General features: G+C 61.1%; 45 protein-coding genes and 1 tRNA gene. 25 read left to right on the forward strand and 21 right to left on the reverse strand.

Annotation, left to right across the window (positions count from 1 at the left end):
• The 4 genes from NRB16_RS26315 to NRB16_RS26330 all read right to left on the reverse strand — a co-directional run.
• Positions 1 to 372 (reverse strand): glycine zipper domain-containing protein (locus tag NRB16_RS26315; RefSeq protein ID WP_257107314.1); only part of this gene is annotated, 372 nt, incomplete at its 3' end.
• Positions 373 to 718: 346 nt separating this feature from the next.
• Entirely contained in the window at positions 719 to 3,052 is a 2,334-nt protein-coding gene (locus tag NRB16_RS26320; protein WP_257107315.1) for an FdhF/YdeP family oxidoreductase, read from the reverse strand.
• A complete protein-coding gene (gene fdhD, locus NRB16_RS26325; RefSeq protein WP_045485728.1) occupies positions 3,049 to 3,888 on the reverse strand; it encodes a formate dehydrogenase accessory sulfurtransferase FdhD in 840 nt (279 codons plus the stop codon). The genes NRB16_RS26320 and fdhD overlap by 4 nt, the downstream gene beginning before the upstream one ends.
• A gap of 165 nt (positions 3,889 to 4,053) precedes the next feature.
• Positions 4,054 to 4,947, reverse strand: a complete 894-nt coding sequence (locus tag NRB16_RS26330; RefSeq protein WP_253142721.1) for a LysR family transcriptional regulator — start codon at positions 4,945 to 4,947, stop codon at positions 4,054 to 4,056.
• A 157-nt stretch (positions 4,948 to 5,104) separates the two neighbouring features.
• On the opposite strand from NRB16_RS26330, the gene lysM reads away from it, so the two are divergent.
• Positions 5,105 to 5,563, forward strand: a complete 459-nt coding sequence (gene lysM, locus NRB16_RS26335; RefSeq protein WP_253142722.1) for a peptidoglycan-binding protein LysM — start codon at positions 5,105 to 5,107, stop codon at positions 5,561 to 5,563.
• A gap of 105 nt (positions 5,564 to 5,668) precedes the next feature.
• Here lysM and yrfG read toward each other — a convergent pair whose 3' ends face one another.
• Complete coding sequence (yrfG, locus tag NRB16_RS26340; protein WP_045485738.1) at positions 5,669 to 6,340, reverse strand: GMP/IMP nucleotidase; 672 nt, start codon at positions 6,338 to 6,340, stop codon at positions 5,669 to 5,671.
• A gap of 91 nt (positions 6,341 to 6,431) precedes the next feature.
• On the opposite strand from yrfG, the gene nudE reads away from it, so the two are divergent.
• The gene (gene nudE / locus NRB16_RS26345; protein WP_045485741.1) at positions 6,432 to 6,998 is read left to right on the forward strand and encodes an ADP compounds hydrolase NudE; all 567 of its coding nucleotides are present in this window, start codon (positions 6,432 to 6,434) and stop codon (positions 6,996 to 6,998) included.
• Positions 6,995 to 7,837, forward strand: a complete 843-nt coding sequence (gene cysQ, locus NRB16_RS26350; protein WP_045485744.1) for a 3'(2'),5'-bisphosphate nucleotidase CysQ — start codon at positions 6,995 to 6,997, stop codon at positions 7,835 to 7,837. The genes nudE and cysQ overlap by 4 nt, the downstream gene beginning before the upstream one ends.
• 101 nt (positions 7,838 to 7,938) lie before the next feature.
• Here the strand turns inward: cysQ and NRB16_RS26355 are convergent, their stop codons facing one another.
• The 7 genes from NRB16_RS26355 to rfbB all read right to left on the reverse strand — a co-directional run bounded on the left by NRB16_RS26355 (position 7,939) and on the right by rfbB (position 15,026).
• Positions 7,939 to 8,397, reverse strand: a complete 459-nt coding sequence (locus NRB16_RS26355) for a YiiD C-terminal domain-containing protein (protein ID WP_253142723.1) — start codon at positions 8,395 to 8,397, stop codon at positions 7,939 to 7,941.
• On the reverse strand, positions 8,394 to 9,779 hold the full coding sequence (locus NRB16_RS26360; RefSeq protein ID WP_045485750.1) for a sigma-54 dependent transcriptional regulator: 1,386 nt from the start codon (positions 9,777 to 9,779) through the stop codon (positions 8,394 to 8,396). The genes NRB16_RS26355 and NRB16_RS26360 overlap by 4 nt, the downstream gene beginning before the upstream one ends.
• Complete coding sequence (locus NRB16_RS26365) at positions 9,776 to 11,590, reverse strand: ATP-binding protein (protein WP_045485753.1); 1,815 nt, start codon at positions 11,588 to 11,590, stop codon at positions 9,776 to 9,778. The genes NRB16_RS26360 and NRB16_RS26365 overlap by 4 nt, the downstream gene beginning before the upstream one ends.
• A 64-nt stretch (positions 11,591 to 11,654) precedes the next feature.
• Positions 11,655 to 12,530 carry a dTDP-4-dehydrorhamnose reductase gene (gene rfbD / locus NRB16_RS26370; RefSeq protein WP_257107316.1) on the reverse strand — a complete coding sequence of 292 codons (876 nt, stop codon included), beginning with the start codon at positions 12,528 to 12,530 and terminating at the stop codon, positions 11,655 to 11,657.
• Positions 12,527 to 13,075, reverse strand: coding sequence for a dTDP-4-dehydrorhamnose 3,5-epimerase (gene rfbC, locus NRB16_RS26375; RefSeq protein ID WP_257107317.1), 549 nt, complete (start codon positions 13,073 to 13,075; stop codon positions 12,527 to 12,529). Before rfbC ends, rfbD begins: the two co-directional genes overlap by 4 nt.
• Positions 13,072 to 13,947 (reverse strand): glucose-1-phosphate thymidylyltransferase RfbA, encoded by an 876-nt coding sequence (gene rfbA, locus NRB16_RS26380; RefSeq protein WP_045485762.1) that lies wholly within the window; start codon positions 13,945 to 13,947, stop codon positions 13,072 to 13,074. The genes rfbC and rfbA overlap by 4 nt, the downstream gene beginning before the upstream one ends.
• Complete coding sequence (rfbB, locus tag NRB16_RS26385) at positions 13,944 to 15,026, reverse strand: dTDP-glucose 4,6-dehydratase (RefSeq protein WP_253142727.1); 1,083 nt, start codon at positions 15,024 to 15,026, stop codon at positions 13,944 to 13,946. Before rfbB ends, rfbA begins: the two co-directional genes overlap by 4 nt.
• Positions 15,027 to 15,285: 259 nt before the next feature.
• On the opposite strand from rfbB, the gene NRB16_RS26390 reads away from it, so the two are divergent.
• The 5 genes from NRB16_RS26390 to NRB16_RS26410 all read left to right on the forward strand — a co-directional run bounded on the left by NRB16_RS26390 (position 15,286) and on the right by NRB16_RS26410 (position 23,471).
• On the forward strand, positions 15,286 to 18,198 hold the full coding sequence (locus NRB16_RS26390) for an aminotransferase (RefSeq protein WP_257107318.1): 2,913 nt from the start codon (positions 15,286 to 15,288) through the stop codon (positions 18,196 to 18,198).
• Positions 18,199 to 18,686: 488 nt separating this feature from the next.
• Entirely contained in the window at positions 18,687 to 19,799 is a 1,113-nt protein-coding gene (gene aguA, locus NRB16_RS26395; protein WP_253142729.1) for an agmatine deiminase, read from the forward strand.
• A 201-nt stretch (positions 19,800 to 20,000) separates the two neighbouring features.
• Complete coding sequence (locus NRB16_RS26400; protein ID WP_253142730.1) at positions 20,001 to 20,204, forward strand: hypothetical protein; 204 nt, start codon at positions 20,001 to 20,003, stop codon at positions 20,202 to 20,204.
• Positions 20,205 to 20,445: 241 nt separating this feature from the next.
• On the forward strand, positions 20,446 to 21,729 hold the full coding sequence (locus tag NRB16_RS26405) for an OprD family porin (RefSeq protein ID WP_257107319.1): 1,284 nt from the start codon (positions 20,446 to 20,448) through the stop codon (positions 21,727 to 21,729).
• A 245-nt stretch (positions 21,730 to 21,974) separates the two neighbouring features.
• Positions 21,975 to 23,471 (forward strand): methyl-accepting chemotaxis protein, encoded by a 1,497-nt coding sequence (locus NRB16_RS26410; RefSeq protein WP_257107320.1) that lies wholly within the window; start codon positions 21,975 to 21,977, stop codon positions 23,469 to 23,471.
• Here the strand turns inward: NRB16_RS26410 and NRB16_RS26415 are convergent.
• Positions 23,462 to 23,875, reverse strand: a complete 414-nt coding sequence (locus NRB16_RS26415) for a DoxX family protein (RefSeq protein WP_045485781.1) — start codon at positions 23,873 to 23,875, stop codon at positions 23,462 to 23,464. The two genes, NRB16_RS26410 and NRB16_RS26415, sit on opposite strands and share 10 nt — an antisense overlap.
• Before the next feature lie 183 nt (positions 23,876 to 24,058).
• Here NRB16_RS26415 and NRB16_RS26420 point away from each other — a divergent pair, with 183 nt between their 5' ends.
• Positions 24,059 to 25,651: an MFS transporter gene (locus tag NRB16_RS26420; RefSeq protein WP_257107321.1), complete on the forward strand. Its 1,593-nt coding sequence runs from the start codon at positions 24,059 to 24,061 to the stop codon at positions 25,649 to 25,651.
• 27 nt (positions 25,652 to 25,678) lie between these two features.
• On the opposite strand, the gene NRB16_RS26425 is transcribed toward NRB16_RS26420, so the two are convergent.
• Positions 25,679 to 27,640, reverse strand: coding sequence for a methyl-accepting chemotaxis protein (locus tag NRB16_RS26425; protein WP_257107322.1), 1,962 nt, complete (start codon positions 27,638 to 27,640; stop codon positions 25,679 to 25,681).
• A gap of 393 nt (positions 27,641 to 28,033) precedes the next feature.
• Between NRB16_RS26425 and NRB16_RS26430 the strand changes: the two genes are divergently transcribed.
• Positions 28,034 to 29,032, forward strand: a complete 999-nt coding sequence (locus NRB16_RS26430) for a 2-hydroxyacid dehydrogenase (RefSeq protein WP_257107323.1) — start codon at positions 28,034 to 28,036, stop codon at positions 29,030 to 29,032.
• Between the two features lie 93 nt (positions 29,033 to 29,125).
• Here NRB16_RS26430 and NRB16_RS26435 read toward each other — a convergent pair whose 3' ends face one another.
• Complete coding sequence (locus tag NRB16_RS26435) at positions 29,126 to 30,049, reverse strand: LysR family transcriptional regulator (protein ID WP_253142735.1); 924 nt, start codon at positions 30,047 to 30,049, stop codon at positions 29,126 to 29,128.
• Between the two features lie 63 nt (positions 30,050 to 30,112).
• Between NRB16_RS26435 and NRB16_RS26440 the strand changes: the two genes are divergently transcribed.
• Entirely contained in the window at positions 30,113 to 30,727 is a 615-nt protein-coding gene (locus NRB16_RS26440; protein ID WP_045485796.1) for a LysE family translocator, read from the forward strand.
• A 176-nt stretch (positions 30,728 to 30,903) separates the two neighbouring features.
• Here the strand turns inward: NRB16_RS26440 and NRB16_RS26445 are convergent.
• Positions 30,904 to 30,980 (reverse strand) — tRNA-Arg (locus tag NRB16_RS26445).
• Positions 30,981 to 31,320: 340 nt separating this feature from the next.
• On the opposite strand from NRB16_RS26445, the gene gabD reads away from it, so the two are divergent.
• From gabD to NRB16_RS26460, 3 genes are all read left to right on the forward strand, one after another.
• Positions 31,321 to 32,763 (forward strand): NADP-dependent succinate-semialdehyde dehydrogenase, encoded by a 1,443-nt coding sequence (gabD, locus tag NRB16_RS26450; protein WP_045485798.1) that lies wholly within the window; start codon positions 31,321 to 31,323, stop codon positions 32,761 to 32,763.
• Between the two features lie 178 nt (positions 32,764 to 32,941).
• Positions 32,942 to 34,222 (forward strand): 4-aminobutyrate--2-oxoglutarate transaminase, encoded by a 1,281-nt coding sequence (gabT, locus tag NRB16_RS26455; protein WP_045485800.1) that lies wholly within the window; start codon positions 32,942 to 32,944, stop codon positions 34,220 to 34,222.
• Positions 34,223 to 34,345: 123 nt separating this feature from the next.
• The gene (locus NRB16_RS26460) at positions 34,346 to 35,725 is read left to right on the forward strand and encodes an HDOD domain-containing protein (protein WP_253117051.1); all 1,380 of its coding nucleotides are present in this window, start codon (positions 34,346 to 34,348) and stop codon (positions 35,723 to 35,725) included.
• Between the two features lie 175 nt (positions 35,726 to 35,900).
• Here the strand turns inward: NRB16_RS26460 and NRB16_RS26465 are convergent, their stop codons facing one another.
• Together NRB16_RS26465 and desA are read right to left on the reverse strand one after the other, a co-directional pair.
• A complete protein-coding gene (locus NRB16_RS26465; protein ID WP_257107324.1) occupies positions 35,901 to 36,893 on the reverse strand; it encodes a sensor domain-containing diguanylate cyclase in 993 nt (330 codons plus the stop codon).
• Positions 36,894 to 37,029: 136 nt separating this feature from the next.
• A complete protein-coding gene (desA, locus tag NRB16_RS26470) occupies positions 37,030 to 38,214 on the reverse strand; it encodes a delta-9 fatty acid desaturase DesA (protein ID WP_253117053.1) in 1,185 nt (394 codons plus the stop codon).
• A gap of 155 nt (positions 38,215 to 38,369) precedes the next feature.
• On the opposite strand from desA, the gene dibA reads away from it, so the two are divergent.
• The 6 genes from dibA (at position 38,370) to NRB16_RS26500 (ending at position 44,632) form a co-directional block, all read left to right on the forward strand.
• Complete coding sequence (gene dibA, locus NRB16_RS26475) at positions 38,370 to 40,301, forward strand: phosphodiesterase DibA (protein ID WP_253117054.1); 1,932 nt, start codon at positions 38,370 to 38,372, stop codon at positions 40,299 to 40,301.
• 189 nt (positions 40,302 to 40,490) lie between these two features.
• Positions 40,491 to 40,673 carry a sulfur starvation response protein OscA gene (gene oscA, locus NRB16_RS26480; RefSeq protein WP_045485807.1) on the forward strand — a complete coding sequence of 61 codons (183 nt, stop codon included), beginning with the start codon at positions 40,491 to 40,493 and terminating at the stop codon, positions 40,671 to 40,673.
• Between the two features lie 156 nt (positions 40,674 to 40,829).
• Entirely contained in the window at positions 40,830 to 41,834 is a 1,005-nt protein-coding gene (locus NRB16_RS26485) for a sulfate ABC transporter substrate-binding protein (RefSeq protein ID WP_253142741.1), read from the forward strand.
• A gap of 97 nt (positions 41,835 to 41,931) precedes the next feature.
• Positions 41,932 to 42,753, forward strand: coding sequence for a sulfate ABC transporter permease subunit CysT (cysT, locus tag NRB16_RS26490; RefSeq protein ID WP_045485814.1), 822 nt, complete (start codon positions 41,932 to 41,934; stop codon positions 42,751 to 42,753).
• 13 nt (positions 42,754 to 42,766) lie between these two features.
• Positions 42,767 to 43,639 carry a sulfate ABC transporter permease subunit CysW gene (gene cysW, locus NRB16_RS26495; RefSeq protein WP_045485817.1) on the forward strand — a complete coding sequence of 291 codons (873 nt, stop codon included), beginning with the start codon at positions 42,767 to 42,769 and terminating at the stop codon, positions 43,637 to 43,639.
• A 3-nt stretch (positions 43,640 to 43,642) separates the two neighbouring features.
• Positions 43,643 to 44,632 carry a sulfate/molybdate ABC transporter ATP-binding protein gene (locus NRB16_RS26500; RefSeq protein ID WP_045485820.1) on the forward strand — a complete coding sequence of 330 codons (990 nt, stop codon included), beginning with the start codon at positions 43,643 to 43,645 and terminating at the stop codon, positions 44,630 to 44,632.
• A 108-nt stretch (positions 44,633 to 44,740) separates the two neighbouring features.
• Here the strand turns inward: NRB16_RS26500 and NRB16_RS26505 are convergent, their stop codons facing one another.
• Together NRB16_RS26505 and serA are read right to left on the reverse strand one after the other, a co-directional pair.
• Positions 44,741 to 45,250, reverse strand: a complete 510-nt coding sequence (locus tag NRB16_RS26505) for a GNAT family N-acetyltransferase (RefSeq protein WP_052483378.1) — start codon at positions 45,248 to 45,250, stop codon at positions 44,741 to 44,743.
• 135 nt (positions 45,251 to 45,385) lie between these two features.
• Positions 45,386 to 46,615 (reverse strand): phosphoglycerate dehydrogenase, encoded by a 1,230-nt coding sequence (gene serA, locus NRB16_RS26510; protein WP_045485823.1) that lies wholly within the window; start codon positions 46,613 to 46,615, stop codon positions 45,386 to 45,388.
• Positions 46,616 to 46,813: 198 nt separating this feature from the next.
• Between serA and NRB16_RS26515 the strand changes: the two genes are divergently transcribed.
• The 4 genes from NRB16_RS26515 (at position 46,814) to NRB16_RS26530 (ending at position 51,164) form a co-directional block, all read left to right on the forward strand.
• Complete coding sequence (locus NRB16_RS26515; protein ID WP_257107325.1) at positions 46,814 to 48,208, forward strand: FAD-binding oxidoreductase; 1,395 nt, start codon at positions 46,814 to 46,816, stop codon at positions 48,206 to 48,208.
• Positions 48,209 to 48,228: 20 nt separating this feature from the next.
• Entirely contained in the window at positions 48,229 to 48,894 is a 666-nt protein-coding gene (locus tag NRB16_RS26520; RefSeq protein WP_045485830.1) for a fumarylacetoacetate hydrolase family protein, read from the forward strand.
• A 334-nt stretch (positions 48,895 to 49,228) separates the two neighbouring features.
• On the forward strand, positions 49,229 to 50,161 hold the full coding sequence (locus NRB16_RS26525; protein ID WP_257107326.1) for an SdiA-regulated domain-containing protein: 933 nt from the start codon (positions 49,229 to 49,231) through the stop codon (positions 50,159 to 50,161).
• A gap of 97 nt (positions 50,162 to 50,258) precedes the next feature.
• Positions 50,259 to 51,164 (forward strand): SdiA-regulated domain-containing protein, encoded by a 906-nt coding sequence (locus tag NRB16_RS26530; RefSeq protein ID WP_045485835.1) that lies wholly within the window; start codon positions 50,259 to 50,261, stop codon positions 51,162 to 51,164.
• Between the two features lie 78 nt (positions 51,165 to 51,242).
• Here the strand turns inward: NRB16_RS26530 and rpiA are convergent, their stop codons facing one another.
• A complete protein-coding gene (gene rpiA, locus NRB16_RS26535) occupies positions 51,243 to 51,914 on the reverse strand; it encodes a ribose-5-phosphate isomerase RpiA (RefSeq protein ID WP_045485837.1) in 672 nt (223 codons plus the stop codon).
• A gap of 154 nt (positions 51,915 to 52,068) precedes the next feature.
• Here rpiA and NRB16_RS26540 point away from each other — a divergent pair.
• A partial coding sequence (locus tag NRB16_RS26540) for a hypothetical protein (protein WP_257107327.1) occupies positions 52,069 to 52,160 on the forward strand: 92 nt, incomplete at its 3' end.

Consider the following 52,160-nt stretch of genomic DNA (forward strand, 5'->3'; position numbering starts at 1 on the left):
ACACTCCGCGGCCTTCTCTTTCCCCATTTGCTCCCCCCGCCCCCCCCCGCCCCCCCCGCCGGCGGCGGCACCGATCAGGCTGCCGGTGTTGCCGCCAACGCTGCGGCCGATCACGTTGCCGCCTGCAGCGCCCAGGCCACCGCCGATGGCGGCTTCAGTCCGGTTGCGGCGGTCTGCGCCGACCGCGCCGCCTGCGGCACCACCCAGGCCTGCGCCAATTGCCGCACCGGTGCTACCGCCAATCTGCTGGCCGACCACTGAGCCAAGAACCCCGCCCAATGCACCGCCAACGCCCGCTTCCAGGTTGCCACCGGCAAGGGCGGAACCGGTCACGAGAGAAAGTGACAACAACAGAACCGAGGAGAATTTCATGTGGGCTATCTCATAGGGATGACGGCGCGATCGTGCAATTAACAATTACTTCAGGCAACGCAAATCCGACGAATAGCACGACCTGCGCACAAATAACTAAGCTGTTGTTTTGTATAGGGAACTTAGTTGTTTTTTAACGGTCATAGACCGCTTGTAGCCACTCTTTTTACCCGCTAATACAGGCGTTGCGCGCTGTTGGGTCAGATAATTGCAAACGATGTGGCAGGCAGTAAAATCACTTGGGAAATAATTTTTAACATATATTTCCCAACTAGTGAATGAACTTGTTTAAAGGCGTTTATACGTCTTCAAAAAAGGGCCGCTGATGACAGCGGCCCTGATCACCTCAGATAATCCGCGCCGTTTCTCTGGCCCGTTCGATCCGGATCGCAATAAACTTCGAGGTCGGCGTGTGGCTGCCGGCGCCGACGCTTTCCAGGGGTACCAGCGGGTTGACCTCTGGATAGTAAGCCGCAGCCTGACCGGCTGGAATGTCGAATGCCAGCAAGGTAAAGCCCTGCACACGACGTTCGTGGTCGTCACCCCAGATCGAGATCAGGTCCACTTTCTGGCCGGGCTGGAAGCCCAGCCGAATGATGTCTGCCTCATTGGCAAACACCACGTCACGCTGGCCCTTCACGCCCCGGTAACGGTCATCCAGGCCGTAGATGGTGGTGTTGTACTGGTCATGGGAGCGCATCGATTGCAGGATCAGGTCCGGCTGCTGGCCGGTGCTGCTCACGCGCTCGTCGATCAGGCTGCCCGGCAAGGCATTGGACTTGAAGTTGGCGCGGCCCGAGGCGGTGTTCCAGCGGCGTGAGCCGGCCGAGTTGCCCAGGTAGAAACCGCCCGGATTATCGACCCGGGTATTGAAGTCCTTGAAGCCTGGAATGGTATCGGCGATCAGCTCGCGGATGCGGCTGTAGTCTTCGATCAGCCACAGCCAGTCGACCGGCTTTTTGCCCAGAGTAGCGTTGGCGATGCCAGCAATGATGGCGGGCTCTGAGCGCATGTGTTTGGACAGCGGCTGCAACTGGCCGAACGAGGCGTGGACCATGCTGAACGAGTCTTCCACGGTAACCGCTTGCGCGCCGTTAGCCTGCTGGTCGATATCGGTGCGGCCGTAGCACGGCAGAATCAGTGCCTCCTTGCCGTGGAACAAATGGCTGCGGTTGAGCTTGGTACTGATCTGTACGGTCAGGTCGCAGTTCTGCAGGGCCGCCGCGGTACGCGGGGTGTCCGGGGTGGCCTGGGCGAAGTTGCCGCCCAGGGCAATGAACACCTTGGCGCGACCTTCGGCCATGGCGTGGATGGCCTCGACCACGTTATGGCCATTGTCACGCGGCACCTTGAACTGGAAGCGCTGCTCCAGCGCGTCGAGCAGGAACTTCGGCGGGCGCTCGTTGATGCCCATGGTGCGGTCGCCTTGCACGTTACTGTGACCGCGTACCGGGCACAGGCCGGCGCCTGGCTTGCCAATGTTGCCGCGCAGCAGCATCAGGTTGGAGATTTCCTGAATGGTCGCCACCGAGTGGCGGTGCTGGGTGATGCCCATCGCCCAGCACATGATCACGTTCTTGCCTTTGACGTACATGCGCGCGGCGCGCTCGATGTCGTCCAGCGGCAGGCCCGATTGCTCCAGGATCGATTCCCACGACGTGGCATCGATGGCCGCCAGGTAGTCGAGCACGCCGTCGGTGTGCTCATTGAGGAAGGTATGGTCGAAAACCGGCTCAGCGTTGTTGTCCTGAGCCTCGCGCTCCCACTGGCGCAGGAACTTGGCCATGCCGCGCAGCACGGCCATGTCGCCGCCCAGTGCCGGGCGGAAGAACGCGGTGTTGGTCGGCTTGTCGCTGTTGGTCAGCATCTCCACCGGGTGCTGCGGGTGCTGGAAACGCTCCAGGCCACGCTCTTTGAGCGGGTTGACCACCACCACCTGGGCACCGCGTTTTACTGCATCACGCAGCGGGTCAAGCATCCGTGGGTGGTTGGTGCCGGGGTTCTGGCCCCAGACGAAAATTGCGTCGGCGTGTTCGAAGTCGTCGAACGTCACTGTGCCTTTACCCACGCCGACGGCCTGCGACAAGGCTACGCCACTGGCCTCGTGGCACATGTTCGAGCAATCGGGGAAGTTGTTGGTGCCGTAGGCGCGCACAAACAATTGATAGAGATAAGCCGCTTCGTTGCTGGCCCGGCCGGAGGTATAGAACTCGGCCATGTTCTGGTTGGGCAGGTTGTTCAGGTGTTTGGCGATCAGCGCAAAGGCGTCGTCCCAGGCGATAGGCTTGTAGCGGTCGGTTTCGCGGTCGTAGACCATCGGCTCGGTCAGGCGGCCTTGATACTCCAGCCAGTAGTCGCTCTGCTCCAGCAGTTGCGTGACGCTGTGGCGGGCGAAGAACGCCGGGTCGACGCGGCGCTTGGTGGCTTCCCAGTTGACCGCTTTGGCGCCGTTTTCGCAGAACTTGACCATGCCGCTTTCCGGCGAGTCGCCCCAGGCGCAGCCCGGGCAGTCAAAGCCGCCGTTCTGGTTGGTCTTGAGCATGGCGCGCAGGTTCTTCAGCGCGTTGTCGCTGCCCAGCCAGGCTTGGGTCACGCTGATCAGTGCGCCCCAGCCACCGGCCGGACCCTTGTACGGCTTGTAGGCAGGTTTCGGTGTCTTGTCGGCTTGATGATGAGTCACGGTCGGTTCTCCATCGCAGGGCTGTAGACCCGCGGCGCACTGTGATGCGGCAGGTGAATCAGGTTGAGGTTATGGCTGCGCGCCCATTGCAGGGCAAGGCCGGTGGGCGACGACAGGCTGACCAGGGTCTGGATGCCTGCACGCAATGCCTTCTGGATCAGTTCCAGGCTGCAGCGGCTGGTGACGACGGCCACGCCACCGGCCAGGGGAATGTCCTGGCGGATCAGTGCACCGATAAGTTTGTCCAGAGCGTTATGCCGGCCGATGTCTTCGCGGCTGAGCAGCAATTGGCCCTGATTGTTCATGAACAGCGCGGCATGCACCGCGCCGCTGGACTTGCCCAGCGGCTGGAAGTCGCTGATGCGCTGGCGCAAGCCGTCCAGCCAGTGAATCGGTGGCAGCGGTGCCGGGGCCAAGGCATCGAGTTGCGGCAACGCCTGCTCAACCGCTTCGACACCGCACAGCCCGCAGCCAGTGGTGCCGGCCATCTGGCGGCGATTCTCTTTGAGCGCCCAAAATGCCCGGCTGGCGATTTCGACCTCGGCCTGCATGGCCGAGCCGCAGCCACTGAGGCTGAAGTCATAGATTTCGTCGCTTGACGCAATGATGCCGCTGCCCAGGCTGAAGCCGACAATGAAGTCTTCCAGGTCGGTCGGGCTGACCAGCATCACTGCCTGGCTGATGCCGTTGTAGGCAATGGCCAGCGCAACTTCTTCGGCCAGCGCGGTTTCGGCCGCCTGCAAGCCATCGAGGTGGGTGTACTGATAGGACTTACTGGCGCTGAGCGCAGGTGCATCCTGTGCCGACGCCGTGCTGACCGTGCGTTTGGCGTGCATGGGCTGGTATACCGGCAGATTGATAGCTCTAAGACTAGGCCGGTTGTCGGACTGCGTCTAATCGCTAGTTCTGATGCCGTGATAGATGACGTCGATCAATGCGCCGCAAGCAAGTTTCTGCTCTGCGCTTAGGCCGTGCACTGGCGCACAAGCCTGGTCAGCAGGTTATTTTTCGCTCAAGTCGAGAACTGTGCTCATCAGTTGGAAACACACCTGCGCCAAGGGCGAATGCGGTGCGGTGTTACGCATGATCAGGCCCAGCCGGGCCAGGGTGCGGGCGTCTTCGATGGGGTGCAGGCGCAAGGTGTCGCCCAGATCTTCCAGGCCGCCGGCCAGCGGCATGATTGCGCAGCACAGCCCGCCCTGGACGGCCTGCATCAGCTGATGAACGGCGTCGGTTTGCAACAGCGGCTGCGGTTGCAGGCCACGGCTCTGGAAGTTGTGATCGATGGATTGGCGAAAATGCATGCTGCCGGTCAGCAGGCCCAGTGGCAGATCCATCAGGTCGGCCCAGCTCAGGGGTTGTTCGCCAAACTGGAAATGGCGCTGATCATACAGCAGGCCCATATGGGTTTCGTTCAGCGGCAGGGCCTGGAAGCGGGTGGCGTCCAGCCGCTCGAAATACGACACGCCCAGGTCGATCTGGTTGCTCGACAACTGCTCAAGGATCTGTTCGGAACTGAGCGACGACAGGACGAACTGCAAGTTGGGGTGCAGTTGGTGCATGCGTTGCAGCAAGGGCAGCGGGTCGAAGCTCGACAGCGGCACTACGCCCAGGCGCAGCGTGCCGACCAGATGCCCACGGCAGGCGGCAGCTTCTGCCTGCAAGCCGTCATAGGCGGCCAGCACCGTGCGGGCCCAGGCCAGCACCCGTTCGCCCGGCGCGGTAAAACCTTCGAAACGCTGGCCGCGCTTGACCAGCTCCAGCTCCAGTTCCTGCTCAAGATTGCGCAGGCGCATCGACAGGGTGGGCTGGGTGATATTGCAGCGGGCAGCCGCCTGTCCGAAGTGCTGGGTCTCGTCGAGGGCAATCAGGAATTTCAGTTGCTTGATGTCCATCTTCACTCCGGGCGGTGGGCAGGCAGGCGACCGATTCTACGCATCCGTAACAGCTTTGAGACAGCCGGTTGCGTTGGTCGGCGCAACCGTTGCCGGCACCTGTGGCAACTATCGTTGTTGTGGCAGATGTCAATCAAGCCGTTAGGGAGGATGACCCGTGGGACTTATTGATTTCGTAAAAAGTGCAGGCGAAAAACTCGTCGACCTTATCACGCCGGGCCAGGCCGCTGCCCAGCAGCCTACTGCCGAGCAGTTGGCACACCGCCTCGATGAACTGGGTCTGGATAAGTCGAACGTTAATATCGCTGTACAAGATGGCAAGGTCGTGTTGACCGGCAATGTGGTGAATCAGGAACAGAAAGAAAAGATCGCGCTGGCGGCGGGCAATTGCGCAGGTATCGAGCAGGTTGATGACCAACTCACCGTCAGCGGCAGTCCCTCGCCAGGGGCTCAAGCGAACTTCGTGACGGTCGTATCGGGCGACACCCTGAGCAAGATTGCCAAGCGCGTCTATGGTGACCCGAACCAGTACCAGAAGATCTTCGAAGCCAACCAACCCATGCTCAGCCACCCGGATAAAATCTATCCGGGGCAGGTTCTGCGGATCCCCAACTGAGCGACATTAACCAGTAGAACTGTTTTGAATGTCCAGCCGCCTTCACGACCAGGGTCGTTCCCGTTGTATTTCAAGGCAGGGTCGGGACCGACCGGGCAGCGGCTCCTACGCCGTTGTGAGCCCTTCGAGCAGTGCCAGGTAGTCACCGACGGCGGCGAACTCTTCAGTGTTTTTCGGCCCCTGCTGGCTGTCGGGTTCACTGACCGCCAGCAAGTGGGCAACACCGTAGGCCCGGGCGCTGCGCAGGATTGGCAGGGTGTCGTCGATGAACAGGCTGCGCGCCGGGTCGAAGGCTGTGTCGGCGTGCAGAGCGTCCCAGAACTGCGGGTTTTCCTTGGGAAAGCCGTAGTCGTGAGAGCTGATCAGGCGCTCGAAGTAGGGCGCCAGCTCAATGCGTTCCAGCTTCAACGACAGCGAGTCGCGGTGGGCGTTGGTGATCATGATCACCCGTTTGCCGGCGCGCTGGATAGCGGCCAGAAAGGTCTGCGCATCCGGGCGCAGCGCGATCAGGTGGGCGACCTCCAGCTTGAGTTCACGAATCGGCAGTTTCAGCTCGCGGCTCCAGAAATCCAGGCAATACCAGTTCAGGGTGCCGGCGTTATCCACAAACAGCGGCTTGATCTCAAGCCAGGCCATGGCTTCGCTGATGCCATGCAGCTCGGCGTAGCGCCGCGGCAGGTGGTGCATCCAGAAGTGCTGGTCGAAGTGCAGGTCCAGCAGCGTGCCGTCCATGTCCAGCAGGACGGTGTCGATCTCGTTCCAGGGCAAGTCAGGCATACCGGTTTCTCTGTTGGCGACTGAAGGAAGATCTGGCACAGATCATGGGCAAAGCCACGTATAGTACTGCGCTCTTGCCAAGGAGTCTGTCATGCGCCAGAAACCCGATGTGCTTGCCCGAGAAATCGTCGCCAGCAGCCGTCTGTTCCGTGTCGAAGCCGTGCAGTTGCGTTTTGCCAACGGTGCCGAGCGAACTTATGAGCGACTGGTAGGGCGCGGCACCGGCCATGGCGCGGTGATGATTGTCGCGATGTACGACGCCGATCACGCGCTGCTGATCGAGGAATACTGCGGCGGCACTGAAGAGTATGAACTGTCGCTGCCCAAAGGGCTGGTCGAACCCGGCGAAGATGTATTGGCCGCTGCCAACCGAGAGCTCAAGGAAGAAGCCGGTTTTGGTGCCCGGCAACTGGAGCATCTGACCGAACTGTCGCTGTCGCCAGGCTACATGACCCAGAAAATTCAGGTGGTACTGGCCAGCGATCTGTATGAAGAGCGTCTGGAGGGCGATGAGCCCGAGCCGATCCGCGTCGACAAAATCAACCTGCGTGACCTGGCCAGCCTGGCGCAAAATCCCCGGTTCAGTGAAGGCCGTGCCCTGGCCGCGCTGTACCTGGCCCGTGATCTGTTGACCCAACGTGGACTCTACCTGCCATGAGCGAATTGCCTGACAACCTCCCCCATCCCCTATTGGCCCCGGTCGTGGAGCTGGCGCGGCGCGCCGGTGAGGCGATCCTGCCACACTGGCGCAGCGGCGTAGAGGTCACCGCCAAGGCTGATGATTCGCCGGTCACGGTGGCCGATCTGGCGGCGCACAAGGTGCTGGTCGAAGGTTTGCAGGCTCTGGACCCGAGCATTCATGTGTTGTCCGAAGAAGATGCCGATATTCCCCAGGCTGAACGTGCCAACTGGCAGCGCTGGTGGCTGGTCGATCCGCTGGACGGCACCAAGGAGTTCATTGCCGGCAGTGAAGAGTTCACCGTCAACGTCGCCTTGATCGAACGCGGCCGGGTGGTGTTCGGGGTGGTGTCGATGCCGACCAACGGTCGTTGCTGGTTCGGCGGTGCGGGTCTTGGCGCGTGGCGCAGCGAAGTGGCCGGGCCGTGTGAGGCCATTGGGGTCCGTGACAGCGCTGGCGCCGGCCAGCCGTTCACCGTGGTCGCCAGCCGCCGCCACACCAGTGCGCAGCAGGAGCAACTGCTCAATGGTCTGGCCGAAGGGCTGGGTGAGCTGCAACTGACCAATATCGGCAGCTCGCTGAAATTCTGCCTGCTGGCCGAAGGCAGCGCTGACTGCTACCCGCGTCTGGCCCCGACCTCGCAATGGGACACCGCTGCGGCACAAGGCGTGCTGGAAGGTGCCGGCGGTGTGGTGTTGCAGCTTGATGGCGAGCCGTTCAGCTACCCGCCACGCGAGTCGCTGCTCAACCCGTTCTTCGTCGCCCTGCCAGCCAACGCCCCATGGCGCGCCCGCCTGCTGGAGCTGGCCCGCAGCTAAAGGCACGCCCGTAGGACCGACTTCAGCCGGGAAGCCTTCGCGGCTAAAACGGATCGCCGCCCGGCTGCTCCTACAAGGCTCCGTGCTTGCTGAGCGGCCGTTCAGCGATGCACCACAAATTGCCCGATAAAACGCACCGCTTCTGCCTCGCTGCCTTGTTCACTGATGAACGTATGCAGCTCTAGCCGGGCGCGGCCGCGGCGTTGGTAGGTCGTCAGAAACCGCGCCCAGGCAGCCTGTTCGGGGGCGGTGCAGCAGGCCACGGCGTCGCTGCGCACCGGTAGCGGATAACTGATCTGGCCGTCCTGAATCACGATATGCCCATCCTCGATACCGGCTTCGCGCAGGCGCAGGTGCAGCCAGCCCCAGCCGGCCAGCACCGCGCCGCAATACAGGCTGCCGCCAAACAGCGTGCTCTTGTGGTTGACGTTGGGAGCCAGCGGCAAATGCAGGCGCAGGCGATGCGCCTGCCAGTCGATGACCTTGACGCCCATGTCGCGGGTCAGCGGGATGTCGTGGTGCAGAAGCTGTTCCAGGGCCAGGGCCGCTGCCGGGTTCATTCGTGGTCATCCTGTGAGGTCTGGCTGTCGCCAAAGGTCAGGCCATGCTTGCGCAGTTTGTCATGCAGGGTCTTGCGCGGCAGGCCCAGCGCTTCGGCCAGGCTGCGCACCGAGCTGTGCGGGCGGGTCAGTTCGGCAGCAATCAGGGTGCGCTCGAAATGCTCGACCTGCTCGCTCAGGCCACCGCTGTTGACCGGCTCCTGCTGGCGGGTCATGCCTTCAAGTTCCAGCTCCAGGCCCAACGCAAAGCGCTCGGCAGCGTTTTGCAGCTCGCGCACATTGCCCGGCCAGTTGTGGCGCAGCAGCAAGGCGCGTTGCCCCGGCCCCAGTTCGCGCTTGGCAATGCCATGACGCTGGCTGGCGCCGTCGGCGAAGTGTTCGAACAGCATCAGCACGTCTTCACCGCGCTCACGCAGCGGTGGAATGCGCAATGAGGCCACGTTGAGCCGGTAATACAGGTCAGCGCGAAACCGCCCCTGATCGGCGGACTGGCGCAGGTCTTCTTTGGTCGCAGCGATGACCCGGATATCCAGCGGGATCAACTGGTTGCTGCCCATGCGCTCGACGGCGCGTTCTTGTAGCAGGCGCAGCAGCTTGACTTGCACGTCCATGCTCATGCTTTCGATTTCATCGAGAAACACCGTGCCGCCATTGGCGAACTCGAACTTGCCGATGCGGCGCTTCTGCGCCCCGGTAAAGGCACCGGCTTCATGGCCGAACAGTTCGCTTTCGACCACCGACTCGGCCAGCGCCCCGGCGTTGATCGCCACGAAAGGCCCGCTGCGTCGGCTCGACAAATCATGCAGGGCGCGCGCCACGACCTCCTTGCCCGCACCGGTCTCGCCAAGAATCAAGACGTCGGCACGGGTCGCGGCGAGGGCGCCGATCTGCTCGCGCAGGCGCAACATCGAGGCCGACTGGCCGACCAGACGGGTGCTCAGTTGCTGGCGGTCGCTCAAAGCCACGCGCAGGCTGCGGTTGTCCAGCACCAGTTGGCGCAGGGCCAGGGCGCGGCGCACGCTGTCGAGCATGGCATCGCTGGGGAAGGGCTTTTCGAGAAAGTCATAGGCCCCGGCGCGCATGGCCTTGACCGCCAGCGGCACGTCGCCGTGACCGGTGATCAACAGCACCGGCAATTCGGGGTCCTGTTCATGCAACTGGGCCAGCAGTTCCATGCCGTCCATGCCACTCATGCGGATATCACTGATGACTACGCCGGGCCAGTCACGGCTGATGCGGCTGGCCAGGCCGGTGGCCTCGGACAGGCTCAGCACCTTCAGGCCGGCCAGGTCCAGGGTCTGCTTCAGGGCCTGGCGCAGAAACGAGTCGTCGTCGATCAGCACCACTTGTACCTGGCTGTCGATGGCGGTGTCCGGACTCATGCAGAAAGATCCTCGGGAGGTTGAAGGTTGGCGCCGGAGACGCCGCAGCGCAGGCGCAGGGTAATCAGCGCGCCGCCAGTGGTGTGGTTGGCCATCAGCAGTTCACCGCCCAGGGCACGCATCAGGGTATCGCAGATCGCCAGGCCCAGGCCCAGCCCCTGGGTGCTGGTCTTGGTGGTGAAGAACGGCTCACGGGCACGGGCCAGTGCTTCCTGGGAAAAACCGGGGCCATTGTCGCGAATGTACAGGTTGACGCCCTCGGCGGTGGACTCGGCACTGATCCACAGCTTGCGCGGCGGGCCTTTCTCGGTCAGGGCGTCCAGCGCATTGGCCAGCAGGTTGCCCAGCACCTGGCGCAACCGGGTTTCACCGGCCTGGACCCACAGCGTGGCGGCCGGCAGGTCACGAATCAGTTCCACGTCCATGGCCCGCCTGCGCTTGGCCAGCAGGGCCAGGGCATCTTCCAGCGCCGGTTGCAGGGCAACGCTTTCCGGGGCGTGGGCATCGCGCCGGGCGAACGCGCGCAGGTGGGCGATGATCGAGGCCATGCGCCCGGTCAGCTCGCCGATCAGCTTGAGGTTGCTGCGCGCGTCATCGGTGCGCTGATGGTCAAGGAGGATTTCGGCGTTGTCGGCATAGGTGCGGATTGCCGCCAGCGGCTGATTGAGCTCATGGCTGATACTCGCTGACATGGTGCCCAACGCTGACAGTTTGCCGGCCTGGACCAGTTCGTCCTGGGCGCGAACCAGTTCCTGCTGGGCCTGTTCGCGCTCCAGCACTTCCTGACGCAAGCGGCTGTTGAGGCCTTCCAGATCACTGGTACGCTCCATTACCCTCTGTTCCAGCTCACGGCGCGCCTTGCTCTCGAAGGCCAGGCGATCCAGGTAGTGGCGGCGGCGTTGCATCATCAGGCTGAGCAGCAGCATCAGCACCAGCAGCGTCGCGCCGCCCACCGCGACAAAGGTCCGCACCGGACGGTCGATCAGTACCTTGGGGGCCAGTACATTGGCGGTCCAGCCGGTTTCTTCGATCTCTTGAGTCTGGGTCAGCCAGGCCCGTTCATCGAGCTTGAGTGGGCGTGGCTCGCGGGTCGGGTAGGGCTGGATGGCGCCGATCGCGGTTTTTTCCTGCTCGCTCAGCGGCCGGGTGGCATGGAAGCGCCACTCGGGGTTGGAGGTCAGAATCACCACGCCGTTCTGGTCAGTGAGCAGCAGTTGCACCGGGGTTTTGCCCCACAGCGACTCGGTGTAGTCGAGGTCTACCTTGATCACCAGGACGCCCACCACTTCGCTGCCTTCACGCACTGGCGCGGCAAAGAAGTAACCGCGCTTGGCCGACGTGGTGCCCAGCCCGAAAAACCGCCCCAGCTTGCCCGCCAGGGCTTCATTGAAATACGGCCGGAACGAGAAGTTGCGCCCGACGAAGCTGTCGCGCTGGTCGAAGTTCGACGAAGCGAGGGTACGGCCGTCCTTGTTCATCAGATAGATGACGTCAGCACCGGTCTGCTGGGTGACCTCGCGCAGCGCATGGTTGGCACCGTCGATGGCGTTGAGGTCGGCCGGGGTGCTCAGGGCCGCGCGCAACGCTGGCAGATCGCCGAGGATTGGCGGCAGGGATTCGTAGCGGTGCAGGGTGGCAAGCAGGTTGGCCACATACAGGGCCAGGGTCTGACGGTTCTGGCTGGTCAGCTCATTGTGGTAGTAGCGCTCGGCCAGATGCTCCAGCGGCCAGAGCAGCGGCGCCAGGCATATCGCCACAAGAGCGAGGCTGCGCCAGCGGGGGCGACGTGCGGGAGCGGGAGTGTGGGTCATCGTCTACTGGCGTCTTCAAAGGCTGGTTTTGCACCCTGCGCATGGCCGGGTGCATCAGCCCGTATTATGCCTGCCGTGGCTGACTCAGGCACTCCAGTAATGCCTGCTGCCAGTCCGGCTGGCTGACGCCCCATTCACGCTGCAGCTTGCTGCAGTCGAGCCGTGAGTTCAGTGGCCGGGTGGCGGGGGTCGGGTAAGCGCTGGTGGGGATCGGCTCCAGACGGGCGCAGGGCTTGCCCTGAGCGGCCAGTTGCGCGCCAATCGCTTGGGCAAAGCCGAACCATGAGGTTTCGCCACTGGCGGTCAGATGGTACACACCCCATGCACCGGGCTGACCGTCGCGCCAGCGCTCGATCAGTTGCCGGGTGCTGTGGGCGATGGTCCCGGCCCAGGTCGGCGCGCCTACCTGGTCGGCCACCACCCGCAGTTCTTCACGTTCTTGCAGCAGCTTCTGCATGGTCAGCAGGAAGTTGCGACCGTACTGCGAATACACCCAACTGGTGCGCAAAATCAGATGCTGGCCGCCAACCGCCTGGATCGCCTGCTCGCCAGCCAGTTTACTGGCACCGTAAACACTGAGCGGATTGGGCGCATCCTGCTCGGTGTACGGCGCGGTGTGGCTGCCGTCGAATACATAGTCGGTGGAATAGTGGATCAGCGGCACGCCCAGTTGCGTGGCCGCTTCGGCGAGCAGGCCGGGGGCGGTGGCGTTGATGGTGTGGGCCAGATCGGTTTCGCTTTCAGCCTGATCGACGGCGGTATGTGCTGCGGCATTGATGATCAGCCCGGGCTGCCAGGCCCGCACCTGAGCCACGAGATTGCCCGGCTGGCTCAGGTCCAGCGCATCGCGGCCCAGTACCTGTAGATCGCCGAGATCGGCCAGGCTGTGCTGCAAATGCCGGGAAACCTGGCCATGCTGGCCAGTGATGAGAATTTTCATACGAACAGTTCTGCCTCGCTCAGGCGCTTGCCCTGCTGATCCTTGGCCGACAGCAGCGGGCTGAGCCCCTCCAGTTGCCAGTCGATGGCCAGCTCCGGATCGTCCCAACGAATGCAGCGCTCGGCCGCCGGGGTATAAAAATCAGTGGTTTTATACAGAAACTCGGCCGACTCGCTCAGCACCACGAAACCGTGGGCAAAGCCTTCAGGGATCCACAACTGGCGAAAATTGCTGCCCGACAGGCGTACTGCAACCCACTGGCCAAAGGTCGGTGAACTGCGGCGGATATCCACCGCCACATCGAGCACCTCGCCTGCGGTGACGCGCACCAGTTTGCCCTGGGCGTGCTCGATCTGATAATGCAGACCGCGCAGCACGCCCTTTTGCGAGCGTGAATGATTGTCCTGAACGAACTGCGGATTCAGGCCAGTGGCTTCGCTAAAGGCTCTGGCATTGAAACTCTCGTAGAAGAAGCCCCGATCATCGCCGAACACCTTGGGTTCGAGAATGAACACTTCGGGCAACTGGGTGGCAATCACATTCACTGGTTTTCCCCTGCAAGCTTGAACAGATATTGACCGTAACCAGTCTTGCCGAAGTACTGCGCACGCTCAAGCAACTGCGTCCGGTCGATCCAGCCGTTCTGGTAAGCGATCTCTTCAAGGCATGCGACCTTCAGGCCCTGACGGTGTTCGATCGTCTGTACGTAGGACGAGGCGTCGAGCAGGCTGTCATGGGTGCCGGTGTCGAGCCAGGCGAAACCCCGGCCGAAACGCTCGACCCGCAGATCGCCGCGTTGCAGGTAGGCATTGTTGACGTCGGTGATCTCCAGCTCGCCGCGTGGCGACGGCTTGACGGCCTTGGCGATGCGGATCACGTCGTTGTCGTAGAAGTACAGGCCGGTTACGGCATAGCTGGATTTCGGTGACTTGGGTTTTTCCTCGATGGACAAGGCCCGGCCGCTTTCGTCGAAGTCGATCACGCCGAAGCGCTCCGGGTCATTGACCCAGTAGCCAAACACCGTGGCGCCTTGTGTGTGTGCGGCGGCCTTGAGCAGTTGCTCACCGAAATGCTGGCCGTGGAAAATGTTGTCGCCCAGGATCAGGCACACCGGGTCGTTGCCGATAAATTGCTCACCAATCAGGAAGGCCTGGGCCAGCCCGTCGGGCCTGGCTTGTTCGGCGTACTGGAAATTGACCCCGAACTGGCTGCCGTCACCCAGCAGGTTACGGTACTGCGGCAGGTCGTGAGGCGTGGAGATGATCAGAATGTCTTGAATACCGGCCAGCATCAGCACCGACAGCGGGTAGTAGATCATCGGTTTGTCGTAGATCGGCAGCAACTGCTTGGATACGCCGAGGGTGATCGGGTGAAGACGTGTTCCGGAGCCTCCGGCAAGTACGATTCCCTTGGTCATGCAATAAGATCCTTGTGGTCAGTAAAGCCGAGTCGCTGGCCCTGATAGCTGCCGTCCTGCACCCGGCGGCACCATTCGAGGTTGTCCAGGTACCAGGTGACGGTCTTGCGCAGGCCGGACTCGAACGTTTCTTCCGGGGTCCAGCCCAGTTGTTTATCGATCTTGCTGGCGTCGATGGCGTAGCGCAGGTCATGGCCTGGGCGGTCCACCACATGGGTGATCAGGTCGCTATAGCGGGTCACGCCTGCGGGGTGCTGCGGTGCCAGCTCTTCGAGCAGGGCACAGATGCCCTGTACCACATCGATGTTCTTCTGCTCGTTGTGGCCGCCGATATTGTAGGTCTCGCCGACCACGCCCTCGGTCACCACCTTGTACAGCGCCCTGGCGTGGTCCTCGACGTACAGCCAGTCGCGCACTTGCTGGCCGTTGCCATACACCGGCAGCGGCTTGCCTGCCAACGCGTTGAGAATCATCAGCGGGATGAGCTTTTCCGGGAAGTGAAACGGCCCGTAGTTGTTCGAACAGTTGGTGACGATCACCGGCAGGCCGTAAGTGCGCTGCCAGGCGCGGACCAGGTGGTCCGAGGCGGCCTTGCTCGCCGAATAGGGCGAGCTGGGCGCGTACGGTGTGGTTTCAGTGAACAGGTCATCGGCGCCATGCAGGTCGCCGTACACCTCGTCGGTGGAGATGTGATGAAAGCGAAACGCCTGACGCTCGGCCGCCGACAGCTTGAGCCAGTAGTTGCGGGTCGCTTCAAGCAGGCTGTAGGTGCCGACGATGTTGGTCTGGATGAACTCGGCCGGGCCATCGATGGAGCGGTCGACATGCGACTCGGCGGCCAGGTGCATGATGGCGTGGGGCGCGAAGCGTTCCAGTACGGCGCTGACGGTCGCCTGATCGCCGATATCGGCCTGGACGAACTCGTAGCGGGTGTTGTTGGCAATCGAGGTCAGGGATTCGAGGTTGCCGGCGTAGGTCAGCTTGTCGAGGTTCAGGACTTCATGTCCGGTGTTGTCGATCAGATGCCGGATCAGGGCTGACCCGATAAAACCTGCGCCGCCGGTGACGAGTATTCGCATGTGCTGGCCTTTCTTCCTTAATGAAGGGGCGATTGAACGTTTATGCAGCATAGCTTGTGGGTGTGTGCCCATGTGCGCAAGCAGGATCAGGCAAGATGGCAGCCAGGGGTGATGAAAATATTCGATGATCCGGGTCAGACATGCCATAAATCTGCCGTCGCCAAACCGCAGGGTGCTGGGCGGTATCCTGCGCTCACTCTATAGTGGTGCGATTGCTGCGTTGTCGTTTGTCCCGGAATCTGTCTGCCGAGGTTGTTGCATGCCGCTTGCCACCCTGATCCGCCGCTCAAGCCTGCCCTGCCCGCAAGTGGGTGTCGACCAGGCCCTGTCATTGCTGCAGACGCATTACGGCCTCAGTGGCTCGCTCAAGGCGTTGGGCAGCCAGCAGGACTGCAACCTGCTGCTCGACACCGGCACCCGGCGCTATGTGCTGAAGATCTGCCACGGCGACTACAGCACCCTGGAGCTGGCTGCCCAGCACGCCGCCCTGAAGCATCTGAGCGGCCGTCCAGGCATGCGCGTGCCAGCGGTGATCAGCGCCCTCAATGGCGAGCAGTTGCTGTCGCTGGAACTGGCCGGGCAGGCGGTGCATGTCCGGCTGCTGGAATTCATCGACGGCCAGTCGCTGGGCAACGCCGGTTATCTGGGGCTTGAGGTGGTCACCGCGCTGGGCGAGCTGTGTGCCAGGGTCGATCTGGCTTTGCAAGACTTCAGCCATCCGGGCCTGGAGCGCATCCTGCAGTGGGACCCGCGGCATGCCAACGCGCTGGCCCGCCACTTGCTGCCGGTGATCGAGGACGGCGACGAACGGGTCTGCCTGCGCGAGGCCGTTGAACAGGCCCGGCAGCGCCTGACACCGCTGATCCCGGCTCTGGCGCTGCAAGCGGTGCATCTGGATATCACCGAACACAATGTGGTCTGGGCGCGCGACGGGCAACGTCACTGGCAGATGCAGGGGTTGATCGACTTCGGCGACCTGCTCACGACCTGGCGGGTGGCCGACCTGTCAGTGACCTGTGCGGCACTGCTGCACCATGCCGAAGGCGACCCGCTGTATATCCTGCCGGCAATCCGCGCCTATCACGCGCTCAACCCGTTGCGGGTCGAGGAACTCAAAGCGCTGTGGCCACTGATCGTTGCCCGCGCAACGGTGCTGGTGCTCAGCAGCGAACAGCAGGCCAGCGTCGAGCCGGGCAACCACTACATCCAGGCCAACCTGGAAGGCGAGTGGGCGATTTTCGATGTCGCCACCTCGGTGCCCATGGCGTTGATGGAAGCGGCGATTCTCGCTGCGGTTGGCGTTGCGATCGAGCCGTTGCCGCAACCTGCCTGGCGGCCGTTGCTGCCGAGCCTGGCCGGGCAGGGCTTCTGCAGCGTGGACCTGGGCGTGCTCAGCGAGCACTTCGAGGCCGGCAACTGGGAGCAGGACGGTATCGACGAACGATTACTGGCCCTGACCGCGCGCCAGGTCGGGCTGGCCGCCAGCCGTTATGGGGAATACCGCCTGTCGCGGACCCTGCCCGACAGCGCCCGTGAACCCGATACCTTTGCTCTGCATGTTGAACTGCACATGCCCGCCGGTACGCCGCTGCACGCGCCGCTCGATGCCACCCTGCGCCAGACTGCCGATGCGGCGCTGGTGCTGGTCGGCGAAAGCTTCAGCCTGCGGCTGTGGGGGGTGAACAGTACGCTGCCGTGCGCCACCTCACTGAGTGCCGGGCAGTTGCTGGGCACCTGTGATGGCATCCTGTTGCTGCAACTGTGCAGCGAGCCCGGCATCAATGCGCCATTGTTTGCCACCCCCGGCTGGGCTGCGGCCTGGCGCCACCTGTGCCCGTCGCCGGCGGGGCTGCTGGGCTTTGCCTGTGATGCCGCGCCGTTGCCGGACCCGGCGGCATTGCTGGCGCGCCGCGATGCCAGCTTTGCCCGCTCACAAAAACACTACTATCAGGCCCCGCCGCAGATCGAGCGTGGCTGGCGCAACCACCTGATCGACATGCAGGGCCGCTCGTATCTGGACATGCTCAACAACGTGGCGGTGCTGGGCCATGGTCACCCGCGCATGGCCCGTGAGGCGGCGCGCCAGTGGTCAATGCTCAATACCAACTCGCGCTTTCACTATGCCGCGATTGCCGAATTCTCCGAGCGCCTGCTCAAACTGGCGCCGCCGGGTATGGACCGGGTATTTCTGGTCAATAGCGGCACTGAAGCCAACGACCTGGCGATCCGCCTGGCCTGGGCCTTTAGCGGCGGGCGCGACATGCTTAGCGTGCTGGAGGCCTACCACGGCTGGTCAGTGGCCACCGACGCGATCTCCACCTCGATTGCTGACAACCCGCAAGCGCTGACCACCCGCCCGGACTGGGTGCACCCGGTGACGGCGCCCAATACCTATCGTGGTCCGTTTCGTGGCCCTGCCAGTACCGCCGACTACGTACGCGATGTCGAACAGACCCTGGCCAGGCTGGACGAGCAGGGCCGCCAGGTGGCCGGTTTCATCTGCGAACCGGTGTATGGCAACGCCGGCGGCATCCCCCTGCCACCGGGTTACTTGCAGCAGGTCTACCAGCAAGTGCGCGAGCGTGGCGGGGTGACCATTGCCGACGAAGTCCAGGTCGGCTATGGCCGCTTGGGTGAGTACTTCTGGGGATTCGAAGAGCAGGGTGTGGTGCCGGACATCATTACCCTGGCCAAGGGCATGGGTAACGGCCATCCGCTGGGCGCCGTGATCACCCGCCGCGAGATCGCCGAGGCGCTGGAAGCCGAAGGCTATTTCTTCTCATCGGCCGGTGGCAGCCCGGTCAGTTGCCGGATCGGCATGGCCGTACTCGACGTACTGGAACAGGAAAAACTCTGGGACAACGCCCGCACCACAGGCGCCCACTTCAAGGCCCGGCTGCAAGCGCTGACCGATAAACATCCGCTGGTCGGCGCCGTGCATGGCATGGGCTTCTACCTGGGTGTGGAACTGGTTCGCGACCCACAGACCCTGGAACCCGCCAGCGAAGAAACCGCCTACCTGTGCGATCGCCTGCGCGAGCTGGGCATCTTCATGCAACCGACCGGCGACTACCTCAACATCCTCAAAATCAAACCCCCTATGTGCACCACCCGGCAAAGCGTCGACTTCTTCGTCGACAGCGTTTCCAGAGTCCTGCGCGAACTGGAATGATTGTTGCTGCCGCTGCCGCTGCCGCTGCCGCTGCCGCTGTTTGAGCTTTTGCTCTTTGAGCCGGGTTATCACAGACACCGCCAAACGCGACGATTGGCGCAGGCCGAATGGAGGTGTTGCGTAGGGGGAGAACCGGCATGGATGCCGGTTCAGGCGCCCGCCCCATGGATGGGGCATTGGGCGCCGGCCCCCGGTCCATACACCATAACCAAAGTAACCCGCCCGTCGGGGCGGAACCGGCAGCGCAGGCAACCGCGGCAATGATCCTTACCCAGAGCGAAAGATCTTCGCGGCTAAAGCCGCTCCTCCAACGCACGTTTGTTTTATCGATTTATATCGGTAAAAATTCGCAGTAGATATATAAATTGTTACTTAATTCATTTTAAATCCGATTTTTATCGGCTATAAAGACGCTCAGATTGTCATGGCGCTCTTGCTATGGTGATAAAACCCTCGAACTTCGACGGTTCTCTGGAGTCCTGATAACCATGACCACACTCAACAGCACCCCCCGCGCCGACGGCTTCCACATGCCCGCCGAATGGGCCGCGCAAACCCAGGTCTGGATGATCTGGCCCGAGCGCCCCGATAACTGGCGCCTGGGCGGCAAACCGGTGCAGGCCGCGCATGTCGAACTGGCCAAAGCCATCGCCCGCTTCGAACCCGTCACCGTCGGCGTTTCAGCCGCGCAATACGACAACGCCGTGGCCTCTCTGGATGTACCCAACATCAGGGTTGTAGAGATCAGTAACGACGACGCCTGGGTACGTGACACCGGCCCGACCTTCGTCATCAACCAGCACGGCGAAGTGCGTGGCGTCGATTGGGACTTTAACGCCTGGGGCGGCTTCGACGGTGGCCTTTACTGGCCATGGAACCGCGACTCGCAAGTGGCCGGCAAGATCCTCGGTATCGAGCGCAGTGCACGCTACGTCACGCCGGGCTTCGTGCTCGAAGGCGGCTCGATTCATGTCGACGGCGAAGGCACGGTACTGACCACCGAAGAGTGCCTGCTCAACCGCAACCGTAACCCGCACCTGAACCGCGAGCAGATCGAGGCGGTACTGAGCGACAACCTCGGGGTCGACAAAGTCATCTGGCTGCCCGACGGGTTGTTCAACGATGAAACCGACGGCCATGTGGATAACTTCTGCTGCTACGTCCGTCCGGGCGAAGTGCTGCTGGCCTGGACCGACGATCCGCAAGACCCCAACTACCCCCGTTGCCAGGCTGCCTTGCAGGTCTTGGAGAACAGCCGTGATGCTCGTGGCAGAGCGTTCGTCGTGCACAAGATGCCGATTCCTGGGCCGCTTTTTGCCACTGCCGAAGAGTGCGCGGGTGTCGATAAGGTGCACGGTAGCCAGGAGCGCGATCCTTCGGTGCGGCTGGCCGGCTCCTACGTGAACTTCCTGATCGTCAATGGCGGCATCATTGCCCCCGCGTTCGACGACCCGCTGGACGCCACCGCGCTGGAAATTCTCCAGCGTGTATTTCCGGAACACGAAGTGGTCATGGTGCCGGGCCGTGAACTGCTGCTTGGCGGGGGCAATATTCACTGCCTGACCCAGCAGCAGCCGGCTCCACGCTACCAGGACGCCTGAGTCGCACGCGAGTTGGTCCTGTTTTTGCTGTGCTTTTGGTGAGAGAAGCCCATCCTCGGATGGGCTTTTTGTGAGTAATACGCGGTCACATTTGGCTCCAAACCAAATGGCCATTATTCGGATGGGCGGCTGGGCGATTCGCTTGGCTGTAACAAAGCCCCCGTAAATTTGCCCGCTCATGAACCAAGAGGTTGTCCCACTATGAACGCAGGTATCAACCCGTACTCGACGCGGGGTCTTTCTGCCAGTAGCGAGGCTCGACAGATCATGGCTGACTGGTTGCGCCTGACCCGGGTTGCCAAACCCGAGCCCGATGCCCGGATGACAATGCTGTTACAGCGTTATCCACATGGCTTGTTCAGCGAAGCAGAGCTGCAAGAGTTGCTTGCCATTCTTAAAGACTGATTCTCATTTACGCTTTAATGGCTCTGGAACAAGCCTTTGCGCGTTTGACACCCCGGCGGCGCAGGACTAGCATCCTGCCCCCAGCGGCTGTGGTCAGTCGTCATGTAAATGCATCAGTAGTCCACTGCGATGATTTCGTGCGGTTTTCAGCAGGTCGATATCGATCCCTGAAAAGCCCAGAGCAACCCGAGGGGGGGTTGCGGCCACAGCGCGTTATTCAATCGCACATAGGGAAAACAAGATGCTTAACAAACGTATTGGCGTACTCGCACTGGGCGTTCTCAGCGCCACTCAGGTCATGGCGCAAAGCCAGGCCGATTCCAAGGGGTTCGTCGAAGACAGCCATCTGACCCTGAATCTGCGTAACGCTTATATCAATCGCGATTACAAAGACACGCCGAGCAGCGCTCAGGACCCGGCCGAGTGGGGCCAGGCGTTCATGGGTACCTTCACCTCCGGCTTCACCCAAGGCACCGTGGGTGTGGGTGTTGATGCATTCGGTTACTACGCCGTGCGTCTGGACGGCGGAAAAGGCCGTAGCGGCGCAGGTGGTATCGACTTCTTCAAGCAAGGCGACAGCGGTCAGGCCGCTGATGACCTGGCCCGCTTTGGTGCTGCGGTCAAGGCGCGGATCTCCAATACCGTGATCAAGTACGGCGACCAACAGCCAGCGCTGCCGGTCCTGAGCTACGACAACGGTCGTCTGCTGCCAGAGAGCTTCACCGGTACTTACATCACTTCCCAGGAAATCGAAAACCTGGAAGTGGTTGCCGGTCGCTTCACCAGCGAAGTGCGCAAGAGCGCCACTGGCCATGACAGCGGCGGCCTGAAAAGCATCAATGTCTGGGGTGCCAAGTACAAGTTCAACGACGCCTTCAGCGCGGCTTACTACGCTGCCGACAACGAAGACTCGGGCAAGAAGCAATACGTGAACCTGAACTACGTGTTCGCGCTGCCGCAAGACCAGTCGCTGACTCTGGACTTCAACGGCTACAAGACCAAACTGGATCGTGACTACGCGGCGGCCGATGACGCGCGTGACAACAAGATCTGGAGCCTGGCGGCTACCTGGGCTGTCGGTATCCACAGCTTCACCCTGGCGCACCAGCGCAGCAGCGGTGAAACCGGCTACGACTACGGCGGCTACAAGAGTGCCGGTTCTTATGGCGATGGCGGCAACTCCATCTACCTGGCCAACTCCTACTGGTCGGACTTCAACGGCAAGGACGAGCGTTCCTGGCAAGTGGCCTACGGCGTCGACCTGTCCGGTCTGGTGCTGCCTGGCCTGAGCTACAAGACCGCCTACGTGCGTGGCACCAACATCGACGACGGCGTGCACGATGGTCGTGGCGAAGAGCGTGAAATCTTCAGCCAGCTGACCTACGTGGTGCAGAGCGGTCCAGCCAAGGACCTGTCGCTGCGTCTGCGTAACTCGTTCCTGCGCGTGTCCGAAGATGCCAAAGGCTACAACCGCGAAGGTAACGAAACGCGAATCTTCGTTGATTACCCGATCAACGTCTTCTAAGAAGAGCGTTTAGTCGCGTAACTACATCGCGTAACAATAAGGCCCGCTTTTTGCGGGCCTTGTTGTTGGTGGCCTGAATATGAAAACGACCTTATCGGCGAAAAACGACGACTGATGGCGCGCTGACATATCCAAGGGGCCGGCCTGCGCTATTCTCACAGGCTGGCATGCCGATGGAATGGTCAGGCGTTTGCGGCCGTTTTTGGCCGCATCTGATCTTAGGTGATGAAGTCGGGAGAGTAGGCATGACGGGTGCTCCACGTTTTCACGATTACTACTGTAAGGCTGACCGCATCATGCTCAGCCTGGTCTGGCTGTTGTTTGCCACCTCACTGGGCCTGGCGTTCTGGTATGACACCTTTGGCCAGGCGATTGTCGTGGGGGGCGGGGTCGCGCTGCTGCTGAGCGTCATGCACAGAAGCCTGAGCGGCACCCGCTTGCTCCGCTGCTGCTTTGCGGTGGGCTTCATGGTCCTGGCGGCCCTTCATATCAACCAGGCCCGCGGCATGATCGAAGTCCATTTCGGCATCTTCGTGCTGTTGGCGGTGTTGACGGTTTACCGCGACTGGCTGCCGATTCTGGCAGCGGCACTGATTATTGCGGTGCACCATGTGCTGTTTCATGCCCTGCATCACGCCGGTTTCCCGGTGTACGTCATGCACCACAATGGTGGCTGGGGCGCGGTTATGGTGCATGCCCTGTATGTGGTGGTCGAAACCGTGATCCTGATGTACCTGGCCCGTCACATCCATGCCGAAGCCACAGAAAGCCAGGACATGCTCGACAAGATGCTGGTTACCGCATCAAAACTGACCTCCGGCGACGCCGGTGTGTCGCGCAACCGTCTGCATGTACCGCTGGTTCAGCGTTTCGAGAGCTTCCTGCAACAACTGAGCGGGATGGTCGAGGGTGTGGTGCGTGACACCCAAGGGCTGGGCAAGCTGGGTAACGACCTGGCCCAGGCCAGCACCTCGCTGGAGAGCGGCGCCAAACAACAGCTGACCGAGATTGCCCGGATGACCGACGCCATGCAGCGCATGGGCGAGGGCATCAGCGATATCTCTGTGCATGTGGGGCAGGCTGTGCAACAGGCCGGCGATGCCCGTGAACAAGTGGCCGAATGTCGCGCCAGCGTAGACCGGGCGCAGCGCGAGATTCTCGAACTGGCCACCTCGATCAGTCAGACCGACCAGACCGTTCAGGCCCTGGCCAGCCAGTCTCAACAGATCGGCACGGTGCTGGATGTGATCAGCAGCATTGCCGAGCAGACCAACCTGCTGGCGCTTAACGCGGCCATCGAGGCGGCGCGGGCCGGCGAGCAGGGCCGGGGTTTTGCCGTAGTGGCTGATGAGGTGCGCAGCCTGGCCCAGCGCACGGCGGTTTCGACCCAGGAAATTCAGGGCATCATCAGTGGCCTGCAGCAGGACAGCCGTCAAGCGGCCACGGCCATGCAGGGCAGCCGCCAGGGTGTGGACCGCTGTGTGCAGGACAGCCAGCGTGCGGCTGAATCACTCAAGGCCGTGGGCGTCGGCATTGGCTCGATCAGCGAACTCAACGGTCTGATCGCCGCCACCACCGACGAGCACTCTTGCCTGGGCCAGACCATTGCTAAACAGCTGATTGCGGTGCAGGACATTGCCGAATACACCGCCGACAATATCAGCGTCCTGGCCCAGAGCAGCCAGCGCCTGCCGCCGCTGGCGATGCGCCTGGAAAGTCTGGGGCAGACCTTTCAGCGCTGACCGGGCAACCTCACCACCAGCGCACCCGGCCCGGTCAGTGCCAGCCCGGCAAACAGAGTCACGAACAGCCAGCCGAACTGGCCTTGTTCCAGGCTCCAGTCCGGGTGCACCACCAGCAAGGCCACCAGCAGCAGGAACAGGATCGGCAGGCAGGCCAGGCGGGTGGCGATGCCCAGAGCGATCAACAGCGGGCACAGCAGCTGGGCGAACAGCGCTGCCAGCAGGGTTATGTGCGGGCCGAGGCCCAGCGGGTCGTCGATGTGTTGCAGCTCGCTACTCCAGTTGAGCAGCTTGGGCAGGCCATGGAGCTTGAGCATCAACAATGCGGCGCACACCCGCATCAACAGCAAACCAAGGTCCAGCAACCGGGCCGCAGCCTGGCTGGAGAGTCGGGGCAGGGGCATGGCAGGCACTCGTTGGGAAACCGGGCCTGACTATGGCGATATTGGCCGGCGAATGATTGCGTGGATGTGCGCTCTTGCATGTGGGGCAATTGGGCACATGCGTGCAAGCTGGCGGGCTGACCTACAGCGATAGTGGAAGCTTTTCCGGCTGCTCAGCCGGCCTACTGAACTGTCGAGTGAACCATGACCGCCACCCGCCCGCCGACCGCCTCACCCTGGAAGCCCTTGCAGGTAAAAGTCTTTCTCTGGCTGTGGCTGGCCAGCATTGCCTCCAATATCGGCACCTGGATGCACGAGGTCGGTTCCGGCTGGTTGATGACCAGCCTGTCGGCCAGCCCCCAGGCCGTGGCGTTGGTGCAGGTTGCCGGGGCCTTGCCGGTGTTCTTGCTGGCGCTGCCGGCCGGGGCGCTGGCCGATATCGTCAACAAGCGGCGTTATCTGTTGATCGTGCAGTTGTGGATGGCCGCTGTGGCGCTGGTGCTGACCTTGCTGACCCTGAGCGGGCAGATGACGGTGACGTTATTGCTGCTGCTGACCTTTGCCATGGGCATTGGCAGTGCGCTGATGATGCCGGCCTGGTCGGCGTTGGCGCCGGAGATCGTTGAGCGACAAGACGTCCCGGCGGCGGTGGCGCTGTCGAGCCTGGCGATGAACGTCGCCCGCGCCATCGGCCCGGCCATTGCCGGGGTGCTGGTCAGCCTCAGTGGTCCGTGGCTGACCTTTGCGCTGAACAGCGCCTCGTTTCTGGCGGTGATCATTGCCCTGTTGGCCTGGCGCCATCGGCCGGAGCCTTCCGTTCTGCCTGCCGAGCGCTGGCTGGGCGCGATGCGTGCCGGGGTGCGTTATGCGCGTGGCTCACAGCCGTTGCGTGCGGTGCTGGTGCGTACCGCCGCGTTCTTCAGTGGTGCGGTAGTGGGCATGGCCTTGCTGCCTTTGCTGGTCCGTCGCGAGATCGGCGGCAGTGCGCTGGATTACGGGATTCTGCTGGGCTGCGTAGGTGCGGGGGCGATCTTTGGCGCCATGCAGTTGCCGCGCCTGCGGGCCCGGTTCAGCCCCGACACCATCGTGCTCGGTGCCAGTCTGGTGTATGCCGCTGTGCTGTTGGGGCTGGCCTGGATTCGTTCGATTGTCGGCCTGGCGCCGGTCATGCTGATCAGCGGCATGGCCTGGATCGCGGTGCTCAGCAACCTGCAGGTGGCGGTGCAGACCAGCGTCGCGCCCTGGGTGCGGGCGCGTGCGGTGTCGTTGTACATTCTGGTGTTCTTCGGCTGTTCTGCCGCTGGCGCGGCGGCCTGGGGAGCGCTGGCCAGTCATGTATCAATGAGCGCAGCATTTATCGGCGGTGCTGCGGTGCTGACCCTCGGGCTGGCGCTGCGCGGGCGCTTCCCGCTGCCGACCGGCCAGATTGAAGAGCAGCAGCCTTCGTTGCATTGGCCGACCCCGATTCTCGACGAGCAGATGAGTGCCGAACGCGGGCCGGTGATGATCACAGTGGAATATTGCATCGCGGCTGAGCATGCTGCCCAGTTCCACCAGGCCATGCAGGCGGTCAGCCGCATGCGCAAGCGCAACGGGGCATTTTCCTGGGGGCTGATGCAGGACAGTGAGAATCCGCGTTGCTGGACGGAGTACTTCTTTGAAGAGTCATGGCTGGAGCACCTGCGCCACCATAACCGGGTGACCCGTGCCGACCAGAAGCTGGAGGCGGCTGCCCGGCGCTTTCAGGACAAGGCCGTAGAAGTGAAGATCAGCCACCTGTTGGCGGCCAGAGGGTAATCCCCGGCCACCAGATAGCAGGCGTAATCAGGCGACCTTGAAGCGGTTCACCAGGTGCTGCTGATGCTCGGCCAGGCGTGCCAGCTCCTGACTGGTCACCGCGGTCTGCTGGGCACCGGCGCTGACCTGGATGACCAGGTCGTTGATCTCGTTGACGTTGCGGCTGATGTCATCGGCCACCGCGCTCTGCTCTTCGGCCGCTGAAGCGATCTGGATCGTACGGTCGCTGATGCGGCCCACGCCTTCGGCGATTTCGTCGAGCAGGTCACCGGCACGTACGATGTTGCTGGCGCCGGCCTGGGCTTTGCCGAGGGTCTGCTGCATGGACTGGGTAGCACGGTCCGAGCCGTTCTGCAGGTTGGCGATCATCTGCTGGATACTGCCGGTCGACTGCTGGGTCTTCTGCGCCAGGCTGCGCACCTCGTCAGCGACCACGGCAAAGCCGCGACCGGCTTCACCGGCGCGTGCTGCTTCAATGGCGGCGTTAAGGGCCAGCAGGTTGGTCTGCTCGGCGATGCCGCGAATGACATCAAGCACCGAAGAAATCGAATCGCTTTCCTGTTTCAGCTCGCCAATGATTTTCGCGGTTTCCTCAGCCTGGCCGGACAACTGGTGAATCAACTCGATGGTGTTCGCGACTTCGCTGCGACCATCGATGGTGCTCTGGTTGATCTGCTGCGACATCTGCGCGGCATCGCTGGTGCTTTGCGCAACATCGCGCACTGTGGTGCTCATCTCGGTAATGGCCGCAGCCACCAGTTCAGTGCTCTGGCGTTGCTGCTCGACACTGTGGCTGGTCTGCACGGTGACCGCCGACGACTCTTCGGCCGCGGTGGCGACCTGCGCCGTGGCATTGCTGATTTCCTGGATGATGTTGGTGATTTCCACCGCCATGCTGTTGAGGTTGGCCGAAATCTGGCCGAATTCATCACGGCTCTGGTAGTCGGAGCGAGCAGTGAGGTCACGCTGCGATAGCTTGAGCAGTACGCCGTTCACATCACGCACTGCCAGGTCGATGTTGTGGATGATCAGGTAGGCCAGGGCCGACACTGCGAGCAGCGAGATCAGCACGGCAGTGATGGTCAGCCACAGGACCTGGTTGGCACTGTCGCGTGCCTCTTGGGCGAGTATGGCGACCTTTTGACTGAGGTTATTCTCCACCTCACCCATCAGGTCGATGCGCCTGGTGGCGGTTTCAAACCAGGATTCGGGTTTTACCCCCAGCGCGGTGCCCAAGGGCAATTCGAATGCCTGACGTTGCAGGCGGCCGACTTCCACGGCGCTGGCATCTTTCATCCGCTCGTCGAGTTGCTGCAGTAGTTCACCTGGCGCCTTGCGGCGGAAGTTTTCCGAATAGGCGGTAAATTCGCCCAGGTTGCGGCTGAAACGCGACAGCAGGTTGGCGTCGAAGCTGTTCTGGCTGAACACCAGGCCCAGCACGACCCGCTCGCGCCCGGCGCGCTCTTTCATTTCGATGAACTGATTCAGGGCACTGAGGGCGTGAATGATCTCTGGGTCGTTGATCCGCGCTTCAAGAGAATGGGTGAAGCCGATCAGCTTCTGGATGGCCTCGGTATAACGGGCGCCGGACTCGGTGCTGGGGATGCCCAGTGCGTCGACCTGGCTGCGCAAGGCCTGCAGGCCATCGAGCGCACCCAGTGCATTGCTCAATTCGCCGACGCCTTCGGTCGACATTGTCCTGACGGCCGCCAGTGACTGGTTGACGCTCTGGCGCATGGTTGCCAGCTCGTTACGCATCGAAGTGCCCTTGCTGCCCAGATAAACGCCGCTGGCGCCCCGCTCGCGCTGCAGGGTGGTAATCAGTTGGCTGATTTTCTGCGCGATGGCCGTGGCTCGTACGGTACTGTCCATGCTTTGCAGAATTCGGGTGTTCTCCACGACGCTGCTGGTGGCGAACCACAGAAAACCGAGCGAGGGGAGTAACAGTATCAGCAGCAGCTTTAAGCGCAGGGGGGCATTCTTGAGCATAGTCCTTCGAGCCTCAGATTATTTTATCCACTGCGTTCATGCAGTGGTTGCCAAGCGGTTGATAGACCTTATCGTCGCAGCCGACGAAAAGTTGATGGCGCAAAACAGCGTTAGTTGAACGAGTGGTCAATACTGATCCGTCAATATTCGCCTTCCCTTGGCTTGAAACTCTCTATGGCGCGGGTTGTGGCCTGTGGAACAGTTTTCGGCCAATTGGGGTTTCCCGGCTCATTTTTTGAAGCAAAAGACGTACCCGGCTACTGATACGCAGGACTCTATCGACAGGTGGCAGGGCGTTATTGATCTGCATCAGTAAGGCGTTGCGTCGGCTGGTTTAGCCTGCCCTCAGGGCCATTCAGGGCTGAGCTGCGTGGCCTACAGAAGGAACTGCCCATGAAACTCGCTCTATTGAGTGCTCAACCCTACGATCAACGGTTTTTTGATGAGGCCCTGCAACGCGATTGCCTGGCCGGTGACCTTGCCCTGAGCTACCTGACACCGACCTTGAACCGTGACACGGTCAGGCTCGCGCAGGGGTACGATGCCATTTGCGTATTCGTCAACGACCAACTGGATGCCGCCGTGCTGGAGGCGCTGGCAGGCTTCGGTGTCAAAGCGATCCTGTTGCGGTGCGCAGGCTTCAACAACATCGATCTGGAAAGCGCGGGGCGCCTCGGGCTGTTCGTGGCGAGGGTGCCCGGTTATTCGCCCGAAGCGGTCGCCGAGCACACCCTGGCACTGGTCATGACCCTCAACCGGCATACCCATCGCGCCTACAATCGGGTGCGTGAGGGCAACTTCATGCTCGAAGGCCTGCTGGGCTTCAACCTGCACGGCAAGACCGTGGGCATTATCGGCACCGGGCAGATCGGCCTGGCCACGGCGCGGATCTTCAAGGGTTTTGGCTGCCGTGTGCTGGGTTATGACCCGTTTGAAACCGCCGCCTTCAGCGGCGTGGGTGAGTACGTGACGCTGGGTCAACTGCTGGCCGAAGCGGACATCGTCAGCCTGCATTGCCCGCTCAGCGACACCACTCGCCATCTGATCCGCGCCGAAACCCTGGCCCAAATGAAGCCCGGCGCCATGTTGGTCAACACCTCGCGCGGCGCACTGATCGACACCCTGGCGGTGATCGAAGCCCTCAAATCGCGGCAGCTCGGGTCATTGGCCATCGACGTCTATGAACAAGAGAGCCAGCTGTTTTTCCATGATCGCTCCAGCGATCGTATCGACGACGAAGTGTTCCTGCGCCTGACCACATTTCCCAATGTGCTGATCACCGGCCATCAAGGCTTTTTCACCCGTGAGGCACTGGATCAGATTGCCGAAGTGACGCTGGATAACCTGAGATGTTTTGTACAGGGCGAGCGTTGCGCCAACAGCCTGGTTTGAGCCCTGTACGCTGCGGCCCGGTGGGCGCTCGCAGCAACATCTGATCCCGTAGGAGCAGCTTCAGCTGCGAAGAAGGGGTTCCAAAGCTATCCCTTAGGCCAACCCCCGTAACCACTCCAGCAAATCAGCCTGCAAACTGCCGGCTTGCAGTGGCTGCGGCGACAGCAGGCAATAGCGCGAGCCGTCTTCGACAAAGCCCAGTGGCGCGATGAGTACGCCGCTGGCCAGGTCGTCGCGCACCAGATGCCAGGGGCCGATCGCCACGCCAAGGCCGGCTACCGCAGCTTGCAGGCTGAAATAGAAATGCTCGAACACTTGCCCCGGCGGCTCGGGGTACGTTTGGTCGGCAGCCGTGGCCCATTCGGCCCAGGCTTGCGGCCGGGTGCGAGTGTGCAGGCAGGTCGCATCGCTGCGCAGTGCAGCAGCGGGTTTGTCCGTGTTGAACCAGGCCGCCAGTTTGTCCGGGCGGCAGACCGGTCCGACTTTTTCCACAAACAACGGCTCGGCACAATAATTGTCTGGCCAGCAGAAGTCATCGCGGCGGATTGCCAGATCAATACCGCTACTGAACGAAAACGGCCCGCCGCCGGCAACCAGGTGCATATCGATGCCCGGATGCCTTGCTTGAAAGGCCGGCCAGCGCGGAATCAGCCAGCGCATCAGCAAGGTTGGCTCGCACGACAAGACCCAGCGCCGCTGCTGGCGGGCACTGGCCTGTAACTCGGCCACTGACTGGCGGATCACGCCCAGACCATCGCCCACCGCCCGCGCCAGCTTGCGCCCGGCTTGGGTTAGAAATACCCGGCGGCTACGGCGTTCGAACAGCGCCAGGCCCAACTCGTCTTCGAGCAAGCGCACGGCGCGGCTGACCGCGCCGTGGGTCAGATGCAACTCGGTGGCCGCCTTGGTGAAATTCTCATGCCGGGCAGCGGCCTCGAAACAACGCAGAGCCAACAGCGAGGGCAGGCGAGCTTCGCAAAATGGTGAGTCTGACTCACCATTACGGTCAGAAAACATCGTTAATCATCCGCCAGAACCCCGGTTAGCATCGTGCTTTTATGGATGACGACAGGATAAGCCATGACCGAATGGATAGCTGTAATCACGATTACCTTGCTGGCGGTGATCAGCCCCGGCCCGGACTTTGCGATGGTGACCCGCAACAGCCTGATGCTGTCGCGCCGCGCCGGGGTATTTACCGCGTTGGGTATTGGCCTGGGCGTATTGGTGCATGTCAGCTACACCTTGGTCGGCGTGGGGCTGCTGATTCAGCAGTCACTCTGGCTGTTCAATGCCATCAAACTGGCTGGCGCCGCTTACCTGATCTACCTCGGTGTGAAGATGTTACTCGCCAAGCCCGGCGCAGTGGCGACCGCAGCAGCCGTCTCGATGTCCGACGCAATGGCATTGCGAACCGGTTTGCTCACCAACGCACTGAACCCGAAAACCACGATCTTTATTGTCAGCCTGTTCATGCAGGTGGTGCGGCCTGATACGTCAGTGGCGACGCAGATCGGCTATGGCGCGTTCATCTCGCTGGCGCATATGGCCTGGTTTGCACTGGTTGCGATGTGCTTTTCGGCCGGCGCCTTGCGTGAGTGGCTGCTGGGGGTAAGGCACTGGGTCGACCGGGCATTTGGCGGGTTGCTGGTGGGGTTTGGAGCGTTGCTAGTGGGGCAGAACAGCGGGCGTTGAGTGAGCTGGATCATGCCAACGGACCTGCTACCCCCGAAGTCACCCCCGAAGTCGTGAGTGATGATTTGCTGAGCGTTGCAGGGAGCATCGTCATGCCGGGGGAGTCGGACCAAGGTCCATGCAGGACCAGGCATAACGAAAAAAGGCCCAGGTTTTCACCTGAGCCTTTTCATATATGGCGCACCTGGCGGGATTCGAACCCACGACCCCTGCCTTCGGAGGGCAGTACTCTATCCAGCTGAGCTACAGGTGCAACGCGGGCGCCATAATACTCATCTGAACGCCGTGCGTCCATGCTGGCGAGCATGTGTTGTTGATTTCGCACGATTTATTGCCTGAAAGTGACATTTCGGCCAACGAGACTTGCACTGGCTGGACGTTGCGTTCTTTTTTTCGAACGGGCTCTTGTCCTTTTTTCTGCCTGTGCCTAGGATGCGTTTGAGATTTCAAACGCTCCTGTTCGGCCTTTCGGCCTGCTAAGCTTTGCGCGCCGCAGGAAAAGGCGAATTCATTTGTTAATGGTGCCCTGTGGCGGCGCCGTTTCTTTCTATCAGCTTCGCTGCGCCCGCGCGCGGTGTTTATCGGAGGCCGACATGCAGCTCAAGGATTCCAAACTGTTCCGCCAGCAAGCCTATATCAATGGTCAGTGGCTGGATGCAGACAGCGGTCAGACCATCAAGGTCAACAACCCGGCTACCAACGAGATTCTGGGCTCTGTGCCGAAAATGGGCGCTGCCGAGACCCGTCGTGCCATTGAAGCCGCCGACAAGGCGCTGCCGGCTTGGCGTGCACTGACCGCCAAAGAGCGTGGCGCCAAGCTGCGTCGCTGGTTCGAGCTGATGATCGAGAACCAGGACGACCTGGCTCGCCTGATGACCCTGGAGCAGGGCAAGCCGCTGGCCGAGGCCAAGGGCGAGATCGGTTACGCCGCATCGTTCATCGAGTGGTTCGCTGAAGAAGCCAAGCGCGTCTACGGTGACGTGATTCCTGGCCACCAGCCAGACAAACGCCTGATCGTGCTCAAGCAGCCCATCGGTGTGACTGCGGCCATTACCCCGTGGAACTTCCCGGCGGCGATGATCACCCGTAAGGCCGGTCCTGCTCTGGCGGCCGGTTGCACCATGGTGCTCAAGCCTGCTTCGCAGACGCCTTACTCCGCTCTGGCTCTGGCCGAGCTGGCTGAACGTGCCGGCATTCCGGCTGGCGTGTTCAGTGTGATCACCGGCAGCGCCGGCGAAGTCGGCAGCGAACTGACCGGCAACCCGATCGTGCGCAAGCTGTCGTTCACCGGCTCGACCGAAATCGGTCGTCAGTTGATGGCCGAATGCGCCAACGACATCAAGAAAGTCTCCCTGGAACTGGGCGGTAACGCGCCGTTCATCGTGTTCGACGACGCTGACCTGGATAAGGCCGTTGAAGGCGCGATCATCTCCAAGTACCGCAACAACGGTCAGACTTGCGTGTGCGCCAACCGTATCTACGTGCAGGAAGGCGTCTATGACGCGTTCGCCGAGAAGCTCAAAGTGGCTGTCGCCAAGCTCAAGATCGGTAACGGTCTGGAAGAGGGCACCACCACCGGCCCGCTGATCGACAGCAAAGCCGTGGCCAAGGTCAAAGAGCACATCGACGACGCCGTGAGCAAAGGCGCCAAGGTGCTGTTCGGTGGCAACAGTCTGGAAGGTACGTTCTTCGAGCCGACCATTCTGGTCGACGTGCCGAAGACTGCCGCCGTGGCCAAGGAAGAGACCTTCGGTCCTCTGGCGCCGCTGTTCCGTTTCAAGGACGAAGACGATGTCATCGCCATGGCCAACGACACCGAGTTCGGTCTGGCCTCTTACTTCTATGCTCAGAACATGAGCCGCGTGTTCCGCGTTGCTGAAGCGCTGGAGTACGGCATGGTGGGTATCAACACCGGCCTGATCTCCAACGAAGTGGCACCGTTCGGCGGTATCAAGTCCTCGGGCCTGGGCCGTGAAGGCTCCAAGTACGGCATCGAAGACTACCTGGAAGTCAAATACCTGTGCCTGTCGATCTGATTCGATAGCGGGTTTTGCAGCCGGTGGGGCGCGAGAGCGACGCTTCACCGGTTTTGTTGTACCGCAACCTGTAATGGTGGCCGAGAGGCCGCGCCAGTCGATCATCGTATGCTGGCCCGGTTCTTCCTGCTGCTGAATCCTTGCAACACGCCGACGATGAGCGGCGAATGAGGACCCCATGAGCAAGACCAACGAATCCCTGCTGCAACGCCGTGCCGCCGCTGTTCCACGTGGTGTCGGCCAGATCCACCCGATTGTCGCCGAGCGCGCCGAAAACGCCACTGTGTGGGACGTCGAAGGCCGTGAGTACATCGACTTTGCGGGCGGCATTGCAGTACTGAACACCGGCCACCTGCACCCCAAGGTCGTGGCTGCCGTTCAGGAACAGCTGACCAAACTGTCGCACACCTGCTTCCAGGTACTGGCCTATGAGCCGTACATCGAACTGTGTGAAGAAATCGCCAAGCGCGTGCCGGGTGATTTCGCCAAGAAAACCCTGCTGGTCACCTCCGGCTCCGAAGCCGTCGAGAACGCAGTGAAGATCGCCCGTGCCGCCACTGGCCGTGCCGGCGTGATCGCCTTCACCGGCGCTTACCACGGCCGCACCATGATGACTCTGTCGCTGACCGGCAAGGTCGCGCCGTACTCCGCTGGTATGGGCCTGATGCCTGCCGGTGTGTACCGCGCTCTGGCGCCGTGCGAGCTGCACGGTGTGAGCGAAGACGAGTCCATCGCCAGCATCGAGCGGATCTTCAAGAACGATGCCCAGCCACAGGACATCGCCGCGATCATCATCGAGCCGGTGCAGGGCGAGGGCGGTTTCTACATCAACTCGCCAGCTTTCATGAAGCGCCTGCGCGCGCTGTGCGATCAGCACGGCATCCTGCTGGTGGCTGACGAAGTGCAGACCGGTGCGGGCCGCACCGGCACCTTCTTCGCCACCGAGCAACTGGGCGTGGTACCGGACCTGACCACCTTCGCCAAATCGGTCGGCGGCGGCTTCCCGATCTCCGGCGTCAGCGGCAAGGCCGAGATCATGGACAAGATCGCGCCGGGCGGTCTGGGCGGCACTTATGCCGGCAGCCCGATCGCCTGTGCGGCGGCTCTGGCCGTGCTCAAGGTGTTCGACGAAGAGAACCTGCTGGAGCGCTCCAAGGCTGTCGGCGAGACGCTCAAGGCCGGTCTGAACAAGATTGCCGAGAAACACAAGGTGATCGGTGACGTGCGCGGTCTGGGTTCGATGATCGCCATTGAGCTGTTCGAAGGCGGTGACCACAGCAAGCCAGCCGCCGAGCTGGTCGGCAAGATCGTCGCTCGCGCTCGCGAGAAAGGCGTGATCCTGCTGTCGTGCGGCACTTACTACAACGTGATCCGCTTCCTGATGCCTGTCACCATCCCTGACGCGCAACTGGAAAAAGGTATTGCCTTGGTCGCCGAGTGCTTCGACGAACTGGCGTAAGCCTGAGTTGATGAAAAAACCCGCTTCGGCGGGTTTTTTCATTTGGTGGGGGGATTTTTTCTGCATATGGCTATATCCGGACGACAGCTTTGGCTAAGGTGAACGCATCGATGTCGGAGAGTCATGATGACGGCTGTGGATTTACTCGGGGTGCCAAGGGTGTTGATCGCTGAGTCCGATCCCTGGATTCGCGAAACACTCAGCGATCTGGTCCTGAGCGTACGTGACGATGTCGAACTGGAAGTCTGTAGCGATGGCAGACAAGCCGTTGAATGGATGAAAAAACAGGTACCTGACCTGATCATTGCTGCCCGTGAATTACCTGCTATCGACGGCCTGAGCCTGTTGCGTGGCGTACGCAAGACGGGTCGGCAACCTCCGGTTCCGTTCATTCTGCTCAGTAGTCGCAGTGACAGCGCGAGCGTGCGCGAAGTACTGCCGCTGGCGCCTACGGCTTACCTGACCAAACCGCTGAACAATGAGCTGTTGCTCCAGCGCCTGCGCGGCTTGCTGGTGGAGTGCTCGACGGCTGGGCCGAGCATGCAGCCGGGCATGACCCTGGCCCTGTTTCTCGACAAGCGCCGTGAAACGGCTGACAGCGCGCCGTTATGTGTAAACGTCGAGGCTGCCCTGCAGCTGTGCCGCACCAGCAAGGGGCTGGACATCCATCTGCTTGAGCAGGAGTTGCGCAACGATCCGCACATCACTGCGGTGCTGATTGCCGCTGCCAACACCGCCGCCCAGCATCTGGGCAAGCCGGTGCAGACGCTCGGTGGTTCGCTGGCGGTGCTCGGGGCGACGCAGAGTGCGCAGATTGTCGCCGGGCTGGGCAAGAAACGGGTCGCGACCCTGAGTCATGACGGGCTGTTGGCGCGAGCCAACGACCTGTGGCTGATGTCCCAGCGTACTGCCGACTACGCACGGATTCTGGGGCGTATGCTGGAGCTCAACACCGAGCGCTGCTTCAGCGCCGGATTGTTGCAGTCGCTCGGTGAGCTGGCGGTGATTGGTTGTTTGCAGGAGTGGCTGCTGCATGGCGGCAAGCTCGATGACGACACCATCAACCAGATGCTGGAGCAGTATTCGGCAGCCTTTGGTTCTGCGCTGCGCCGACGCTGGCGTCTGCCGCTCGAACTGCGTGAGCTGATTGCAGCGGTGTATCAGTACAACACCGGGATCTTCACCCGTGAAGTGCTGGCCATGAACCTGGCCGGTGAAATGGCCCGGCTGACCGATCAGCAAAGCGTCAACCCGCTGGTCAAGTCCAAGTCGGCGCGGCTGCTCAAACTCAGCGTCGCTGACCTGCAGCGCTTGCGTAAAAAGCTCACTGGCGTAGTCGACCCGAGCCTGCTGGCGATTGTTCAGGCGGCGCAAAGCCAGGCAGAACAGCCTCCTGTGGAAGACGATCTGCCGGACCTGCTGGATCTGACCCCGGAGCCGGAACCGCCGGCCGAAGAGGATCCACCAGCGGTAGAGTCGAGCGACGTCCCGGAAAAACCGTAGCTGGGAATTGCTGGCTAGATGTTTCGCTGCTAAAGCAGCTCCTACTTAGGCAATATATACCCCGGTGGGAGCTAGCTTGCTAGCGAAGACGGCGGCACATTCGCAGCAGATGCTGTGGCTTTAATGGCCTCTTCACGAGCAAGCCCGTTTCCACAGAGATTTCTAGTATTGGGCCTCAGCCCAGCACGATCTGGTTCTTGCCCTGGCGTTTGGCCTGATACATCGCTTCATCGGCGCGTCCGTACAGCGCTTCCAGGCTTTGGTCGCTGTCGGTGAGGCTGGTCAGGCCCTGGCTGGCGGTGATGCCAAAGCTCTGGGCGTCATGCTGGAAGCTCAGGCGCTGGATCTCACGCTGCAGGCGCTCGGCAATCTGCAAGGCCGTGTCTGCCGCGCAGCCGGGGAATATCGCCGCGAACTCCTCGCCACCGATTCGGCCGAACAGGTCGCCACGGCGCAGCGTGGTGCGGCCGCTTTCGGCGATACGCTGCAACACCAGGTCGCCGGTCTGATGACCGTAGGTGTCGTTGATTTTCTTGAAGTCATCGATATCCAGCAGCAGGAACGACAACGGTGTGCCTTGCAGGCGGGCCAGTTCGAACTCGCGCTGGGCGCACTCGAAAAAATGCCGGCGATTGCTGCTTTGGGTCAGTACGTCAGTGGTAGCCAGGCGTTGCAGTTCATCTTCCAGGCGTTTTTTTTCGGTGATGTCTTCGGCAATACCCACCACGATCAGGCGTTGGCTGGCGTCGGCCTGCTGGCTGACAAAACATTTATCGCTGAGCCAGCGCACTTCGCCATCGGCGCGAATGATGCGGTATTCACGATCTTCGATGGCGCCCTTGTCGATCACTTCGCTGAGGCTACGCTCTGCGTAATTGAGGTCGTCCGGGTAGATGCTGTCGCGCCACTGCGCATAGTCGGCCAGCAGCAGGCCGGCTGAGCGGCCAAAGATCCGCTCGTAGGCAGGGCTGACATAGATCATCCGCTGGGTTTCCCAGTCGAAGGCCCAGAGCACGGCGTTGACGCTGACCAGCAGGGAACTGAACAACTGCTCGCGTTCACTCAACCGGGCGACCTCGGCCTGGGCATGCATCAGCGCCAGCAGGGTTTCGGCAGCAACCGGCATGTGGGCTGACTGCATGGGTGCAGTAAGGGGCGATTTTTCCATGGGCACGTCGTCGCGAACCACGCAAAACAGTTCGCGTCGTTGGGTCTCTTGTAAGGCAATGGATAGTCGATTTGAGCGATTTTTCGCCAGAAAGTTCCATCAAGGGTGCGCCCTTTCGGGCGCACCGATCAACGGCTCACTGGGTGGCGGGACGCAGCGAATAGGTTTTGAGCTGGTTGGCGAACTCGCGCAGCGACTGGATACCGCTGGTTTCGGCCTCGTGAATCCAGACCTTCATGGCCGCCAGCATGTCTTGGCTGTTGCTGCTGGTCTTGAGCCAGATCTGTTGCAGGGCCAGGCGTTTTTCATAGATCACCTTGAGTGCCTGACTGTGCTCAAGCATGGCCTGGATACGCTGGCGGTGGTGCTCGTCGAGCAGGCTGGTTTCGCGCGACAGCAGGCGTCTGGCGCGATGGAACTGGTGGCGTACCGAGGCGTCGACATTGGCCAGTTCCTGGGTGACCAGCGGACCAATGACCTGCTTGCGGTACAGTGCCATGACCTGAAAGCGGTTGTTGAGAATCGCCGTGGCGGTGTCGCGGTCCAGCAGTTGTTTGCCGGGCACCCGGTGGGCAACCGGTGCGACGCGCTGCACCTTGGCCAGGCGCAAGGCGCTGAACACCTTGATCCATGCCCAGCCCATGTCGAACTCCCAGGGTTTGACCGACAACTTCGCCGAATTGGGGTAAGTGTGGTGGTTGTTGTGCAGTTCTTCACCACCGATGACGATGCCCCACGGGACCAGGTTGGTCGCCGCATCACGGCATTCGAAGTTGCGGTAGCCCAGCGCATGGCCCAGGCCGTTGACCACTCCGGCCGCCCAGAAGGGAATCCACATCATCTGCACTGCCCAGACGGTGATGCCCAGGACGCCGAACAGCGCCAGATCGATCACCGCCATCAGCGCGATACCCAGCAGTTTGTAACGCGAGTAGAGGTTACGCTCGATCCAGTCGTCGGGGCAGTTTTTGCCATACAGGCGCAGGGTGTCCTGGTTGCTGGCCTCGGCCCGGTACAGCTCGGCGCCCTTGAGCAGCACGGTAGACAGCCCTTTGATCACCGGGCTGTGCGGGTCGTCGACGGTTTCGCATTTGGCGTGGTGCTTGCGATGGACGGCGGTCCACTCGCGAGTGTTCTGGCCAGTGGTGAGCCACAGCCAGAAACGGAAGAAGTGTTTGAGACCTGCGTTCAGCTCCAGCGAGCGGTGCGCTGAATAGCGATGCAGATAGACGGTCACACTGATGATAGTCACGTGGGTCATGACCAGCGTGACGGCAATCAACTGCCAGACGGACAGGTCGAGTAAACCGTTGTACCCCATAGGCTGTAGTGCCCTCGCGAGTGGTGGGTGAGTAAAAAATGAACAGTGCCCATTATCTCTGAGCGGCAGCGGAAAACCAGATGTCGCAGCATGGAAGCGTCGCAGGATGTTTCTTGTTTTATAATCCTGGCGCCTGTAAGGATATGTGTTTTTTTATGACGGATTTAACGCGAAAAGCGCTGGGAGCCTCCATTTTCTATGGCTGGCTGACCTTTTTGTGGTGGCTGATTTTCGGTTATGCGGTGCCTGTATGGCTCACTGACCCGGTGTTGCTCCACCAATGGCAGCAGACGAGCGGTTACCTGTGGGTGGCGCTGACCGTCCTGGTGTTGTTCAGCTACCGTGGCTGCCTGCTCCGATGGCTGGGCGCCGACGAACTGCTGCGCCGCCAGCATGAAGACTACGATCGGCTGCGCATTGCTGCGGCGGTCTTCGACAGCACCCGTGAAGGTGTTCTGGTCACGAATGAAAAGGGCCAGATCATTCACGTCAACCGGGCGTTTGTCGACATTACCGGGTATCAGCCGGAGGAGGTGTTGGGCTTTAATCCCAGCAAGTTCAAATCCGGTCGCCACGACACAGCGTTCTACACCCGGATGTACCAGGCCATCTCCCAGGACGGGCACTGGGCTGGCGAGATCTGGAACCGGCGCAAGAGCGGCGAGGTGTACCCGCAATGGCAGAGCATCCGCGGCCTTACTGGGCGTAGCGGGCAGGTGAAGCATTTTGTCGCGGTGTTCTCCGACCTTTCAGCCATCAAGCGCTCTGAGCAGGAGCGCCTGCAACTGGCGCACTTTGATGCGCTGACCGGTTTGCCGAACCGTCTGTTGTTCACTGAGCGCACCACCGAAGCGGTTGCCGCGGCGCAGGCGGTCAAGCGTGGCTGCGCAGTGCTGCTGATCGACCTGGACCATTTCAAGAATATCAATGACAGCCTCGGACACAGTCTCGGTGATCTGGTCTTGAGGTCGGTGGCTGAGCGGTTGTCCGGGCTGTTCGCCAGCAAGCTGACCCTGGCGCGCATGGGCGGCGACGAGTTTGCCCTGTTGCTCAAGGATTGCCCACAGATGATCCAGGCGGCCGGCCTTGCCCAACAGGTGCTTGATGCCTTCAATGCGCCGTTCCTGATTGAGGGCCAGCAATTGTTCCTGACCACCAGTATCGGGATCAGCCTGTTTCCTAATGATGCGCTATCGGCCGAACAACTGCTGCGCAATGCCGATGCCGCGTTGTTCAAGGCCAAGCGCCGCGGCCGCGAATGTTATGCGCTGTACACCGAAGAACTGACGCTGCATGCCCAGCAACGGGTCGAACTGGCCAGTGAGTTGCGCCGCGCCATAGAACAGCAGGAACTGCGGGTTTATTACCAGCCCGTGCATGACCTGACGACGCGGCGGATCAGCGGCGTTGAGGCACTGGTGCGCTGGGAGCACCCTGAACGCGGCATGGTCTCGCCGGGTGAGTTCATTCCGGTGGCCGAGCAGAGCGGGCTGATTGCCGATATCGATGACTGGGTGTTGCGCGCGGCCTGTACCCAGATGCGTCAGTGGCAGGCTGACGGAGTGCCGGTGTCGTTCGTGGCCGTGAACATCTCCAGTCGGCAGTTCAGCAGCGGCGATCTGGACCTGCAGGTGGCCAGGGTGCTGCAACAGACCGGGCTGGCCCCGGCGTATCTGGAGCTGGAAGTCACCGAAAGCGCGGTGATGAGCGACCCGGAACAAGCCATCGAGCAGTTGCATCGTTTGCGTGAACTGGGCCTGAGCCTGGCCATTGATGATTTTGGCACCGGCTACTCTTCGCTGTTGCGCCTCAAACGCATGCCGGTGAAAAAGCTCAAGATCGACCAGGGTTTCGTGGCCGGGCTGCCGGCTGATGACGACGATATCGCTATCGTGCAGGCAATCATTGCGCTGGCCAGGAGCATGAGCATGCAGGTGCTGGCCGAGGGCATCGAGAGCGCTGAGCAAGCAGCATTTCTATACGACAGTGGCTGTCAGCTGGGCCAGGGCTACTGGTTTGCCAAGCCGATGCCAGCGGCACAGATCGACTGGTACAAGGCACCGGACTTCGGCCTCACTCCGGTCTGAGGCAGTGACATCGGGGTGCGCAATGCACCCCATGATGCAGGCGGATTGGTAAATTCATTTTGGTTATATCTGCATTCTTAAATAGTCTTTTTAAGAATAACTCTGCCTATCTAATATAGCCTCAACGCCACAAGCCGTTGCTCCCCAGTCGCAACGGCGGACCCGCCACTTTTCCAAGGAGTTATGAATATGAGCGCCACTCTGCGTAGCGTTGACGGTCAGGACGAGGCAGCCATTCTGCGTGAAATCCAGAGTGCACTGCGTGATCTGCGTTTTGGTGCCGTCGAAATCACCGTGCACAACGCTCAGGTTGTGCAGATCGAGCGCAAAGAGAAATTCCGCCTGCAGAACTCCGGTAACAAACCCAGCTGATTTTCCCCGCTTTTGCTAACCCGACTGGTCAACCGGAGGGTGTCATGTTGACTCCTGTTCACCTTCCCCAAGCAACGTGCGGTATCGCTCGCGGTATCGACGCGCCAAGTACAAACCAAGAACGCCAATACTCAGTTTTTCCAGGAGCTTGATCTTATGTCCATTCGTCGTTTTGCCCTGGCCGCTCTCGCGAGCGCCGTATTCGCAGGTTCCGCCGTTGCCAAGGATTATGAGCTGCTCAACGTGTCCTACGACCCGACCCGTGAGCTGTATCAGGAATACAACGCTGAATTCATCAAGCACTGGACCTCGACCCACGCCGGTGACAAAGTCGAGATCAAGCAGTCCCACGGTGGCTCCGGCAAACAGGGCCGTGCGGTGATCGACGGTCTGCGTGCAGACGTGGTGACCCTGGCACTGGCCGGTGACATCGACGAAATCGCCAAACTGGGCAAGACCCTGCCAGAGAACTGGCAGACCAAGCTGCCTGATGCCAGCACGCCATACACCTCGACCATCGTGTTCCTGGTGCGCAAGGGCAACCCCAAGGGCATCAAGGACTGGGGGGACCTGGTCAAGGGTGATGTTTCGGTGATTACCCCGAACCCGAAAACCAGCGGCGGCGCACGCTGGAACTTCCTCGCGGCGTGGGCCTACGGCCTGAAGCAGGGCGGCGAAGAGAAGGCCAAGCAATACGTCACTGAGCTATTCAAGCGCGTGCCAGTACTGGACACCGGTGCCCGTGGCTCGACCATCACCTTCGTCAACAACGGTCAGGGTGACGTGCTGCTGGCCTGGGAAAACGAAGCCTTCCTGGCTCTGAAAGAAGACGGCGGTGCCGACAAGTTCGAAATCGTCGTGCCTTCGCTGTCGATCCTTGCTGAGCCACCGGTGGCTGTGGTCGACAAAAACGCCGAAAGAAAGGGCAACACCGAGATTGCCACTGAATATCTCAAACACTTGTACAGCCCGGCAGGTCAGGAAATTGCGGCAAAGAATTTCTACCGCCCGCGTAATGCCGAAGTCGCTGCGAAATTCGAGAAGCAATTCCCTAAACTTGAACTGGTAACCATCGACAAAGACTTTGGCGGCTGGAAAACTGCGCAGCCGAAATTCTTCAACGATGGCGGTGTGTTCGACCAGATCTATCAGGCGCATTGAGTCGCCACAAGGACACCGCCTCAGGGCGGTGTTCATGGTTTGGTCAAGGGGCCCGGGCTAATGCCCGGGTTTGCTGTCAGTAAAACCAGGGATTCTTATGTCGCGTCGTATATCTCCCGTCATACCCGGCTTCGGGCTGACGCTGGGCTACACCTTGGTGTACCTCAGTCTGATTGTTCTAATACCGCTGGCGGCGATGTTCATTCATGCTGCGCAGCTGACCTGGGATCAGTTCTGGACCATCATCACCGCACCACGGGTGATCGCGGCCCTGAAACTGAGTTTCGGTACGGCGTTCTACGCCGCCGTCATCAATGGTGTGATCGGCACCCTATTGGCCTGGGTGCTGGTGCGTTACACCTTCCCGGGGCGCAAGATCATCGATGCGATGATCGACTTGCCGTTCGCCCTGCCCACGGCTGTCGCCGGTATCGCGCTGACCGCACTTTATGCACCCAATGGCTGGGTCGGGCAGTTCGCCACTGACCTGGGATTCAAGATCGCCTATACGCCGCTGGGTATTACCCTGGCGTTGACCTTCGTGACCCTGCCGTTCGTGGTGCGTACCGTACAGCCGGTGCTGGCCGACATCCCGCGTGAAGTCGAAGAAGCCGCCGCCTGTCTGGGTGCCCGCCCTTGGCAAGTGGCACGCCATGTACTGCTGCCGGCGTTACTGCCGGCCTGGCTGACCGGTTTCGCCCTGGCGTTTGCCCGTGGTGTGGGCGAGTACGGTTCGGTGATCTTCATCGCCGGCAACATGCCAATGAAGACCGAGATCCTGCCCTTGCTGATCATGGTCAAGCTCGACCAGTACGACTACACCGGCGCCACCGCCATCGGCGTGATGATGCTGGTGGTTTCCTTCATCCTGCTGCTGCTGATCAACCTGCTGCAGCGGCGTATCGAAACCCCGAACTGAGGAGCGAACCATCATGTCTCATTCGTCGGTTTCCGCCGCCAGTGCAGCCAACGATGCCCGTCGTGGCAGCCCGGTGGCCCGCCGCATCCTGATCGGCCTCGGCTGGCTGGTCTTTCTGTTGTTTCTGGCTCTGCCGCTGGTCATCGTGGTATCCCAAGGCCTCAAGCATGGCCTGGGGACGTTCTTTGCGGCGATCTTCGAGCCTGATGCCCTGTCGGCGCTCAAGCTTACGCTGATCGCGGTACTGATCTCGGTGCCACTGAACCTGGTGTTCGGGGTGGCGGCGGCCTGGTGCGTCAGCAAGTACTCGTTCCGCGGCAAAAGTATCCTGGTCACCCTGATCGACCTGCCGTTCTCGGTGTCGCCGGTCATCGCCGGTCTGGTCTATGTGCTGATGTTCGGCGCTCAGGGCTTTTTCGGCCCCTGGCTGCAGGATCACGATATCCAGATCGTGTTTGCCCTGCCGGGTATCGTGCTGGCGACCATCTTCGTCACCGTGCCTTTCGTCGCCCGTGAACTGATCCCGCTGATGCAGGAGCAGGGCACTCAAGAGGAGGAGGCTGCGCGCCTGCTGGGTGCCAACGGCTGGCAGATGTTCTGGCATGTGACCCTGCCGAACATCAAGTGGGGGCTGATCTATGGCGTGGTGCTGTGTAGCGCGCGGGCCATGGGCGAGTTCGGTGCGGTGTCGGTGGTGTCCGGACACATCCGTGGCGTGACCAACACCTTGCCGCTGCACGTCGAGATCCTCTACAACGAATACAACCACGTCGCGGCCTTCGCGGTTGCGAGTCTGTTGCTGGTCCTGGCGCTGTTCATCCTGCTGCTCAAGCAGTGGAGCGAATCACGCATTAACCGTCTGCGCCAAAGCGCGGCGGAGGAATAAGTCATGTCGATCGAAGTCCGTAACGTCAGCAAGAACTTCAATGCCTTCAAGGCGCTGGATAGCATCAATCTGGACATCAACAGCGGCGAACTGGTGGCCTTGCTCGGCCCTTCCGGCTGCGGCAAGACCACTTTGCTGCGGATCATCGCCGGTCTGGAAACCCCGGATCAGGGCAGTATCGTGTTCCATGGCGAGGACGTGTCCAGCCATGATGTTCGTGATCGCAACGTCGGTTTTGTTTTTCAGCACTATGCGCTGTTTCGCCATATGACAGTGTTCGATAACGTCGCTTTCGGCTTGCGCATGAAGCCGCGTAACGAACGGCCCAACGAAACCCAGATCAAGGCCAAGGTTCACGAACTGCTGAACATGGTGCAACTGGACTGGCTGGCCGACCGCTACCCGGAGCAACTCTCCGGTGGTCAGCGTCAGCGAATCGCCCTGGCCCGCGCTCTGGCAGTGGAGCCCAAGGTACTGCTGCTCGACGAACCGTTCGGTGCCCTGGATGCCAAGGTGCGCAAGGAACTGCGTCGCTGGCTGGCCCGCTTGCACGAAGACATCAACCTGACTTCGGTGTTCGTGACCCACGACCAGGAAGAAGCCATGGAAGTGGCTGACCGGATCGTGGTGATGAACAAGGGCGTGATCGAACAGATCGGCTCGCCCGGTGAAGTCTACGAGTTCCCGGCCAACGACTTCGTCTATCACTTCCTGGGCGATTCAAACCGCATGAGCGTGGGTGACAGCGAACACCTGCTGTTCCGTCCCCATGAAGTGTCGTTGTCGCGCCAGGAGCTGGAAGACCACCATGCGGCCGAAGTCCGGGATATCCGCCCATTGGGCGCCACGACCCGGGTAACCCTGAAGGTGGAAGGGCAGAGCGACCTGATCGAAGCCGAAGTGGTCAAGGACCACGACAGCCTGGTGGGCCTGGCGCGTGGCGAAGTGCTGTTCTTCAAGCCCAAGGTCTGGCAGAAAGTGCCTTCGATCTGACGGCCCTGCCGAGGCTGTTCGTGAGCGAGCAGAGCGGGGGAGTACAATGCATATCTACTACAGATGGCTTGGCTTCACTGGTTGTTTCGCGAGCTCTGCCCGTTCACGTTAGGCGGCTCGGTAGGCAAATACGTGGAACAGTCCGCCCTTGAAGTGGAACTGTGCCACGCTTGCCATGCCCATCTTGCGATGGGCGCTCAGGGAGGCCGGGTTGTCATCGCGGATGAACAACACGCCCTGCCGACCTGGCTCCAGTTCTAGCAATCGTTGGAACAGGCGTTGTGCCAACCCTTGGCCGCGCTCGCTTGCGCTGACGCAGACCGGGCCGTAGATATAGGTGTCCGGTTCGATGGCTCCAAAGGCTTCAATGGTCTTTTCCAGCACTGGAACCGGGTATCGGCGATTGATGGCCTGCGAAGTGGTCAGCAGGAAACCGACCACCTGCTCACCACGGCAGGCCACGATCTGCGTTGTGTCGCTCAGCATTTCTGCAAGGCGCTCAGCCGGCAACTCGGCCGACAACTTACCGCCTTGGGACTGCTGATTGGCTTTTTGCAGGCTGAGGATTCCAGGGATGTCGGCCGGTAGGGCTTTGCGGATGATCGGTGGCAGGTGCATGCAAGTACCTCTTCACTGAGCTGGCAGACAGCCCATGCTGCTGCGCCAAGGCACCATTGTACGTCGGGTCAAGCACGTCCCACCGAAAACGAAAAAGGAGACCCGAGGGTCTCCTTTTTTATTGCGCCAGGCGGCTTAGAACAGGACGCGGCAACGAATGGTGCCTTTGATCTGTTGCAGTTTTTCCTGGGCAAGGTCCGAATATTCGGCGTCGACGTCGATGACCACGTAGCCGACCTTTTCGTTGGTCTGCAGGAACTGGCCGGAGATGTTGATGCCGTTTTCGGCGAAGACCTTGTTGATCTCGCTCAGCACGCCAGGCACGTTTTCGTGGATGTGCAGCAGGCGGTGCTTGCCAGGGTGGGCCGGCAGGGCGACTTCAGGGAAGTTGACCGACGATACCGACGTACCGTTATCGCTGTACTTGACCAGCTTCTCGGCGACTTCCAGGCCGATGTTGGCCTGGGCTTCGGCAGTCGAGCCACCGATGTGCGGGGTCAGGATCACGTTGTCCAGGCCGCGCAGCGGGCTTTCGAAAATGTCGTCGTTCGAGCGTGGCTCGACCGGGAACACGTCGATGGCCGCGCCGATCAGGTGCTGGTCTTTGATCGCAGCAGCCAGGGCTTCCAGCTCAACCACAGTACCGCGCGCGGCGTTGATCAGGATCGCGCCTTTTTTCATGGCGCGAATTTCTTTCTCGCCGATCATCCACTGGGTGGAGGGCAGCTCGGGAACGTGCAGGGAAACGATGTCTGCCAGGCCCAGCAATTCGTTCAGGCTGGTGACCTGGGTGGCGTTGCCCAGTGGCAGTTTGGTCAGCGGGTCGAAGAAAAACACCTGCATGCCCAGGCTTTCTGCCAGAACCGACAACTGGGTGCCGATCGAGCCGTAGCCGATGATGCCCAGTTTCTTGCCACGGATTTCGAACGAGTTCGCCGCGCTCTTGATCCAGCCGCCACGGTGGCAGGAGGCGTTCTTTTCCGGGATGCCGCGCAGCAGCAGAATGGCCTCGGCCAGCACCAGCTCGGCCACCGAACGGGTGTTGGAGTACGGAGCGTTGAACACGGCGATACCGCGCTCGCGGGCCGCGTCCAGGTCAACCTGGTTGGTACCGATGCAGAAGCAGCCGACAGCGACCAGTTTCTTCGCGTGATCGAAGATTTCTTCGGTCAGTTGGGTGCGCGAGCGAATACCGATGAAGTGGGCATCGGCGATCTTTTCCTTGAGCTCGGCATCGGGCAGTGACTTGGTGTGATACTCGATACTGGTATAACCAGCGGCCTTGAGCACATCGACAGCCGATTGATGGACACCTTCGAGAAGAAGGAACTTGATCTTGCTCTTGTCGAGGGAAACCTTGCTCATCTGCGTTAACCTGTATCCCGAAAAATAAATGGCACTTGAAAAAGCTTCAGCCATGCATGCAAACCGCTGTCAGAGCCTTGGCAGGCGCGTCGCATACTGGCAAGTTGGCGTCGTATGCTAGCATAACCAGCCCCTGAAACCTCATGCTTGCGCATGAATGGTTCTCAGGTTGCCCATGAATTCACCAAGAGTTGAGTCATGACCCAGACGGCCCTGATCCCTGAACTCGCGGCCTTGGTCGCGCCTGCCAAAGTCCTTACCGATACCGCCTCCCTGAACACCTACGGCAAGGACTGGACCAAGCAGTTCGTGCCGGCACCGTTGGCCATTGTCCTGCCCAAGAGCATCGAGCAGGTCCAGGCCATCGTGGGCTGGGCCAACCGGCATCGTATCGGCCTGGTGCCGTCGGGCGGGCGCACCGGGCTTTCAGCGGCGGCGGTGGCGGCCAATGGCGAGGTGGTGGTGTCCTTCGATGCCATGAATCAGGTGCTGGAGGTCAACAGCACGGATCGCACCGTGGTTTGCCAGCCGGGGGTGATCACCCGCCAGTTGCAGGATCTGGCCACCGAGCACGGCCTGTATTATCCAGTGGACTTCGCTTCGTCAGGCTCCAGCCAGATCGGCGGCAACATCGGCACCAATGCCGGTGGCATCAAAGTCATTCGCTATGGCATGACCCGCAACTGGGTGGCGGGCCTGAAGGTCGTTACCGGCAAGGGCGAACTGCTGGAACTGAACAAGGACCTGCTCAAGAACGCCACCGGCTACGACCTGCGTCATCTGTTCATCGGCGCCGAAGGTACGCTGGGCTTTGTGGTCGAAGCCACCATGCGTCTGGAGCGTGCGCCGAAGAACCTCACCGCCATGGTGCTTGGCGCAGCGGATTTCGACTCGATCATGCCGGTGCTGCATGCCTTTCACGGCAAGCTGGACCTCACCGCGTTCGAGTTCTTTTCCCACGCCTCGATGAGCAAAGTGTTGGCCCGTGGCGATGTACCTGCGCCGTTTGCCACTCAGTGCCCGTTCTACGCCCTGCTGGAGTTCGAAGCCACCACCGAAGACTTGGCCAATGAGGCCCTGGCAACCTTCGAGCATTGTGTCGAGCAAGGCTGGGTCCTGGACGGGGTCATGAGCCAGAGCGAACAGCAACTGCGTAATCTGTGGAAGCTACGCGAGTACATCTCCGAAACCATCTCGCATTTCACTCCGTACAAGAACGACATCTCGGTCACGGTCTCGAAAGTCCCGGCTTTCCTGGCCCAGATCGATGCCATCGTCGCCGAACACTACCCCGACTTTGAAGTGCTGTGGTACGGCCACATTGGCGACGGCAATCTGCACCTGAATATCCTCAAGCCCGAGCAGATGGACAATCAGCTGTTTTTCGACACCTGCGCCAAGGTCAATACCTGGGTGTTCGAAACCGTGCAGAAGTACAACGGCTCGATTTCTGCCGAGCACGGCGTGGGGATGACCAAACGCGACTATCTGGCGTACAGTCGTTCGCCTGCCGAAATCGAATACATGAAAGCTGTAAAGGCGGTGTTTGACCCCAACGGCATCATGAACCCCGGAAAAATTTTCGCCCTGTAACCGCGTCCCCAGGAGACCCCATGAGCTACCAGCACAAATACGTCGATGGAACGAATATCCACTTTCCGTTGGGCAAAGTGGTCTGCATCGGCCGCAACTACGCCGAGCACGCCAAGGAGCTGGGCAACCCGGTCCCCACCGAGCCCCTGATTTTCATGAAGCCTGGCAGCAGTGTGGTACCGCTGGAAGACAGTTTCAGCATCCCGGCTGACCGTGGCAGCGTCCATTACGAGGCTGAGATCGTCGTGCTGCTGGGCAAGCCGCTGAGCAAGAACCCATCGACCGAAGAAGTGCTCGACGCCATCAGCGGCTTCGCCCCCGGCCTGGACCTGACCCTGCGTGACGTGCAGTCGCGGCTGCGCGAGAAAGGCCTGCCGTGGGAGCTGGCCAAATGCTTCGATGGCGCAGCAGTGATCGCGCCGTTCGTGCCTGCCGAGACCTTCCCGGACCTCACGGACATCGGCATTCGCCTGACCCTCAACGGCAAGGTTGTACAGGACGGCAACAGCAGCCTGATGCTCAACCCGATCGTGCCGATGATCCAGCACATGGCGGCCAACTTCTCGCTGCAGGCCGGTGACATCATCATGACCGGCACCCCGGCGGGTGTGGGTCCATTCCAGGCCGGCGACCAGATTGTACTGGAGCTGGACGGCCAGGCTCGTTACGAAAGCACCGTGCGCTAAATCGGCTGCTACATAAAATGAACCCGCCTTCGGGCGGTTTTTTGTGTCACGACAACGCTGCGCGGTTATTGTTCGCGTTTTTTTCACAACTGATCTGGATAATCCTTTCGACCCCAAGGGGCACCTCTAAAAACGTAGGCGAGGCAGTCAGCGCAAGGCAGAAACAGGCGGGGCGGCGGTGTTTACGAGTTGTAAATGAGCATGCCGAGCCTGTTTTTAACGCAGCGGTGGCGCGCTTAGCGCCGCAGGCGTCCAGCCAGCAGGCAGTTTTTAGAGGTGTCCAAGGATCGGGGTGCCGAGTCACGCGTTACCCCGTCCCGATCAGGAGCCCTCAATGGCCATTCCGTCGTCTTCGTTGTCTAGAGTACCTGCTGCCTCGCCGCGTCGTTTCTGGTCGCGGTGGTATAGCGGCGTGCTGCTGGCATTGGCCATTGCCTACGGTGTTGCCTACGCCATGCATTGGGATGACCGCGCCGTGCTGCTGGTGCAGGAAGCGCTGCAGAGCAAGGACGAGCGCAATGCCAGCGTCTGGTTGCCGGACTACAAGGTCGCCATCGATGCCAAGGTGCTGCCAGGCATGGCTGATGATGAGGCCAGCGACCTGACCTACAACCCGGTCACGCGAACGTTGTTCGCGGTGATGGGCAAGAATCCGTTTCTGGTCGAACTGAGCCTCAAGGGCGACGTGCTGCGCAAAATCCCCATGGAAGGCTGGAGCAACCCGGAAGGGCTGACAGTCCTGGGCAATGGTCTGGTGGCGATTACCGACGAGCGCCAACAGTTGCTGAGCATCATCAAGGTCGATGCGGATACCACGCGCCTGCGTCTGGTCGATGCGGTCAAATATGACCTTGGCCATACCGAGAAGAAGAACAAGGGCTTCGAGGGCGTGATCTGGGACGCGAAGCGCCAGCAACTGCTGCTCGGCCAAGAGCGCCCGGCGGCAATGTTCAGCTGGAAAAGCGATGGCAGTGCGCTGCTGGCCGGTGAAAAACAGCGTCTTGAGCAGTACGACCTCGACGTGCGCAACCTCTCGGCACTGAGCGTCGACCCACGCACCGGTCACGTTCTGGTGCTGTCTGCCGACTCGCACCTGCTGCTGGAGCTGGACGAGCAGGGTCGGCAGGTCAGCTTCATGAGCCTGCTGGGTGGCGTGAACGGTCTGAAAGACACCATTCCTCGTGCCGAAGGCGTCGCGATCGACGAACAGGGCACGGTGTATATGGTCAGTGAGCCGAACCTGTTCTATTCCTTCAGCAACAAGTAACTTTCCTCTCGAGGTCTGTATGGCAATCTGCTGTCATTAAGGATGGCTTCAGATTGCCGTGTTCTAATGCCCTCCCTCCTGTTCAAGAGTCATCGCAATGCGTCGTTTCATCCGTCTGCAACTGTTGATTGTCGTTGTATTGCTGTTGGCTGCCCTGGCATTTCTGGCCAATCGTGAGTTTCGTCTGGTCGAGCGTGCGACCTTCAACTGGAATCTGTTCTGGCAATCGGAATCGACCGCTGCCATTGGCCTGAGCGAGTATCGGGTGGTGATTGAAGGCAAGGTCATCGAGGGCCTGGAAGATGATGTCTCGGCACTGAGCTACGATCCTGACCGTAAGACCCTGTTTACCGTGACCAACCAGAACAGCGAGCTGGTCGAGTTGAGCCTCGATGGCCGGATTGTTCGGCGCATTCATCTGGATGGGTTTGGTGATGCCGAAGCAGTCGAATATATCCGTCCGGGGGTCTATGTCATCAGTGACGAGCGCCGCCAGCGGCTGATCCAGGTGCAGGTCAATGACGACACCCGCAGCCTTGACGCGACTCAGGCCGAAACCCTGACCCTGGACTTCAATGCCGGTAATAACAAAGGCTTTGAGGGGCTGGCTTACGACACCAAGGGCCAGCGCCTGTTTGTCGCCAAAGAGCGCGACCCGGTGCAGATCATCGAAGTACGCGGCTTTCCCAAGCTGCAGCCCGACACGCCGACGTCCCTGGAAGTGATCTCCAACCGCCAGCGCGATGCCGGAATCTTCGTCCGTGATCTGTCCAGCCTGCAGTTCGATGAGCGCAGCGGCCACCTGCTGGCGCTGTCAGATGAGTCGCGACAGATCCTGGAACTGGACATCGAAGGCCGCCCGGTGGGCAGCAGCTCGCTGAAAAAAGGCCAGATGGGCCTGAGCAAGACCGTGCCACAGGCTGAGGGCATCGCCATGGATGATGCGGGCACGCTGTACCTGGTCAGTGAGCCGAATCTGTTTTATGTGTTTCGTAAACCTTAAACGAGCGCGTTGTGCGGCCTATGAAACTGCCAAAACGCGTTGAGGCTCGCAGGCGCTTTAACCCCTGCGAGCATCCTGTCAGCGGCTCAGGCTTTTGACACCTTCGGCAGTCCCGAGCAGCAACAGGTCGGCCGGGCGGGCGGCGAACAGGCCGTTGGTGACCACGCCGACAATGGCGTTGATCTGGCTTTCGAGTTCTACCGGGTTGGTGATGCTCAGGTTATGCACGTCGAGGATGATGTTGCCGTTGTCGGTCAGCACGCCTTCACGGTACACCGGGTCGCCGCCCAGCTTGACCAGTTCACGGGCCACGTGGCTGCGGGCCATGGGGATGACTTCGACTGGCAGTGGGAACGCGCCCAGCACAGGGACCAGCTTGCTGCCATCGGCAATACAGATGAAGGTCTTGGCCACGGCGGCAACGATCTTCTCGCGGGTCAGGGCGGCGCCGCCACCTTTGATCAGGTTCAGGTGCTCGTCGCTTTCATCGGCGCCGTCGATGTAAAACTCAAGGTCGCTGACGGTATTGAGTTCATAGACCGGAATGCCGTGGCCTTTCAAGCGTGCGGCGGTGGCCTCGGAGCTGGCGACAGCGCCGTCGAAGGCGACTTTGTGTTTGGCCAAGGCATCGATAAAGCAGTTGGCGGTGGAGCCGGTGCCGACACCGATGATGCTCTTCTTGTCGATTTTGGGAAGGATGAAATCGACGGCGGCCTGGGCGACGGCCTGTTTGAGTTGATCCTGGGTCATGCGGGCTCCACGGTGCCGAATTTGGAAAAAGTGTCAAAAGGGCTGCCATTATAACGATGGCCGCATGGTAAAGCCCTGTCATTCGTATGGTCGTGCGTCGGGAGCAGGGGTTAAACTCCACGACCTTGCCACTTTGGTCTGTGATGTCGCCGCGATGCTTGAACACTACGTCAAGAAGATCCTCACCTCCCGCGTCTACGACGTGGCCATCGAAACCCCGCTGCAGGGGGCTCGCCAGCTGTCTGA

Origin of the sequence: Pseudomonas sp. LJDD11 (assembly GCF_024584215.1) — a bacterium.
GTDB lineage: Bacteria > Pseudomonadota > Gammaproteobacteria > Pseudomonadales > Pseudomonadaceae > Aquipseudomonas.

Bases quoted from the DNA above. Each gene is read 5' to 3' on its own strand.
- fdhD (WP_045485728.1), bottom strand. From the start codon at position 3,888: ATGCACGCCAAACGCACGGTCAGCACGGCGTCGGCACAGGATGCACCT.
- NRB16_RS26330 (WP_253142721.1), bottom strand. From the start codon at position 4,947: ATGGACATCAAGCAACTGAAATTCCTGATTGCCCTCGACGAGACCCAG.
- yrfG (WP_045485738.1), bottom strand. From the start codon at position 6,340: ATGCCTGACTTGCCCTGGAACGAGATCGACACCGTCCTGCTGGACATG.
- nudE (WP_045485741.1), top strand. From the start codon at position 6,432: ATGCGCCAGAAACCCGATGTGCTTGCCCGAGAAATCGTCGCCAGCAGC.
- cysQ (WP_045485744.1), top strand. From the start codon at position 6,995: ATGAGCGAATTGCCTGACAACCTCCCCCATCCCCTATTGGCCCCGGTC.
- NRB16_RS26355 (WP_253142723.1), bottom strand. From the start codon at position 8,397: ATGAACCCGGCAGCGGCCCTGGCCCTGGAACAGCTTCTGCACCACGAC.
- NRB16_RS26360 (WP_045485750.1), bottom strand. From the start codon at position 9,779: ATGAGTCCGGACACCGCCATCGACAGCCAGGTACAAGTGGTGCTGATC.
- NRB16_RS26365 (WP_045485753.1), bottom strand. From the start codon at position 11,590: ATGACCCACACTCCCGCTCCCGCACGTCGCCCCCGCTGGCGCAGCCTC.
- rfbD (WP_257107316.1), bottom strand. From the start codon at position 12,530: ATGAAAATTCTCATCACTGGCCAGCATGGCCAGGTTTCCCGGCATTTG.
- rfbA (WP_045485762.1), bottom strand. From the start codon at position 13,947: ATGACCAAGGGAATCGTACTTGCCGGAGGCTCCGGAACACGTCTTCAC.
- rfbB (WP_253142727.1), bottom strand. From the start codon at position 15,026: ATGCGAATACTCGTCACCGGCGGCGCAGGTTTTATCGGGTCAGCCCTG.
- NRB16_RS26390 (WP_257107318.1), top strand. From the start codon at position 15,286: ATGCCGCTTGCCACCCTGATCCGCCGCTCAAGCCTGCCCTGCCCGCAA.
- aguA (WP_253142729.1), top strand. From the start codon at position 18,687: ATGACCACACTCAACAGCACCCCCCGCGCCGACGGCTTCCACATGCCC.
- NRB16_RS26400 (WP_253142730.1), top strand. From the start codon at position 20,001: ATGAACGCAGGTATCAACCCGTACTCGACGCGGGGTCTTTCTGCCAGT.
- NRB16_RS26405 (WP_257107319.1), top strand. From the start codon at position 20,446: ATGCTTAACAAACGTATTGGCGTACTCGCACTGGGCGTTCTCAGCGCC.
- NRB16_RS26410 (WP_257107320.1), top strand. From the start codon at position 21,975: ATGACGGGTGCTCCACGTTTTCACGATTACTACTGTAAGGCTGACCGC.
- NRB16_RS26415 (WP_045485781.1), bottom strand. From the start codon at position 23,875: ATGCCCCTGCCCCGACTCTCCAGCCAGGCTGCGGCCCGGTTGCTGGAC.
- NRB16_RS26420 (WP_257107321.1), top strand. From the start codon at position 24,059: ATGACCGCCACCCGCCCGCCGACCGCCTCACCCTGGAAGCCCTTGCAG.
- NRB16_RS26425 (WP_257107322.1), bottom strand. From the start codon at position 27,640: ATGCTCAAGAATGCCCCCCTGCGCTTAAAGCTGCTGCTGATACTGTTA.
- NRB16_RS26430 (WP_257107323.1), top strand. From the start codon at position 28,034: ATGAAACTCGCTCTATTGAGTGCTCAACCCTACGATCAACGGTTTTTT.
- NRB16_RS26435 (WP_253142735.1), bottom strand. From the start codon at position 30,049: ATGTTTTCTGACCGTAATGGTGAGTCAGACTCACCATTTTGCGAAGCT.
- NRB16_RS26440 (WP_045485796.1), top strand. From the start codon at position 30,113: ATGACCGAATGGATAGCTGTAATCACGATTACCTTGCTGGCGGTGATC.
- gabD (WP_045485798.1), top strand. From the start codon at position 31,321: ATGCAGCTCAAGGATTCCAAACTGTTCCGCCAGCAAGCCTATATCAAT.
- gabT (WP_045485800.1), top strand. From the start codon at position 32,942: ATGAGCAAGACCAACGAATCCCTGCTGCAACGCCGTGCCGCCGCTGTT.
- NRB16_RS26460 (WP_253117051.1), top strand. From the start codon at position 34,346: ATGATGACGGCTGTGGATTTACTCGGGGTGCCAAGGGTGTTGATCGCT.
- NRB16_RS26465 (WP_257107324.1), bottom strand. From the start codon at position 36,893: ATGGAAAAATCGCCCCTTACTGCACCCATGCAGTCAGCCCACATGCCG.
- desA (WP_253117053.1), bottom strand. From the start codon at position 38,214: ATGGGGTACAACGGTTTACTCGACCTGTCCGTCTGGCAGTTGATTGCC.
- dibA (WP_253117054.1), top strand. From the start codon at position 38,370: ATGACGGATTTAACGCGAAAAGCGCTGGGAGCCTCCATTTTCTATGGC.
- oscA (WP_045485807.1), top strand. From the start codon at position 40,491: ATGAGCGCCACTCTGCGTAGCGTTGACGGTCAGGACGAGGCAGCCATT.
- NRB16_RS26485 (WP_253142741.1), top strand. From the start codon at position 40,830: ATGTCCATTCGTCGTTTTGCCCTGGCCGCTCTCGCGAGCGCCGTATTC.
- cysT (WP_045485814.1), top strand. From the start codon at position 41,932: ATGTCGCGTCGTATATCTCCCGTCATACCCGGCTTCGGGCTGACGCTG.
- cysW (WP_045485817.1), top strand. From the start codon at position 42,767: ATGTCTCATTCGTCGGTTTCCGCCGCCAGTGCAGCCAACGATGCCCGT.
- NRB16_RS26500 (WP_045485820.1), top strand. From the start codon at position 43,643: ATGTCGATCGAAGTCCGTAACGTCAGCAAGAACTTCAATGCCTTCAAG.
- NRB16_RS26505 (WP_052483378.1), bottom strand. From the start codon at position 45,250: ATGCACCTGCCACCGATCATCCGCAAAGCCCTACCGGCCGACATCCCT.
- serA (WP_045485823.1), bottom strand. From the start codon at position 46,615: ATGAGCAAGGTTTCCCTCGACAAGAGCAAGATCAAGTTCCTTCTTCTC.
- NRB16_RS26515 (WP_257107325.1), top strand. From the start codon at position 46,814: ATGACCCAGACGGCCCTGATCCCTGAACTCGCGGCCTTGGTCGCGCCT.
- NRB16_RS26520 (WP_045485830.1), top strand. From the start codon at position 48,229: ATGAGCTACCAGCACAAATACGTCGATGGAACGAATATCCACTTTCCG.
- NRB16_RS26525 (WP_257107326.1), top strand. From the start codon at position 49,229: ATGGCCATTCCGTCGTCTTCGTTGTCTAGAGTACCTGCTGCCTCGCCG.
- NRB16_RS26530 (WP_045485835.1), top strand. From the start codon at position 50,259: ATGCGTCGTTTCATCCGTCTGCAACTGTTGATTGTCGTTGTATTGCTG.
- rpiA (WP_045485837.1), bottom strand. From the start codon at position 51,914: ATGACCCAGGATCAACTCAAACAGGCCGTCGCCCAGGCCGCCGTCGAT.